The 57671-nt window shown below is 71.4% G+C and carries 43 protein-coding genes and 1 pseudogene; 24 read left to right on the top strand and 20 right to left on the bottom strand.

The genetic code is table 11. The features are described from left to right. Window positions 1–141: 141 nt before the first annotated feature. Window positions 142–633 carry a carboxymuconolactone decarboxylase family protein gene (locus tag ACIQ7D_RS28650; protein ID WP_403942315.1) on the bottom strand — a complete coding sequence of 164 codons (492 nt, stop codon included), beginning with the start codon at window positions 631–633 and terminating at the stop codon, window positions 142–144. Window positions 634–894: 261 nt separating this feature from the next. Here ACIQ7D_RS28650 and ACIQ7D_RS28655 point away from each other — a divergent pair, with 261 nt between their 5' ends. Beyond that, a complete protein-coding gene (locus tag ACIQ7D_RS28655) occupies window positions 895–1932 on the top strand; it encodes a sporulation protein (protein WP_403942317.1) in 1038 nt (345 codons plus the stop codon). Between the two features lie 208 nt (window positions 1933–2140). On the opposite strand, the gene ACIQ7D_RS28660 is transcribed toward ACIQ7D_RS28655, so the two are convergent. From ACIQ7D_RS28660 to ACIQ7D_RS28670, 3 genes are read right to left on the bottom strand one after another with little or no spacing between them, the layout of a single operon-like run. Next, window positions 2141–3046, bottom strand: coding sequence for a biotin-dependent carboxyltransferase family protein (locus ACIQ7D_RS28660; RefSeq protein WP_403942319.1), 906 nt, complete (start codon window positions 3044–3046; stop codon window positions 2141–2143). After that, window positions 3043–3690: an allophanate hydrolase subunit 1 gene (locus tag ACIQ7D_RS28665; protein WP_403942322.1), complete on the bottom strand. Its 648-nt coding sequence runs from the start codon at window positions 3688–3690 to the stop codon at window positions 3043–3045. The genes ACIQ7D_RS28660 and ACIQ7D_RS28665 overlap by 4 nt, the downstream gene beginning before the upstream one ends. Then, a complete protein-coding gene (locus ACIQ7D_RS28670) occupies window positions 3687–4448 on the bottom strand; it encodes a LamB/YcsF family protein (RefSeq protein ID WP_403942324.1) in 762 nt (253 codons plus the stop codon). The genes ACIQ7D_RS28665 and ACIQ7D_RS28670 overlap by 4 nt, the downstream gene beginning before the upstream one ends. Window positions 4449–4914: 466 nt before the next feature. Here ACIQ7D_RS28670 and ACIQ7D_RS28675 point away from each other — a divergent pair, with 466 nt between their 5' ends. Next, entirely contained in the window at window positions 4915–7107 is a 2193-nt protein-coding gene (locus tag ACIQ7D_RS28675) for a glycoside hydrolase family 9 protein (protein WP_403942327.1), read from the top strand. A 72-nt stretch (window positions 7108–7179) separates the two neighbouring features. Here the strand turns inward: ACIQ7D_RS28675 and ACIQ7D_RS28680 are convergent, their stop codons facing one another. The 4 genes from ACIQ7D_RS28680 to ACIQ7D_RS28695 all read right to left on the bottom strand — a co-directional run bounded on the left by ACIQ7D_RS28680 (window position 7180) and on the right by ACIQ7D_RS28695 (window position 13842). Beyond that, window positions 7180–8268 carry an aldose epimerase family protein gene (locus tag ACIQ7D_RS28680; RefSeq protein WP_403942511.1) on the bottom strand — a complete coding sequence of 363 codons (1089 nt, stop codon included), beginning with the start codon at window positions 8266–8268 and terminating at the stop codon, window positions 7180–7182. Between the two features lie 207 nt (window positions 8269–8475). Next, complete coding sequence (locus ACIQ7D_RS28685; protein ID WP_403942329.1) at window positions 8476–11046, bottom strand: alpha-L-arabinofuranosidase C-terminal domain-containing protein; 2571 nt, start codon at window positions 11044–11046, stop codon at window positions 8476–8478. A gap of 228 nt (window positions 11047–11274) precedes the next feature. Next, window positions 11275–12615: a Gfo/Idh/MocA family protein gene (locus ACIQ7D_RS28690; protein ID WP_403942331.1), complete on the bottom strand. Its 1341-nt coding sequence runs from the start codon at window positions 12613–12615 to the stop codon at window positions 11275–11277. 228 nt (window positions 12616–12843) lie between these two features. Beyond that, window positions 12844–13842, bottom strand: coding sequence for a LacI family DNA-binding transcriptional regulator (locus ACIQ7D_RS28695; protein WP_403942333.1), 999 nt, complete (start codon window positions 13840–13842; stop codon window positions 12844–12846). A gap of 71 nt (window positions 13843–13913) precedes the next feature. On the opposite strand from ACIQ7D_RS28695, the gene ACIQ7D_RS28700 reads away from it, so the two are divergent. The 11 genes and pseudogenes from ACIQ7D_RS28700 to ACIQ7D_RS28750 form a co-directional block, all read left to right on the top strand. Continuing rightward, window positions 13914–15032 (top strand): Gfo/Idh/MocA family protein, encoded by a 1119-nt coding sequence (locus ACIQ7D_RS28700; RefSeq protein ID WP_403942335.1) that lies wholly within the window; start codon window positions 13914–13916, stop codon window positions 15030–15032. Next, window positions 15029–15949, top strand: coding sequence for a PmoA family protein (locus ACIQ7D_RS28705; RefSeq protein WP_403942338.1), 921 nt, complete (start codon window positions 15029–15031; stop codon window positions 15947–15949). The genes ACIQ7D_RS28700 and ACIQ7D_RS28705 overlap by 4 nt, the downstream gene beginning before the upstream one ends. Continuing rightward, window positions 15943–16689: a cupin gene (locus tag ACIQ7D_RS28710; RefSeq protein WP_403942340.1), complete on the top strand. Its 747-nt coding sequence runs from the start codon at window positions 15943–15945 to the stop codon at window positions 16687–16689. Before ACIQ7D_RS28705 ends, ACIQ7D_RS28710 begins: the two co-directional genes overlap by 7 nt. 73 nt (window positions 16690–16762) lie before the next feature. Beyond that, window positions 16763–18043 (top strand): ABC transporter substrate-binding protein, encoded by a 1281-nt coding sequence (locus tag ACIQ7D_RS28715; protein WP_403942342.1) that lies wholly within the window; start codon window positions 16763–16765, stop codon window positions 18041–18043. After that, the gene (locus ACIQ7D_RS28720) at window positions 18044–19000 is read left to right on the top strand and encodes a carbohydrate ABC transporter permease (protein WP_403942345.1); all 957 of its coding nucleotides are present in this window, start codon (window positions 18044–18046) and stop codon (window positions 18998–19000) included. Continuing rightward, window positions 18997–19872, top strand: coding sequence for a carbohydrate ABC transporter permease (locus tag ACIQ7D_RS28725; RefSeq protein ID WP_403942346.1), 876 nt, complete (start codon window positions 18997–18999; stop codon window positions 19870–19872). The genes ACIQ7D_RS28720 and ACIQ7D_RS28725 overlap by 4 nt, the downstream gene beginning before the upstream one ends. Further along, the gene (locus ACIQ7D_RS28730) at window positions 19869–20495 is read left to right on the top strand and encodes a hypothetical protein (protein ID WP_403942348.1); all 627 of its coding nucleotides are present in this window, start codon (window positions 19869–19871) and stop codon (window positions 20493–20495) included. The genes ACIQ7D_RS28725 and ACIQ7D_RS28730 overlap by 4 nt, the downstream gene beginning before the upstream one ends. Before the next feature lie 298 nt (window positions 20496–20793). Further along, entirely contained in the window at window positions 20794–21297 is a 504-nt protein-coding gene (locus tag ACIQ7D_RS28735; protein WP_403942351.1) for an FG-GAP repeat domain-containing protein, read from the top strand. Continuing rightward, window positions 21294–22568 carry an FG-GAP repeat domain-containing protein gene (locus tag ACIQ7D_RS28740; protein ID WP_403942353.1) on the top strand — a complete coding sequence of 425 codons (1275 nt, stop codon included), beginning with the start codon at window positions 21294–21296 and terminating at the stop codon, window positions 22566–22568. The genes ACIQ7D_RS28735 and ACIQ7D_RS28740 overlap by 4 nt, the downstream gene beginning before the upstream one ends. Before the next feature lie 392 nt (window positions 22569–22960). After that, on the top strand, window positions 22961–24769 hold the full coding sequence (locus ACIQ7D_RS28745) for a lysyl oxidase family protein (RefSeq protein ID WP_403942355.1): 1809 nt from the start codon (window positions 22961–22963) through the stop codon (window positions 24767–24769). Window positions 24770–24962: 193 nt separating this feature from the next. Beyond that, window positions 24963–25323: pseudogene (locus ACIQ7D_RS28750) on the top strand (S8 family serine peptidase); the annotation flags it as partial. Window positions 25324–25411: 88 nt separating this feature from the next. Here ACIQ7D_RS28750 and ACIQ7D_RS28755 read toward each other — a convergent pair. Further along, window positions 25412–28279, bottom strand: a complete 2868-nt coding sequence (locus tag ACIQ7D_RS28755) for a glycoside hydrolase family 3 C-terminal domain-containing protein (protein WP_403942357.1) — start codon at window positions 28277–28279, stop codon at window positions 25412–25414. 412 nt (window positions 28280–28691) lie between these two features. Here ACIQ7D_RS28755 and ACIQ7D_RS28760 point away from each other — a divergent pair, with 412 nt between their 5' ends. From ACIQ7D_RS28760 to ACIQ7D_RS28785, 6 genes are all read left to right on the top strand, one after another. Beyond that, window positions 28692–30371, top strand: coding sequence for an extracellular solute-binding protein (locus ACIQ7D_RS28760; protein WP_403942359.1), 1680 nt, complete (start codon window positions 28692–28694; stop codon window positions 30369–30371). Window positions 30372–30395: 24 nt separating this feature from the next. After that, complete coding sequence (locus ACIQ7D_RS28765) at window positions 30396–31481, top strand: ABC transporter permease (protein WP_403942361.1); 1086 nt, start codon at window positions 30396–30398, stop codon at window positions 31479–31481. Then, window positions 31478–32470 carry a carbohydrate ABC transporter permease gene (locus tag ACIQ7D_RS28770; protein ID WP_403942363.1) on the top strand — a complete coding sequence of 331 codons (993 nt, stop codon included), beginning with the start codon at window positions 31478–31480 and terminating at the stop codon, window positions 32468–32470. Before ACIQ7D_RS28765 ends, ACIQ7D_RS28770 begins: the two co-directional genes overlap by 4 nt. Window positions 32471–32542: 72 nt before the next feature. Then, the gene (locus tag ACIQ7D_RS28775) at window positions 32543–34762 is read left to right on the top strand and encodes a 1,4-beta-glucanase (protein ID WP_403942366.1); all 2220 of its coding nucleotides are present in this window, start codon (window positions 32543–32545) and stop codon (window positions 34760–34762) included. Continuing rightward, a complete protein-coding gene (locus ACIQ7D_RS28780) occupies window positions 34762–36741 on the top strand; it encodes a beta-galactosidase (RefSeq protein WP_403942368.1) in 1980 nt (659 codons plus the stop codon). The genes ACIQ7D_RS28775 and ACIQ7D_RS28780 overlap by 1 nt, the downstream gene beginning before the upstream one ends. 182 nt (window positions 36742–36923) lie before the next feature. Continuing rightward, complete coding sequence (locus ACIQ7D_RS28785) at window positions 36924–37631, top strand: hypothetical protein (RefSeq protein WP_403942371.1); 708 nt, start codon at window positions 36924–36926, stop codon at window positions 37629–37631. 14 nt (window positions 37632–37645) lie between these two features. On the opposite strand, the gene ACIQ7D_RS28790 is transcribed toward ACIQ7D_RS28785, so the two are convergent. The 3 genes from ACIQ7D_RS28790 to ACIQ7D_RS28800 all read right to left on the bottom strand — a co-directional run bounded on the left by ACIQ7D_RS28790 (window position 37646) and on the right by ACIQ7D_RS28800 (window position 40119). Further along, complete coding sequence (locus ACIQ7D_RS28790; RefSeq protein WP_403942373.1) at window positions 37646–38668, bottom strand: LacI family DNA-binding transcriptional regulator; 1023 nt, start codon at window positions 38666–38668, stop codon at window positions 37646–37648. Between the two features lie 297 nt (window positions 38669–38965). After that, window positions 38966–39475 carry a DUF6114 domain-containing protein gene (locus tag ACIQ7D_RS28795; protein WP_403942376.1) on the bottom strand — a complete coding sequence of 170 codons (510 nt, stop codon included), beginning with the start codon at window positions 39473–39475 and terminating at the stop codon, window positions 38966–38968. Between the two features lie 2 nt (window positions 39476–39477). Next, window positions 39478–40119, bottom strand: a complete 642-nt coding sequence (locus ACIQ7D_RS28800) for a DUF6230 family protein (RefSeq protein ID WP_403942378.1) — start codon at window positions 40117–40119, stop codon at window positions 39478–39480. 632 nt (window positions 40120–40751) lie between these two features. Between ACIQ7D_RS28800 and ACIQ7D_RS28805 the strand changes: the two genes are divergently transcribed. Next, a complete protein-coding gene (locus ACIQ7D_RS28805; RefSeq protein ID WP_403942381.1) occupies window positions 40752–41429 on the top strand; it encodes a Tat pathway signal sequence domain protein in 678 nt (225 codons plus the stop codon). Between the two features lie 96 nt (window positions 41430–41525). Here the strand turns inward: ACIQ7D_RS28805 and ACIQ7D_RS28810 are convergent, their stop codons facing one another. Continuing rightward, window positions 41526–42218 carry a response regulator gene (locus ACIQ7D_RS28810; RefSeq protein ID WP_403942383.1) on the bottom strand — a complete coding sequence of 231 codons (693 nt, stop codon included), beginning with the start codon at window positions 42216–42218 and terminating at the stop codon, window positions 41526–41528. Next, on the bottom strand, window positions 42215–44023 hold the full coding sequence (locus ACIQ7D_RS28815; RefSeq protein ID WP_403942385.1) for an ATP-binding protein: 1809 nt from the start codon (window positions 44021–44023) through the stop codon (window positions 42215–42217). Before ACIQ7D_RS28815 ends, ACIQ7D_RS28810 begins: the two co-directional genes overlap by 4 nt. A 285-nt stretch (window positions 44024–44308) precedes the next feature. On the opposite strand from ACIQ7D_RS28815, the gene ACIQ7D_RS28820 reads away from it, so the two are divergent. The 4 genes from ACIQ7D_RS28820 (at window position 44309) to ACIQ7D_RS28835 (ending at window position 48763) form a co-directional block, all read left to right on the top strand. After that, entirely contained in the window at window positions 44309–45124 is an 816-nt protein-coding gene (locus tag ACIQ7D_RS28820; RefSeq protein ID WP_403942387.1) for an ABC transporter ATP-binding protein, read from the top strand. Beyond that, complete coding sequence (locus ACIQ7D_RS28825; protein WP_403942390.1) at window positions 45114–46007, top strand: ABC transporter permease; 894 nt, start codon at window positions 45114–45116, stop codon at window positions 46005–46007. The genes ACIQ7D_RS28820 and ACIQ7D_RS28825 overlap by 11 nt, the downstream gene beginning before the upstream one ends. An 83-nt stretch (window positions 46008–46090) precedes the next feature. Continuing rightward, window positions 46091–47119 (top strand): ABC transporter substrate-binding protein, encoded by a 1029-nt coding sequence (locus ACIQ7D_RS28830; RefSeq protein WP_403942392.1) that lies wholly within the window; start codon window positions 46091–46093, stop codon window positions 47117–47119. A 57-nt stretch (window positions 47120–47176) separates the two neighbouring features. Further along, on the top strand, window positions 47177–48763 hold the full coding sequence (locus tag ACIQ7D_RS28835; protein WP_403942395.1) for a helix-turn-helix domain-containing protein: 1587 nt from the start codon (window positions 47177–47179) through the stop codon (window positions 48761–48763). 223 nt (window positions 48764–48986) lie between these two features. Here the strand turns inward: ACIQ7D_RS28835 and ACIQ7D_RS28840 are convergent, their stop codons facing one another. The 6 genes from ACIQ7D_RS28840 to ACIQ7D_RS28865 all read right to left on the bottom strand — a co-directional run bounded on the left by ACIQ7D_RS28840 (window position 48987) and on the right by ACIQ7D_RS28865 (window position 57474). Beyond that, a complete protein-coding gene (locus ACIQ7D_RS28840) occupies window positions 48987–49364 on the bottom strand; it encodes a toxin Doc (RefSeq protein ID WP_384924148.1) in 378 nt (125 codons plus the stop codon). Then, window positions 49364–49606, bottom strand: coding sequence for a hypothetical protein (locus tag ACIQ7D_RS28845; RefSeq protein WP_403942399.1), 243 nt, complete (start codon window positions 49604–49606; stop codon window positions 49364–49366). Before ACIQ7D_RS28845 ends, ACIQ7D_RS28840 begins: the two co-directional genes overlap by 1 nt. Window positions 49607–49664: 58 nt before the next feature. After that, a complete protein-coding gene (locus tag ACIQ7D_RS28850) occupies window positions 49665–54206 on the bottom strand; it encodes a Tat pathway signal protein (protein ID WP_403942402.1) in 4542 nt (1513 codons plus the stop codon). 68 nt (window positions 54207–54274) lie between these two features. After that, complete coding sequence (locus tag ACIQ7D_RS28855) at window positions 54275–55213, bottom strand: carbohydrate ABC transporter permease (protein WP_403942404.1); 939 nt, start codon at window positions 55211–55213, stop codon at window positions 54275–54277. After that, on the bottom strand, window positions 55210–56085 hold the full coding sequence (locus tag ACIQ7D_RS28860) for a carbohydrate ABC transporter permease (RefSeq protein WP_403942406.1): 876 nt from the start codon (window positions 56083–56085) through the stop codon (window positions 55210–55212). Before ACIQ7D_RS28860 ends, ACIQ7D_RS28855 begins: the two co-directional genes overlap by 4 nt. Before the next feature lie 60 nt (window positions 56086–56145). Then, on the bottom strand, window positions 56146–57474 hold the full coding sequence (locus ACIQ7D_RS28865; protein ID WP_403942408.1) for an ABC transporter substrate-binding protein: 1329 nt from the start codon (window positions 57472–57474) through the stop codon (window positions 56146–56148). Between the last annotated feature and the right edge of the window lie 197 nt (window positions 57475–57671).

The following is a 57671-nucleotide window of genomic DNA, read 5'->3' on the forward strand; positions in this document are numbered from 1 at the left end:
CCCCCCCCCCCCCCCCCCCGCACCCAACCCCCCCCCGGGCCCCCCCGCCGGGGGGGGCAGCCAAAGGCCCCCCCTGTGGCGGTGCCGCACCCGGTGGGGGGGGGGGGCCTGTCGCCCCGGCCGCCCCCCGCCATTCCTGGTTCAGGAATTCTTGGGTACCGGCTGATAGGCGCCCGGAGCCATGCGGGTGGCAATGGCGATGCGGTTGTACGCGTTGATGACGGTGGCCGCCCAGATCAATGCCGCGACCTGTGCCTCGTCGAACACGGCGGCGGCCTCCGCGTAGACCGCGTCGGGCACCTGGCCGTCGTGGACCAGGGTCACGGCCTCGGTCAGCGTGAGGGCGGCGCGCTCCCGCTCGTTGAAGAACGGTGTCTCGCGCCAGGCGTTCAGCGCGTAGATACGGTGCTCGGCCTCACCGTGGGCACGGGCGTCCTTCGTATGCATGTCGAGGCAGAAGGCGCAGCCGTTGATCTGCGAGGCGCGAATCCTGACCAGTTCCAGGATTTCCGGTTCGATCTTGGCGTCGCGCGCCGCGGAAACGGCGGCGGCGTGCAGGGCGCCCATGGCACCGGAGACGTCCGGGGTCAGTTTCTTCAGCGGTACGCGGGGCGTGGATTCATGACGGGTCATAACGGAACTCTATTCTCCGGGACGGCGGCCGGGGAACGGAATCGCGAAAGAGCGGAATGGTGATTTCGGGCGGCGTGGAAGGCCCGGAGGCGGCCGGAGGGCCGCCCGGCGCCCGGATGGCTGGAAATCGCCGTCCTCGGGGCTCACCTTGGGAATCGCTTTACCTTCTGGGGTAGTTCTGGTGGCGCCCCACACCCCGCCGGTCCTCAGCGGGGATCAGTGCAGGGAACGACAGAAGCATATGAAGGAGTGGACGCCACGATGGTGTTCAAGAAACTGCTCGGAGCCGTCGGTGTCGGCGGCCCCTCGGTCGACACGGTGCTGGACAGCACGACCGCCCTCCCCGGCTCCCCCCTGACCGGCCGGGTGCTGCTGCGCGGCGGCCGCGCGGACGTGGAGATCGAGCAGATCACGCTGGATCTGGTCGCCCGTGTGGAGGCGGAGGGCGACGAGGGGGAGAGCGAGGGGACCGTCGTCTTCGACCGCACGGTGGTCGGCGGCGGCTTCCGGCTGGCCGAGGAGACCGAGCACGCCGTGCCGTTCTCCCTGACCCTCCCGTGGGAGACACCGCTGACCCAACTGCACGGCCAGCCGCTGGGCGTGGTGCTGGGCGTACGGACCGAGCTGGCGGTGGCCGGAGCACGCGACAAGGGCGATCTCGACCAGCTCGGGGTGGCGCCGCTGCCGGCCCAGGAGGCGATCCTGGAGGCGCTCGGGCAGCTCGGCTGGGGTTTCAAATCGGCCGATCTGGAGCTGGGGCACATCAACGGCACCGGCCAGCGGCTCCCCTTCTACCAGGAGCTGGAACTCACACCGCCCGCGCAGTACGCGCACGCCGTGAACGAGATCGAGGTGACGTTCCTCGCCTCGCCCGACGGGATGGAGGTCGTCATCGAGGCCGACAAGCGCGGCGGGCTCTTCTCCGGCGGCCACGACACCGTCCACCGGTTCATGGTCGCGCACCACGACGTGGCGCGGACGCAGTGGAACACCGAGGTCGACGGCTGGCTCCGGCAGGTCCTCGACGCGCACGCGTCGCGTACCGGTCCCTACGGGACGCAGGGACACGGCGGGCACGGCGAGTACGGCGGCCACGGCGGGTACGCGGACCACGGTCACGGCGAGCACCACTCCGGTGGGCGCCGCTCCGGCCCGAGCACCGGAGCCGTGGTGGCCGGGGTCGCGGCGGGTGTGGCGGTCGGCGTCGTGGGCGGCATGGTCGCCGCGGAGGTCGTCGACGAGATCGGTGACGCCTTCGAGGGCGACGACGACGGCGAGGACGAGGGCGGCGACGAGTAGCGGCGCCGGGGAAGGACGAAGGCCCCGGCTGGACGGGGGATTCCAGCCGGGGCCGTTCGGTGTGCGAGCGGAGGGCAGTCGCCTTGCGGCCTACCCGGGCTCTCGGGGGGAGGCCCGGGGACACGGTCCCTCCGTGCCCACATAAGGAGAAACGGGAAAACGGCCCTCGGGGTTCCCATTCCGTGCCACCTGTGGGTACGGGCCGGCCTCACCCCAGGACGCGACCGGCCCCGTGGCGGCGGAAGCGGACCGTGGCGCCCGGTGGCAGCTGTCCCGCCAGGGGCAGATCGTCCGGGTGGACGACTCCGATGACCGGGTAGCCGCCGGTGACCGGATGGTCGGCGAGGAAGAGGATCGGCCGCCCGTTCGGGGGGACTTGGAGGGCGCCGCGGACCATGCCCTCGGCCGGGAGTTCGCCGTCCCCGGCGCGGACCAGGGCGGGGCCTTCGAGGCGTACGCCCACCCGGTTGCTCCGACTGGTGGCCTCCCAGGAGTCCCGGTAGAGGGCCTGACGGGACGCCTCGTCGAACCAGTCGTCCCGGGGGCCGGGCACCACCCTGAGGGTGAACTCCCCGGGCGGGGCGGCGCACGGTGCCAGGTCGACTCCGGGCATGGTGCCCGTGGCCGGGCCGACGGGCAGCGTGTCGCCCGCCGTCAGCGGCGGCGGGCCGAGGCCGGAGAGCAGGTCGGCCGAGCGGGAACCGAGGACGGGCGGTACGTCGAGCCCGCCCCGTACCGCGAGATAGGTGCGCAGCCCGGAGGCGGGCGGGCCGAGTTCGAGCAGTTGGCCGTCGGTCACGGCGATCGGGGCGTTCATCCCGGCGGCCCCGCCGTCGACACGTACGGGACAGGGCGCGCCGGTGAGGGCGAGGTAGAGCACCGCCGGGGTGCCGTCTGCGCGGCGGGAGCGGATCCGGACACGCAGGCCGCCGAGGGTGGTCTCCAGCGCCGCGGTGTCCTCCGGGTTGCCGAGCAGCCGGTTGGCGAGGGTGAGGGAGACGGTGTCGGCGGCGCCCGAGGCCGTGACGCCGAGGTGGGCCCAGCCGGGCCTGCCGAGGTCCTGGACGGTGGTCAGCGGACCGGGGGCGAGGATCTCCAGGTGGCGTCCGTTCATCGGCCGACCGCCCGGAGCCGGACGGCCCTGCCGGGTACGAGGAGCGCGGGCGGGTCGCGTCGCTCGTCCCACAGGGTGAGCTCGGTGGTGCCCAGGAGGTGCCAGCCGCCGGGTGAGGGGCGCGGATAGACACCGGTGAAGCCGCCCGCGACGGCGACGGCGCCGGCGGGCACCTCGGTGCGCGGCTCGGCGCGGCGGTCCAGCGCCAGCAGCGGGTCGGTGCCGGTCAGATAGCCGAAGCCGGGCGCGAACCCGGCGAACGCCACGGTGTAGCGGGGCGCGGTGTGACGGGCGATCACGTCTTCCTCGGTGAGCCCGGTCCGTCGCGCGACCTCGGCGAGGTCGGGGCCGTCGTACCGTACGGGCACGGTCAGCTCCTCGTGGTGGGTGGCCGGTTCGGGCCGTACGGTACGGGGCGTCGTGGCGCGGCGGGTCACCTCGCGGGCGAGGGTGTCGGGTCCGGTGGCCGCCGGGTCGTAGGTGATCAGCAGGGTGCGCGCGGCGGCGACCAGCTCCCGTACGCCATGTGGTGGGTCGTCCGCCAGTTCGGCGCGCAGCGCGAGGACGGCGTCGAGTCCGTCGAGTTCGGCGAGGAGCGCCGCGCCGCCCATGGGCCGCAGGACGGGGCCGGCGGGCGCGGTCATCGCGCGGTGAAGGGCCGGGGGCCGTGGCCCGTGCGGGTGAGTTCGTCGCGGAGCAGGCGGGCGATCGCCACCGCGCCGGGGGTGTCGCCGTGGACGCACAGGGAGTCGGCGCGCACGGGGACGTCGGTGCCGTCGACGGCGGTCACGACGCCTTCGGTGACCATGCGCAGGGAGCGCGCCACGATCGCGTCCGGGTCGTGCAGTACGGCGCCGGGTTCGCGGCGGGAGACCAGGGTGCCCCGGGGGGTGTAGGCGCGGTCGGCGAACGCCTCCTGGAAGCAGGGCAGTCCGGCGTCGGCGGCGTGCCGCAGCCAGGCGCTGCCGGGCAGGCCGAGGACGGCCAGGGCGGGGTCGTAGCGGCGTACGGCCTCGGCCACTGCGGCGGCCTGTGCCTCGTGGTGGACGATCGCGTTGTAGAGCGCGCCGTGGGGTTTGACGTAGCTGACGCGGGTACCGGCGAGGCGGGCGAAGCCGTCGAGGGCGGCGATCTGGTAGACGACGTCGTTGACGAGTTCCGGCGGGTCGACGTCGATGAAGCGGCGGCCGAATCCGGGCAGATCGCGGTAGCCGACCTGGGCGCCGATCGCGACGCCGCGCCGGGCCGCCTCCTCGCACGCGCCCCGCATCACGGTCGGGTCGCCGGCGTGGAAGCCGCAGGCGACGTTGGCGCTGGTGACCAGGGTGAGGAGGGCGTCGTCGTCGCCGAGGCGCCACGCTCCGAAGCCTTCGCCGAGGTCGCTGTTGAGATCGATCGTCATGGGTCGCACCTGCCAGGTCGGGAGGGTCGTGGGGATCGGGTGACCGGCGGCGTGCGCGGCCGGTCGGGTCCGGCGGCGGGACCGGCGGGGCGGGGCGGGGCGCCCGGTGGGGCAGGTGAGCCGCGCGCGGAAGGGTTCGCCGGCGTCGGGCGTGCTGTCGGGGCCCCCGCCCGGTGCGCGGTTTCGGTGATCACGATGAGTGGGTCCCCTCTCTTTCCCGTCCGCACACGTCCCGGCCATGACCGTACGTCCGGCCGTGGCCCGCTCGGCCGCCGCCTCCCCCTGGCCGGATCGTTCCCGCCTCCCGCCTTCCCGCCCTTCCCGCCTTCCCGCCGCCCGGCGTCATCGGCCCGGCGTCGTCACCCTTTCCGCGCCGCACGCATTGACCGCTTGACGTGTCCATGCGACGCTCCGATGGGAGCGCTCCCACTCCCTGTTCGAGCCGCCTGCGAAGGGGTCCCCCACCATGCCCGTTCCGACGTATCCGCTCCGCGGTCCACGCCGTACCGTCTCCTGGATCGCCGCCGCGGCGCTCTCGGCGGCGCTGCTGGTCACCGGTCCCGCGACCACGTCCGCCGTCGGCGCGGACGCCGCCGGGGCCGCCGTACCGGCCGCGGCGGACACCCCGGTGCGTACCAACCAGCTCGGCTATCTGCCGGACGGTCCCAAGCGCGCCACCGTCGTGACCGCGTCGGCCGCACCGCTCACCTGGCAGCTCAGAAACGCGGCGGGCACGGCCGTCGCCTCCGGGACCACCACCGTGCGGGGCACCGACACCGCCTCGCGCGAGGTCACCCAGCTCGCCGACTTCTCCTCGTACACCGGTACGGGCAACGGCTTCACCCTGGTCGTCGACGGACGGAGCAGCCACCCCTTCGCCATCGACGCCGGGCTCTACAAGGCCCTGCGCTCGGACGCGATGTCGTTCTTCTACCAGCAGCGCAGCGGTATCGCCATCGAGTCCTCGCTCGCGGGCCCGGGGTACGCGCGGCCCGCCGGGCATCTCGGCGTCGCGCCGAACAAGGGCGACACGAGCGTGCCCTGTCAGGCCGGGGTCTGCGACTACAGCCGTGATGTACGGGGCGGCTGGTACGACGCGGGCGACCACGGCAAGTACGTCGTCAACGGGGGCATCTCCACCTGGCTGATGGTCAACGCGTTCGAGCGGGCCGGACGGGCCGGTACGGCGGCGGCGCTGGGCGACTCCACGCTCAGGATCCCGGAGCGCGGCAACGGCGTCCCCGACGTGCTCGACGAGGCGCGCTGGGAGTTGGACTTCCTGATGCGGATGCAGGTGCCCGCGGGCAAGCCGCTCGCCGGTACGGCGTTCCACAAGATCCATGACGCGGCCTGGACGGCGCTGCCCACCCGGCCCGAGCAGGACGACCAGCAGCGCGAACTGCACCGCCCCTCGACCGCCGCGACCCTCAACCTCGCGGCCACCGCCGCCCAGTGCGCCCGGGTCTACGCCCCGTACGACGCGGCGTTCGCGGCCCGCTGCCTGGACTCGGCCCGGCGCGCCTGGACGGCGGCCCGCGCCAACCCCGCGATGATCGCGCCGGATTCGGACGGGACGGGCGGCGGCGCCTACGGTGACGCGACGGTGAGCGACGAGTTCTACTGGGCCGGCGCCGAGTTGTACGCGACGACCGGGGAGGCCGCGTACCGGGACGCCGTCACCGGCTCGTCCTGGCACACCTCGGCGAACGCCTTCCCCGGGGCGGGGTTCGGCTGGGCGGACACGGCGGCGCTCGGCCGGCTCACCCTGGCCACCGTTCCCACCGGCCTGTCCGCGTCGGACACCGCCCGGATCCGCGCCTCGGTGACCACGGCCGCCGACGGCTATCTGTCCCTCATGGCGGGCCAGGGGTACGCGGTGCCGATCCCCGCGACCGCGTACGTGTGGGGCTCCAACAGCCTGGTGGCCAACAACGCGGTGGTGATGGCCGTCGCCCACGATCTGACGGGGCAGCAGCGCTACCGCGCCGGGGCGGTCGAGACGCTGGACTACCTGCTCGGCCGCAACACCCTGGACCTGTCGTACATCACGGGGTACGGGGCGCGCTCGTCCCAGAACCAGCACCACCGGTTCTGGGCGCACCAGGCGGACGCCTCGCTCCCCCGGCCGCCGGCGGGTTCGCTCGCGGGCGGCCCCAACGCGGGGCTCCAGGATCCGGTGGCGGAGGAGAAGCTCGCCGGGTGCGCGCCCGCGGCCTGCTACATCGACGACATCGGCTCGTACTCCACCAACGAGGTGGCGGTCAACTGGAACGCCCCGCTGGTCTGGCTCGCGGCCTACGCCGCCGAGCCGTCCGCCGCAGGCGGCGGTGATCCGCAGCCGGGCGCCGGGTGCGCGGTGACCTACCGGGTCGACTCCACCTGGTCCAGCGGGTTCACCGCGACGGTGACGGTGAGGAACACGTCCCCGGCCGCCGTCGACGGCTGGACGCTGGGGTGGACGTACGCGGGCGGCCAGCGGGTGACCAGCGCCTGGAGCGCCACCGTCGGCCAGAGCGGCGCCACCGTCACGGCGAAGGACGCGGGCTGGAACCGGGCGATCGCGCCGGGCGGGACGGTGAGTTTCGGCTTCCAGGCCACCGTCACCGGACCGAATCCGGCGCCCACCGCGTTCACCCTCGACGCGAGCGCGTGCGGCTGAGAGCAGCGGAGGCGGCGCCCCCGGCCCGGGTTCCGGTGGCCGGGGGCGGCGCCCCTCGCGGTGCGTCAGGGGTCAGGCGTGGAAGGAGTGCTCCGTCGTCGACCGGTAGGTCGCGCCCGGGCGCAGCACGGTGGAGGGGAACGAGGGCCGGTTCGGGGAGTCCGGGAAGTGCTGGGTCTCCAGGCACAGGCCGTCGCCCTGGCGGTAGATCCGGCCGGAGGTGCCGACCAGGGTGCCGACGACGAAGTTGCCCGAGTAGAACTGCACGCCCGGCTCGGTCGTCGCGATCCGTACGGTGCGTCCGGACTCCGGGTCACGGAGCGTGGCGGCGAGCCGGGGCGCGGTGGTGAGGCCCTTGTCGAGCACCCAGTTGTGGTCGAAGCCCTGGCCGCGCAGGAGCTGGGGGTGGCCCACGCGGATGTCCCGGCCGACGGGCTTGGGCGTCCGGAAGTCGAAGGGGGTTCCCGCGACCCTCGCCAGTTCCCCGGTCGGGATCAGGGTGGGGTCGACGGGGGTGTAGCGGGAGGCTTCGAGGGTCAGTTCATGGCCGTAGATGTCGCCGCTGCCCTCCCCGGCGAGGTTGAAGTAGGTGTGGTTGGTGAGGTTGACGACAGTGGCCCGGTCCGTGGTGGCGGCGTAGTCGATGCGCCAGGTGCCGCGCGGTGTGAGGGTGTACGTCACCTTCACCTTGAGGGTGCCGGGGTACCCCATCTCGCCGTCGCCGCTGACGTACCGCAGGACGATGCCCACCCCGGTGGCGTCCGTGAAGGGTTCGACGTCCCAGACCCTCTTGTCGAAGCCCTTCGTGCCGCCGTGCAGGGTGTTCACCCCGTCGTTCAGGGGGAGTTGATGGGTCCGGCCGTCGAGGGTGAAGCGGCCCCCGGCGATCCGGTTGCCGTAGCGGCCGATGAGGGCGCCGAAGTAGGTGGTGGCCCCCAGGTAGTCGTCCAGGTTGTCGAAGCCCAGGGACACGTTGGTGTACCGGCCGCGGCGGTCGGGGATCTCCAGCGACTGGACGATGCCGCCGTAGCTGAGCACCTTGAGCCGGGTGGAGCCGTTCTCCAGGGTCCAGCGGTGCACCTTGGTGCCGTCGGCGAGCCGGCCGAACGGCTCGCGGGTGGGGGCCCTGCCACCGGCGGAGGCCCGGGCCTGGCCGGTCATGGCGGCGGTGAGGCCGACCGCGGCGGCGCCCGCCAGCACGGTGCGTCTGGTCGCCGGTCCTGGGCCCGTTCCCGCGCCGTCCGTCGTGGCTTGCGTTTCCGTGTGCAGCGGCTCAGTGGTCATGTGTGCGGCTCCTGGTGGAGGGGAGGGGTGAGGTGGTGGGGTGCGTACGGCGGGGTGCCGGACGGCCCGGCACTCCGGTGGGTGTCATCGCAGCCCGAGCCGTACGAAGGTGATCGAGTTCGGCGGGAAGGTGTGGGTGAAGTGCGCGCCGACGCCCGTCAGGGTCGAGGTGCGCGGGGCGATCGGCCGGTCGTCGGCGGTGTTGACGGCGTCCGGGTCCCCGCTGAGGGTGGTGAGCCGCGCGGTGGGGGCGACGCGGGTGCCCCGGCCGAGGTCGATCGTGGTGCGGGCCGCGGCGTCCTGGGCGTTGACGACCTTGACGACAAGGTCCTTCCCGTCGCGCGTGACGACCTGCCGGAAGGGTTCGGCCACCTTGTCGTCGGTGAAGCTGCCCCACTCCTGGCCGTCGAGGAAGAGGGTGACCTGGCGGCCGCGGACCGAGACGCGCAGGTCGTACGCGCGGCCGGTCTCGATCGTGGTGCCGTTCTCGGTCATCGACTGCTTGGCGCCGCCGACCGCCTTCTCCACCGCGGAGCGGGTGTTGTTCCAGCCGCCGAGGTTCCACCAGTAGTAGTTCCCGGTGTCCTTGATCCCGAAGGCGACCAGGAAGCCCTCCTTGCCGGAGTGCTTGGTGGCCTTCACGTTCAGGTCGTAGTTCCGCCAGGCCGGGTCGCCCGCGGTGACCAGGGTGTTCTCGGCCGCCGCGTCGGACTGGACGTACCGGCCGTCCTCGACGGCCCAGGCGCCGGTGCCCGCCGCCTTCGTCCACCGGCCGTCACCGCCGGAGAAGTCCTCGTCGAACAGGGTGGCGCCGTCCTCGCCGGTGACCCGTACGTCGTCGTAGGCGGCGCTGGTCGCCCAGGTGGACAGGCCGATCGCGCCCTCGATCGGTCCGGACATGGCCGGGGTGGCGCTGGCCGTGCTGGGGACGACACGGTCGCCGACGTTGGTCATGAAGAGCTTCTGTGTCTCGTAGCTCGTCGAGCCCCATGACCGGGTGTTGTCGAACCAGATCATGTCGGGCCGCCACTGCACGGCGTCGGTGTGGGCCAGCAGCGGGGCGTAGGAGGCGAGTTCGACGACATCTGCGTTGCGTTCGAGGCCGGTCATGAAGGCGGCTTCGGCGAGCGCGTTGCGGAAGCGGTTGTCCTGGGAGGCGTATTCGCCGAGGAACACCTTGGGCCCCGAACGGTCGTAGCCGTCGTAGCGGTCGTTGTTCTCCAGGAACCACTGGGGGCTGTTGTAGTAGTGCTCGTCGACCATGTCGACCTTGGCGTCCCGGTTGAGCTGCCAGGCCCGCTCGAAGGTGGAACCGCTGTCGTCGGGGCCGGAGTTGGAGATCACGGTGATGTCCGGGTACCGGGCCTCGATAGCGTCGCGGAACTCGGTGAAGCGCTCGAAGAACGCGTCGGGCAGGTTCTCCTCGTTGCCCACCTCGATGTGGGTGAGGCCGAAGGGCTTCGGATGGCCCATGGCCGCCCGCTTCTTGCCCCAGACCGAGGTGGCGGGGCCGTTGGCGAACTCGATCAGGTCCAGGGTGTCCTGGATGTGGCGCCGCAGCAGGGCCGGGTTGTCGGTGGCCTGGTTCTGGCCGCAGCCGGTGACGAGCGCGGGCACCACCGGCAGGGCCATCGCGCCGATGTCCTCGGCGTACTGGAAGTACTCGTAGTAGCCGAGGCCGTAACTCTGGTTGTAGCCCCAGAAGTTGGCGTTGGTGGCGCGCTGCTCGACCGGGCCGATGGTGTCCTTCCACTGGTAGGACCGCTTGCGCTGGAAGCCCGAGGCCGCGTCGTACCCCTCGTGGCTGCCGGTGTTGACGAGGCAGCCGCCGGGGAAGCGGAGGAACCCCGGCTTCAGTGCGGCGATCTTCTCGGCGAGGTCCTTGCGCAGCCCGCCGGGGCGGCCCTTGTAGGTGTCCCGGGGGAAGAGCGAGATCATGTCGAGCCGTACGGTGCCGGCGCCGCCCGCGGTGACGGCGAGGCGCCCCTCGGTGCTCGTGGCGGTGGCGGTGAGGCTGCCGGTGTACTTGGCCCAGGTGTCGCCGCGCGCGGTGACCCGCAGCGGGCGCGCGAGCGCGGTGCCGTCGGCGTCGCGCAGGGCGAGTGTCAGGGGGGTGCCGGCCGGCTGGTCGGTGCGCGCCCACACCGAGACGTCGTACCGCTTGCCCCGGGCGACCGCGATTCCGGTGCTGTAGCCGGAGTTGACGACGCCGACGCCCTCGGCGGACCCGTCGGGGGCAAGCCGCAGATAGGTCCGGTTCCGCTCGTTCAGGCGGTTCCCGTCGTCGACGGCCGTCACCGCGCCGGTGCCGGTGGGGGTCCACGCGGTCATCGGCGTGTAGGAGGCGTTGTCGGCGCGGCTGTACTCGAAGGACCGGTTCTGGACCAGCTCGGCGTACAGGCCGCCGTCCGCGGCGCGGTTGATGTCCTCGTAGAAGACGCCGTACATGGTGTCGTCGATCCTGGGTCCCGTACCGCGGGTGTCCACGTCCAGCGTGTAGTCGGTGGTGTCCTGGGCGTCGGTGGTGTCCCGCGCGGCGTTCACGGCGGTGTCCCGCGCCGTGTTCTGCACGGCGCTCGCCGGCGCCTGGAGCGCGCTGGCCGTCACCAGGAGCGCCACAGCCGTGAGAGCCGGCCTCCAGCGTGTGCGTGGCATGAGTTTCTGCGGCTCCTCGTTCGATATATCGGACGATGGTCAGAACTTCGAACGGCAAGATATGGAGGAGCCGACAGAGGCGTCAATGGTTCGCGCAGAGCCGGATGAATCAGGGGTGGTGGGTACGGACATGGCGATGCCCGGACCGGTGTGGTCCGGGCATCGCCGGGTATCGACTCGGGGGCGCTCCAGGAGGGTGGGGCGCGATCCGAGGAGAAGGCGCGGGGTTCAGACGGCGAGGAGGTCGTGGGTGTGGACCGGGAGCCCGGTGGCGAGGGACTGGTTGGCGGCCAGTCCGGTGACCAGCGACCGGGCGCCGTCGGCGGCGTCGGCCGCGCGGCCCAGGGTGTCGTCCACGGCGCCGGGCGCGCCGAAGAGGTCGGCGAGCATCCGTACGTCGCCTCCTCCGTGTCCGCCTTCCCCGGTCGCCACCTTCACCTCGCGCGGCTCCGCCCAGAACGGCCGCAGCAGCAGCTCCGTACGCCCGGCGGTGTCCCCGACGGCCGCGCCGTGCATCACCGCGCCGCCGCCCGCCGCGCGCGCGGCGGGCCTGGCCCAGGTGGACTCCTCGACCAGCAGCTCCAGCCGGCCGCGGCTCCCGTTGAACGCGATCCGGTACCCCTCCCAGGGGGCGTACGCCGTCAGGTGGTAGGTCAGTGTCGCCCCCGACGCGTAGCGCACCAGCACCGCCATGTCGTCCTCGATGGTGACCCCGGGGCCGAACACGTTCTGGTCACGGTGGTAGCCGTCCTCGCCCTCCGCGTCCAGATACAGGGCCTTGAGCACGTCCGAGTCCGCCAGGCGTACGGCGAAGGGGTCCTCCTCGGCGGCCGGGGAGCCGTGTGCGCGGGCGTAGTCCCGGGCCAGGCCGCGGCGCTGCCCGTTCGCGTCACCGTAGAAGAACAGCCCGCCCTGTGCGAAGACCGTGCGCGGGGTGCTGTCCAGCCACCAGTTGACCAGGTCGAAGTGGTGGGTCGCCTTGTGCACCAGCAGGCCGCCGGAGTTCGCCTTCTCGCGGTGCCAGCGCCGGAAGTAGTCCGCGCCGTGTCGCAGGTCCAGCAGCCACTCGAAGTGCACGGACCCCACATCGCCGATCGCGCCGGAGGCGAGGGTCTCGCGTACCGCCGTGTGCACCGGGTTGTAGCGGTAGTTGAACGCCACCCTCACCTCGCGTCCCGTCCTCCGCCGCGCGTCGAGGATCCGGCGGGCCCGGTCCGCGTCCGTCGTCATCGGCTTCTCGGTCACCACGTCGCACCCGGCTTCCAGGGCCTCGACGATGTAGCGGTCGTGTGTACGGTCCACGCCGCACACCACCACCAGGTCCACCCGTTCGCGGCGCAGCATCTGCCCGAACCCGTCCTCGCCGTAGGCGGGTACGGGCGGCAGACCGGGGCGCGCGGCGGCCAGCCACTCGTTGTGGACGGCCATCCGGTGCGCGTTGACGTCGCAGAAACCCACCAGTTCCATCCGGTCGGCGTACGGGCCCACCAGGGCCTCGGTGAACAACCGCGCCCGGGCGCCCAGTCCCACCACGGCACAGCGACGACGACGCACGGTGGGGTCCTGCATGGGGATCTCCGCTCGCTCGGGTCAGGTATCCGGGAAGTCAGCGGCAACGATTGCATGCCGGTCCGTCACCGAACAAGAGCACCGCCCGGCTCCGCGTTCGCGGCTGATTCCGGCAATTTCATTGACTCGATCGTTCTTGCGGGCGTAACTTCCGGGCCAGTTGGAAACTGACTGGCAACGTTTGCAGACCATCGCCCCCGTCGATCGAAGGGCTCGGAAGTGCGCAGGTCAGCCCCGGCCGACGACAGCCGTCGAGCCCCGTACCACGAGATGGGTCGGCAGGACGCGCTGCAGGGGTTCGGCCCCTTCGACCGCCGGGGTGCCCAGGATCCGGAAGAGCAGATCGACGGCGGCCCGCGACCCGTGGGACTTGGGGACGGAGACGGTGGTCAGCGGCGGAGCGGCCATCCCGGACAGGGCGATGTCGTCGCAGCCGACCACGCTCATCTCCTCCGGCACCCGTACGCCGCGCGCGGTGAAGCGGCTGATCAGTCCGAACGCGACGATGTCGTTGAAGGCCACCACCGCGCTCGCGCCGCTGGCCAGCACCACGTCGGCCGCGCCGGTGATGCCTCCGTCGAAGTGCGGGGCGACGCTCCCGACGTGGACGATCTCCACCTTCCCGGTCTCGGCCATCGCCTCGATGCCGGCCGCGCGTTCCCGCGCCGCCCAGGTGGAGCGCGGCCCGCCCACGTACGCGATCCTGCGGTGTCCGAGCGCGTGCAGGTGGGTGAGCGCGTCGCCCATGCCCTCGACCAGATCGGCCGTGACGCTCGCGAAGCCCGGCTCCTTGCGGTGCAGCAGCACGATCGGCTTGGCGGTCAGCCCGGGCAGCGACGCCAGTTCCTCGCCGCTGAGGTGCGGGGAGCACAGCACGATGCCGTCGACCTCCGGGGCCAGGGTGCGGATCGCGTCCAGCTCCAGGCCCTCGTCGCGCTCCGCGTCGCTGACGAACACGGCGTGGCCCAGTCCGCGCGCCCGTGCCTGCACTCCTTTGCAGATGTCCGCGAAGAACGGGTTCAGCAGATCCGGCACGATCAGCCCGAGGTGCCCCGTACGCCCGGTGATCAGACCGCGCGCCGAAGGGTTGGGCTGATAGCCGAGCCGCTGCGCCGCGGCCCGTACCCGCTCACGGGTCGCCTCGCTCACCGTTCCGTCCGGTGCCAGAGCCCGGGACACCGTGGACGGGGAGACCCCGGCCACCTTCGCAACCTCTCGAATCGTCACCTGCACGCCCTGAGGTTGGCACCCCGCACCACAGGCGTCAATCAAGATCGGTTTCCATCCGAGGAGCACGCATGTCCCAGCAGTCCGCCCGCCTGCGCGCAGCCGTCGTCGGCACGGGCGCGATCGTCACCGGAAGCCATCTCTCCGCTCTGCGGGCCCACGCCGACCGGGTGGAGCTGGTCGCCGCGGTCGACGTGGACCGGGAGCGGCTCGACGCGTTCCGCGCGACGGCCGCCGGCGAGGGCATGACGGTCGAGGGGTTCGGCTCGCTCGACGCGATGCTCGGCGCGGTCCGTCCCGACCTGGTCCTCATCGGCACCCCGCCGTCGCTGCACCGCGCGCAGACGGTGGCCGCGCTGGAGGCGGGCGCCTGGGTGCTGTGCGAGAAGCCGCTGACCCTGACGCTGGCGGAGTACGACGCGATCGCCGCGGCCGAGGCCGCGTCCGGCGCGTACGCCTCGGTGGTCTTCCAGCACCGGTACGGCTCCGGGGCGGCGCACGCCCGGGAGCTGATCGCGGGCGGTGAGCTGGGCGCCCCGCTGGTCGCGCACTGCCAGACCACCTGGCACCGCGACAGCGCGTACTACGCGGTGCCGTGGCGCGGCCGGTGGTCCAGCGAGGGCGGCGGGCCCACCATGGGGCACGGCATCCACCAGTACGACCTGCTGCTGCATCTGCTGGGCGACTGGACCGAGATACGCGCCATGGCGTCCCGGCTGGTCCACGAAACGGAGAGCGAGGATGTCTCGACGGCGCTGGTGCGGTTCGAGAACGGCGCCCTCGCCACCGTCGTCAACAGCGTCCTCTCGCCGGACGAGGTGAGCCGGATCCGGATCGACTGCGCCGACGCGACGGTCGAACTGACGCATCTTTACGGCCATACCAACGCCGACTGGGTCTACACCCCGGCCCCGCACGTCGGGGCGGAGCGCGCCGACGCCTGGCGCTCCCCGGCGGCCGATGTGCCCAGCTCGCACGCCGCGCAGCTCGGCGCCGTACTCGACGCGATGGACGCCGGTCTCCGGCCGCCGGGCAGCGGAGCCGACGCGCGGCGCACCGTCGAATTCGCCGCGGCCCTCTACAAGGCGGCGTTCAGCGGGCAGCCTGTGCGCGCGGGCGCTATCACCCCCACCGACCCCTACTACACGGCCATGCACGGCGACCACCCCGACTGGAGCCCCCAGCGATGACGATTCAGGTCACCCACACCCACGGCGAGCGGATCTCGGTCCGCCACGGCGGCGTCGAGCTGCTGTCGTACGTCTACCGGCCGGATCCGGACCCCTTCGAGGCGCGCAAACCCTACATCCATCCCCTGCGCACCCTGGCGGGGCGGCAGGTCACCGGCTACCGCCCCAACGACCACCGGTGGCACAAGGGGCTCCAGATGACGGCCAGTCATCTGTCCGGGCAGAACTTCTGGGGCGGCAACTCCTACGTCCACGGCGAGGGGTATCTGCCGATCCGCGAGCGCGTCGGTTCGATGCGCCACGACGGTTTCCCCGTGTTCGCGGTGGAGGAGGACCGCCTTCAGCTCGCCGAGGAGCTGACCTGGGTGGAGAACGGCGGCGCCGAGTGGGCCCGCGAGGAGCGCGGTATCACCGTCCACTCGGTGGACGAGGAGGCCGGGGCGTGGGCGCTGGACTGGACGATCCGGCTGACCAACGTACGCGCCGAGCCGCTGCTGTTCGGCTCGCCGACCACGGCGGGCCGCGAGATGGCCGGGTACACCGGGCTCCAGTGGCGCGGCCCCCGCGACTTCACCGGCGGCGCCGTCCTCGGCCCGCTCGGCGCGGATGAGCCCGAACCGAAGAGCCTGATGGGGACGCGGGGCCCCTGGCTGGCGTTCACCGGTGAACACGACGACGTGGACGGGCACTCCACGCTGGTCTTCGCGCACGCGCCGGAGAACGAGGACGCGATCCACGCCTCGCACTGGTTCGTACGCTCCGAGCCGATCCCGACCGTGGCGTTCTCCTGGGCGTTCTTCGAGGAGTTCGCGCTCCCGCCCGGCGAGTCCTTCGCGTACCGCTACCGGGTGGTCGTCGCCGACGGCGCCTGGGACCGCGAACAGGTCGGCGCACATCTGAAGGGCCTGTCATGGTGAGCCTGCCGCACCCGCTGCCGGGCGCCGTCGGACTGTCGCACCTGAGCGCCTACGACTGGGAGGCGGCCGACGGGGTGTGCGGCGGCAGCCCCCATCTGCATCTGGTGTGCACGGAGGCGTACGTCGTGACGGGCGGCCGGGGGGCGGTGCAGACGCTGACGCCCGAGGGCTACCGCGAGACGCCGCTGGAGGCCGGCCGCGTGGCGTGGTTCACCCCGGGCACCGTGCACCGCATGGTGCAGGGCGGCGGGCTGCGCATCACGGTCCTGATGCAGAACAGCGGGCTGCCGGAGGCCGGTGACGCGGTCTTCACCTTCCCGCCCGACTACCTCGCCGACCCCGAGCGGTACACCGCCGCGGCGACGCTGCCCGCCAGGTCGGGACCCGAGGCGGAGGCCGCGGCGCGGCGGCGCAGGGATCTCGCGGTGAGCGGCTATCTGGTGCTGCGGGAGGCGCTGGAGGCGGGTGACAACGGCCCGTACCGGGAGTTCCAGCGGGCCGCGGCCCGGCTGGTGCGCCCCAAGGTGGCGGCGTGGCGGGAGCTGTGGCGGGCCGGGGCGCTGGCGACGGCGGAGCGCACGGGCGCGCAGCTCGACGCGCTGGAGTCCGGCGCGCCGGAGTATCTGGCCGGCTCCGGGGCGTTCGACAGCGGTCCCAGCCGGGAGGGCGGGTACGGCATGTGCGGGCGGCGCGTCGAGTACGAGCTGCCCGGTACGACGCTCCCCCACCGGGACGAGTGAGTCCGTACGTCACCCGGCGCACGTCAGCAGGCCCGCACGCCAGCACGCACAGGGAAGGAGAGGTGGGGTCAGCATGCCCGGAAACAGGACAACGAGGTCCTGGGCGCTCCTCATGACGCTCACGCTCAGCGCTCTGCTCACCGCCTGCGGCGGTTCCGAGGGGACGAGCGGCGGCGGGAAGGTGACCCTGCGCTACACGTGGTGGGGCAACCCCGACCGGGCGGCCCGTACCGACGAGGCCGTGGCGCTGTTCGAGAAGGAGCACCCCGGGATCGACGTACAGACGTCGTTCGCCGGCTACGACGCGTACAAGCAGAAGCTCGCCACGCAGGCGGCCGGCGGCGACGCGCCCGACGTGATGCAGCTCGACTACCGGATGATCGACCAGTACGCGACGGGCGGGGTCCTGCTGGATCTCGGCACCCAGCCGGCCGCGCTGCGCACGGACGAGATCGACCCCGGGCTGCTGGCCACCGGGGCGGTGGACGGCACGCAGTACGCGATCGTGCAGGCGCGCGGTACGGAGGCCGTCGTGTACGACGCGAAGGAGTGGAAGGTGGCCGGGGTCGCCCCGCCGCGCGCGGGCTGGACCTGGAACGACTGGGCGGACGCGGTGCGTGAGCTGACGCGGCGGACCGGGAAGCCCGGCTCCGTCGACCCGGGGCAGAGCGAGGACTGCTTCGAGGTGTGGCTGCGCGGCCAGGGCAAGTCGCTGTACACCAAGGGCGGCGGGCTCGGTTTCACGGCCGGTGACCTGACCCGGTGGTGGACCTTCGCCGACGGGCTGCGGCGCGAGGGAGTGGTCTCGCCCGCGGAGCAGACCACGCAGCTCGACGGTTCGGTGGAGAACACCCCGCTCGGGCGCGGCAAGGCCGTCTCCGACTTCAACTGGGACGCGCCGTCGAGCGGATTCACGGCACTCGTGACGGACGGGGTGACCCTGGCGCCGATGCCGTCCGGCGAGGACGGGACGCCGGGGCAGTACTTCAAGCCGTCGATGTTCATGGGGGCCGCCGCGAACACCGGGCATCCCAAGGAGGCCGCCCAGCTCATCGACTTCATGATCAACGACAAGGACGCGGCGAAGATCCTCGGCGCGAGCCGCGGCATCCCGGTCAACGAGTCGATCCGCGCGGACGTGGTCCCCGGGCTCAAGGACTTCGACAAGACGGTGGCCGACTACCAGGCGACGGTGGAGGGCGTGCTCAACGACCCCCCGCAGGCCCCGCCCTCGGGTGACAGCGCCCTGCAGACCACCTTCAGCCGCGACTACGACCAGGTGTCGTTCGGGCGGATGTCGCCCCGCGAGGCGGCCGAGAACTACGTCACCGAGGCGAAGGCGGAGCTGAGGTAAATGACCACCACCGACATACCCGCGACCCGCGCGCGCGGCGGTCCGTCCCCCGCGCCGCGGGGGCCGCGCAGGCGCCGGCGCGAGGGCGCCGCCTGGGTCTTCCTCTCCCCCTGGGTGCTCGGCGCGAGCGTGCTGACGCTGCTGCCGATGGCCGTCTCGCTCTATCTGTCGTTCACCGACTACGACATGTTCAACGCGCCGAACTGGGTGGGGCTGCGCAACTACACGCAGATGTTCACCGAGGACCCGCGATACTGGCGTTCGGTGGGCGCGACCCTGGGGTACGTCGTCATCGCCGTACCCCTGCAACTGGCGCTCGCGCTGGCCGTCGCGCTCGCGCTGAAGTCCGTACGGCGCGGCAAGGGGTTCTACCGGTCCGCGTTCTACGCGCCGTCGCTGCTCGGCGCGTCCATGTCGATCGCCCTGGTCTGGCGGGCGATCTTCAACGACGGCGGCACGGTGGACACGCTGCTCGACTCCCTTGGGCTGGGCACGGGCGGCTGGGTCACCCGGCCCGGCTGGGCGCTGCTGGCCGTGGCGCTGCTGACGGTGTGGCAGTTCGGGGCCCCGATGGTGATCTTCCTGGCCGGGCTCCAGCAGATCCCGTCGGAGCTGTACGAGGCCGCGGCGGTGGACGGGGCGGGCCGGGGACGGCAGTTCCTCTCCATCACGCTGCCGATGCTCTCGCCGGTCCTCTTCTTCAACCTGGTGCTCCAGACCATCCAGGCGTTCCAGGTCTTCACACCCGCGTTCGCGGTCAGCGCGGGGAAGGGCGGCCCCGCGGACTCCACGCTCTTCTACACGCTGTACCTGTACGACCGCGGCTTCGTCGCCTCGCACATGGGCTACGCCTCGGCCATGGCCTGGGTGCTGCTGCTCGCGATCGGCGCCGTCACCGCGGTGCTCTTCCGTACCTCGCGTTCCTGGGTCTTCTACGCCAACGAGGAGGCCCGATGACCACCCTGCCCCCCGCCGCGCCCGCTCTGTCCCGCAAGGCGGTTCCCTGGCGCCGGGTCGCCCTGCACGCCGGGTGTCTGGCCGCGCTGCTGGTGATGCTGTATCCGCTGGCCTGGCTGCTGGCCACCTCGCTCAAGCCCGCCGACGAGGTGCTGGCCAGTCTGCGGCTGCTGCCGAGCCGGCTGGAGTGGTCGAACTACACGGCCGCCCTGGAGGGCGTCAACGACGTGACCGTGTGGCGGCTGCTGACCAACTCGCTGCTGATCGCGGGCGGCGCGGTGCTCGGCAACGTCCTGAGCTGCTCGCTGGCGGCGTACGCCTTCGCGCGGCTGCGCTTCCGCTTCCGCGGGCCGCTCTTCGCGTTCATGATCGCGACGATCATGCTGCCGCACCACGCGGTGCTGATCCCGCAGTACATCCTCTTCAACCAGCTCGGAATGGTGAACACCTACTGGCCGCTGATCCTGCCGAAGTTCCTCGCCACCGAGGCGTTCTTCGTCTTCCTCATCGTGCAGTTCATGCGCGGGCTGCCGCGTGAGCTGGAGGAGGCGGCCAGGATCGACGGGTGCGGTCCGTTCCGCAGCTTCTACTCGATCATCCTGCCGCTGATCAGGCCCGCGCTGATCACCACGGCGATCTTCACCTTCATCTGGACGTGGAACGACTTCTTCACCCAGTTGATCTATCTCTTCTCCCCGGAGAAGTTCACGCTGACACTGGCGCTGCGGTCGTTCGTGGACGCCTCCAGCCAGTCGGCGTTCGGCCCGATGTTCGCGATGTCGGTGATCGCGCTGCTGCCGATCGTGCTCTTCTTCCTCGCCTTCCAGCGGTTCCTGGTCGAGGGCATGGCCAACTCCGGGATCAAGGGATGAGCGCGGCCCGGGCCCGGGAGCCGGGCGAGATCTTCGGGCCGCGCACGACGCTCTTCGCCGATGTGCTGAGCGTCGGGCTGATCACGGCCGTGGTCTGTCTGCCGCTGGTCACCGTGCCCGCGGCACTCTCCACGGCCTGCGAGGTGCTGCGCGGGAGCCAGCGGGGCCGGCCGGCCACCGCGGGGCGCTACCTCACCGTGCTGCGGGGACGGCTGCGCCCCGGCGATCTCGCCGCGGGGGCCCTGGCTCTCGCGGGCGCGCTGCTGCTCGTGGCGGATCTGGCGCTGGCGGGCGCCGGGCTGCCGGGGGCGCGGGCGTTCGCCGTGGTGGCGGCGGTGATCGGCGCGTACGCGGTGGTGACGGGGCTGCGCGCGTGCGCGCGCGCCGAGTCGCTCAGCGACTGGCGTACGGCGGTGCGCCGCGCGGCGGGGGACGTGCCCCGGGACCCGGGCGGCAGCGCGCTGGTGCTGCTCGCGCTGGCGGCGGCCGTGCTCTGCGGGTGGATGATGCTGCCGCTGGCGTTTCTGGCGCCGGGGCCGCTCGCGCTGGCGCTCACCGCGGTCGAGGTACGGGGGCGGGGGCGGGGTGTGGGCCTGGCCGCACGCGACGGCTCCGTACGCTGAGCACGGGGGCGCCGGCCGCCGAGGTACTGACGCGGCTCGCTGTCCACCGGGGCCGGCGCCGTACCATCCGGGGATTTCTCCCCATCCGTACACTAAAAATCCATGCCTGCTTCACAATTGACTTGCTTTCAGGATCCGTTGGCGGATACACCTGGGGGACGACCTGGGGAGGGCGTCATCGCTGACGGGGGCAGCGCCCGCCGTGCCACGCGCCGGCGTGTACGCCGCGGTCGCGTCGGGGCACACCATCGCGCCATCGCCGCTCCCCCGGTGCGTCCGCACTCTGACTGGAGGCTGTATGCCGACTCCCGCGAGACCCCGGGCCCGCCGGCACCGGCGGTTCACCCTGCCCGCCGCGCTCACCTGCGTCACCGTACTGGCCGGCGGTGCCCTGGCCGGTCCGGCCTCGGCCGCCGGGGCGGAGGGCGGGCCGCAGGGCACCGTCACCCTGCCCGAGCCGAGCGCCGGCGAACGGCCCGCCTTCTCGGTCCCCGACCGCGGCTCCGCCAAGGCCAGGGGCGCCGTCCCGTCCCGGGCCGGGGCCGCGCGCGCCGCCGTCAACCGCGCCGACTTCAACGGGGACGGTTTCGGTGAGCTGGTCTATCGGACCAACTACGGCTCCGTGTGGGTGGACTGGTCCACCGGCGGGGCCGAGGTCATCTCCGAGGACGACTCCGAGGTCAAGGATCTGCTGCTGCCCGGCGACCTCACCGGTGACGGCACGCCCGACCTGCTCACCCTCTCGCCCACCGGCGCCCTGCGGCTGCACAGCGGGCGAACGCCACCACCGACGGCGGGATGACCTCGTACACCACGCTCAGCACCGGCTGGCAGGCGTACAACAAGCTGTTCGTCCCCGGTGACCTGAACGGGGACGGCAAGCCCGACCTGCTGGCGCGCGGCGCCGCGGGGCTCTTCCTCTTCCCCGGCACCGGGAGCGGCTTCGGCGCCGGGATCCAGGTGGGCGGCGCGGGGTGGAGCCAGTTCGACCAGCTCATCGGGGTGGACGACCTCGACGGGGACGGGCTCGCCGACATCCTCGTGCGCAATGCGACGGGGCTGTACCTCTACCCGGGCAACGGCAGCGTGACCGCCTACCCGTTCAGGGACCGGATCCAGCTCGGCGGCACCGGCTGGCTCCAGTACAACCAGATCGTGGGCGGCGCCGACCTCAGCGGCAACGGCACCCCCGACCTGGTGGCCCGCTCGTACGACGGCACTCTCTACTACTACGAGGGCAACGGCGACGGCACCCTCTCCGCCCGGGAGACGGTCGGCGAGAACTGGGGCACGCTCACCCAGTTCGCGGGCACGGGCAACCCGCCGTTCTTCGGCAAGGACGGGGTCTTCGCCCGTACTCCGGGCGGCGACCTCTACTACTACTTCGCCACCGGTACCGGCCGCCTGAGCGAGCGGTACCTCGTCGGTGAGGGCTGGGATCCGGCCGCCTCGCGGCTGACGCACTCCGTGTCGCTGCGCGCCAACGGCATCTCGGACCTGATCGAGCACAGCACGTACGACGGGGGCCTGTACAACACCGGTCTCTACGCGGCCGACGAGCCGCAGATCGCGGGCGGCTCCAAGGCGTACAACCTGGTGATCGGCCCCGGGGACCTCGACGGCGACGGCAAGAGCGACCTGCTCTCCCGCAGCTCCACCGCGCTGTACTTCAACGCGGGCAGCGGCAACGGCCTGTCGGTGAAGGGCCGGGTGCAGGTCGGCGGCAGCGGCTGGATGCAGTTCAACACGATCGTCGGCGCCGGTGATCTGACCGGTGACGGCCGGGCCGACCTGGTCGCGCGCAGCTCCGAGGGGCTGTTCCTGTACGCGGGCACGGGCGACGCGAGCGCGCCGTTCGGCCCGAAGACGCAGGTGGGCGGCGCGGGCTGGAGCCAGTACAACAAGCTCACGGCTCCCGGCGACCTGAACGGCGACGGCCGCGCGGACCTGCTGGCGTCCAACTCCGCGGGTGAGCTGTACTTCTACGCGGGTACGGGCATCGCCGCGACGCCCTTCAAGGACCGCGTGAAGATCGGCTCCGGCGGCTGGAACCAGTACGCCGACCTGGTCTGACCAGCAACCACACCGGTCCCACCGGACCCTGCCCCGCAGCGGGCACCAGGGCGCCCCGGCCGACGCGTTCCGTCGGCCGGGGCGCTCCGTCATGCCGGGGCGCTCCGTCATGCCGGGGCGCTCCGTCATGCCGGGGCTGAACGCGGTCGTCCGTTTACCACGCCCGCCGAACCCGGGGAAGCGTTCCCGCCTCACATTGGCCGGATCCACTGGACAGCGCGTAAATCCAGCCAAGGATCGGTCACTTCAGGAGCCTCGGGCAACCGGAGGGCGCGTTGTCGGATCTCACAGGTTGCTCACAGCTTCGGTCCGGGCGCATCGGGATGTACCGGCACGAAACGCGAGCCTTACTTCCCTTTCCTGCCCCCGTGGCAGACCCAGGCGAGGAATTCATGACCAGACATCATTACAGCAGTCGTACGCGGCGTTCGGCGATCGCCGGCGCCGCGGCGCTCTCCGTGGTCGCGGGTGTGGCCGGAGCCGCGCCCGTCGCCGGTGCGGCCACCTCGGCCGAGCCGACGGCCCCGCAGCTCAGCCTGATCGCGGCCTCGAACTCGGTGACGCTCGACCGGTGGGAGGGCGAGCCGGGGGTGTACGTGGACCTCGGTACGTATGTCACCGTCGAGGGCGGGCCCCTGGAGTTCCGGGTGAAGCGCGCGGCCGACTTCAAGACGCCCGTGGTCGCCCAGCAGATCATCCACAAGGGCGGCACGACCCGCGTCAAGAACCTCCCGCAGGGGATGGTGAAGGACTTCTCCGGTCTTCAGGGCTTCCTCCAGGTCACCTACACCGACGCCGCCGGTAAGAAGGTGCTGACGACCGACGAGAGCTTCTGCCCGAACAACGCGTCGGGGCGGATACGGCCCGACGCCCCGGCGACCTCGAAGTATCCGGAGAGCTGCCCGACGAACCCCTTCACCCTGGGTTCGGTGTGGGGCGTCGAGAACGGCTGGGCGACCAACACCAGCCGGCGGTACGACGGGCAGCCGGTCGATCTGCCGGCCGGCGAGTACACCGCCAAGGTCTCCGTGGCGAAGCGGTACCGCGACCTGTTCGGCATGGCCGACAATCCGCAGACGGTCAAGGTGACCGTACGGGAGATCAAAATGGACGGCGGGGGCGTGGGCTTCGGCGCGGACGGCAAGTCCGCCCCGTCGGCGCGGGAGCGCGCGGCATCGGGTCACTCCGGCCACACCATGTCCGGCCAGTCCATGAGTGGTCACGCCATGTCCGGCCAGTCCATGTCCGGTCACGCCATGTCCGGCCACTCCATGGGAACCGGCTCGGCGGCGGCGCCCTCCGGGGCGCACGGGGCCCATCCCGACGGCCGGGGCGCCGACGCCCCCACCCCGCCCGAGGTGCCGCACGTTCTCAAGAACGGCGGCAAGGCCGTCAGCAGGTCCGCGCAGCCCGGCGACGGCGCCGGCAGGACCGACGGCTCGCGGATCAAGCCCGCGCTGAAGGCCGCCGCCCAGCGCCCGACCGGCCGGGCGAGCGTCCCCGATGTGCCCAAGCCCGATCTGCGGGCCCTGCCCGCCTGGGACATCGCCATCACGGACGGCGAGGACGGCGACATCCCGGGCAAGGACTACCTGGCGTTCAGCGCCAATGTCTGGAACGCGGGCCCCGCGCCGCTGGTGGTGGACGGCTTCCGTACCCCCGGCAAGGACCTGATGGACGCGTACCAGTACTTCTACGACGCCGACGGCAAGCAGGTCGGGTACTCCCCCTCCGGGACCATGGAGTGGGACGCCCGGGTGGGCCACGAGCACTGGCACTTCACCGACTTCGCCAGCTACCGGCTGCTCGGCGCCGACCAGAAAGAGGTCGTGCGCAGCGGCAAGGAGGCGTTCTGCCTGGCCAACACCGACGCCATCGACTACACGGTGAAGAACGCCAACTGGGCGCCGAACAACACCGACCTGTCCACCGCGTGCGGTGAGCAGAGCTCGATCTCGGTGCGCGAGGTGCTGGACGTCGGCTCCGGTGACACGTACACCCAGTACCGTCCCGGCCAGTCCTTCGAGATCACGGACCTGCCGAACGGCACCTACTACATCGAGGTGCTCGCCAACCCCGAGAACCGGCTGCACGAGACCGACCTGTCCAACAACGTCGCGCTGCGCAAGGTGGTCCTGAGCGGCGAGCCGGGCGCCCGCACGGTGACCGTGCCCCCGCACCACCTGGTCACCGCCCCGTGACCGAAGTCCGCTGAACGCCCCGGTCCCGGGCTGCCCACACCGCCCGGGGCCGGGGTCCCGCGCGGCGTTCGACCCATACGTCCGCAAGCGTACGCATCCTCAATTCCACTTCGTTTCCTCACCATGTCATGACTACGACATCCCGTCAGTTCTCCTTGAACCCGGCCACCGCGCTGGGCGATCGTCTCGGTACAGCAACGCCAACGCGCAGAACTACCCGCCGGCCCCGGTCCCGGAGGCGATCACCGTCGGGGCGACGACCAGCACCGACGCGCGGGCCGGTTACTCCAACTACGGTGCACGGGAAGCCCTCTTCGCCCCCGGCAGCGCCATCACCGGCGCCTGGAACTCCTCGGACACGGCGACCAGTTCGATCTCCGGCACCTCGATGGCCACCCCCGCATGTCGCCGGGGCGGCGGCGGTGTACCTCGCCGGGCACCCGGGCGCCGCTCCGGCGCGGGTCGCCACGGCGCTGGTGAACGGTGCCACCTCCGGGGCGGTGACCACCCCGGGCACCGGCTCACCCGACAAACTGCTGCGCCTCGTCCCGTAAGGGACCCGGCCACCGCCGCCGAACCGGCCCTCCGAAGGCCGGTGCACAGGGCGCCCGTCGCCGGCCAGGCGGCGGGCGCCGCACCGTCTCAGCGGTCGAAGCCGATCCGGGCCAGGCGCACCGGGCCGCCCAGGGTGACGCGCAGGTCGGCCACGCCGGTGAGCGGGGCTTCCGCGTGGAGCGTCGTGTACGCGTACGGGCCTCCCCCGGCCGGCGGGACTTCGACGAACGCGACGGTCCCGGCGCCCGCGAGCGAGATCTCCACCGAGCCCTCGCCCGCCACCTCCACGGAGACGGTGGCCACCCCTTCCCCGAAGTCGCAGCCCTTGAAGAGCAGTTCGCCGGAGCCGTGCAGCGGGGTCACCGCGTCGCCGGAGATCTTCGTCCGGTCGACGATCGCGGTGCCTGTCTGCTCGTCGTAGTCGGCGGCGGACACGCCGTCCTTCACCACCGAGCGGGGGCGCGGGGTCTCGCCCTCGACGGCGACCGGGACCGAGCAGCGGATGTCCGCGCTGGAGGCGGCGGCCTCGAAGACATACATTCCCGCCGGTACGGTCCACGCCCCGTGCGCCACGTCGTAGTGGCCGAGGGCGGCCGTGGGCACGGTCAGCCCGACCGTACGTGAGGCCCCGGCGTCGAGCCGGACGCGGGCATGGCCGGCCAGCCGCCGGTGCGGGCGGTCCGGGCGGGGCACGGCCTCCCGTACGTAGAGCTGCACGACCTCGTCGGAGGCGCGGGGGCCGGTGTTGGTGACCGTGACGCGGGCCCGGACGGTGGTGTCGAGGGCGCCGGGCGGGTCCACCACCAGGTCGTCGTAGTCGAAGGACGTGTACGACAGCCCGTGGCCGAAGGCGTAGAGCGGCGCGCCGTCGAAGTAGAGATAGGTCTGCCGTCCGCCGATGATGTCGTAGTCGAGCAGGCCCGGCAGATCGGTGTCGGCGGCGTACCAGGTCTGCGGCAGCCGGCCCGCCGGGGAGATGTCGCCGGCCAGGACGCGGGCGAGCGCGGTGCCCGCCGCCTGTCCGCCGTGGGCCGTCCACAGCAGCGCCGGGAGCGTGGCGTGCGCGTCGGTCACGGCGTAGGGGTAGGCCGAGGTCAGCGCGAGGACGGTGTGCGGGTTGGCGGCGTGGGCGGCGCGCCACAGCCGGTCCTGATGGCCGGGCAGGGCGAGGGTGTCGCGGTCCTCGGTCTCGCGGCCGTTGATGTGCGGGTCGTTGCCCGCCACGACGACGACCACGTCCGCGCCGGCCGCGGCGCGCGCCACCGCCTCCTCTCCGCGCTCGGTGATCACGAACTCGAAAGGCTCGCCCAGGTCGGCAACCTTCAGGCCATCGGCGGCGACTGAGACATATCGGCCGGTTCCCAGATGCAGGAGGAGGTGTCCGTCCCGATGTTCTTCGAGCCGGAACGTCTCCTGGACGACCCAGCCGCCCGGCTGGTCCGCGGCGGCCCGTACGTACCCGTCCTCGGCGACCGACAGATAGCGGCCGTCGGGGGCGCGCAGGGTGAGGATCCCGCCGCCCCAGTCGACCAGGGCGAGTTCGGCCGCGTCCGCCTCGCTCGCCGCGGCGGTCAGCGGGGGCAGATCGGTGCGGCCCGCGAGCAGCGCCGGGTCGAGGGCGCCCTCCGCCGCGCGCGCCGTGGTCCGCTCGGCCTCCGGTGTGCCGGGGCCCGGTACGGTCACCCATCCGCCGGCCCCGGTGGCCCGCAGCCGTACCCGGTCCACGCCTTCGGCGAAGGTGACGTGGTCGGCGCCGAAGCGCTCGCGGATCCCGTCGAGCGGGGTGGAGCGGTGGATGAGGGTGCCGCTGTACCAGTCGAGTTTGCACTCGTCGGCGAGGAGTCCGGCCACCGCGATCCGCCGGCCCGGCGCGAGGGGCAGCAGGCCGTCGTTCTTGAGCAGGACGACGGCCTGCTCGGCGGCCTCCTGGGCGAGCGCCCGGTGTCCGGGGGTGTCCCAGCCGTCCTCGGGCGAGATGTCCGCGTACGGGTCGAGGCCCGGGTCGAACTCGCCGAGGGCGAAGCGGACGGTCAACTGGCGCCGTACGGCGGTGTCGATGTCGTCCTGGTCGATCAGCCCCCGTTCCAGGGCGCCCCGGATCCGGGCGGTGATGAGGGAGGGGTCGGTGCCGTGATCGGTGAAGCTGTCGACGCCGGCGCGCAGCGAGGCGGCGGTGGCCTCCTCGTGGGTGGCGTAGTACGCCTCGGAGTCGACGAGGTTGCTGGGCGCGCCCGCGTCGGAGCAGACGAGCAGGTCCCGGTCGGTCCAGGTGCGCAGGTGCTCGCGCAGATACGGGGAGACGTGGTTGGGGCGTCCGTTGACCAGGTTGTACGCGGGCATGACGCCGGCCACGGCGCCCGCCTCGACGGCCGCGCGGAAGGCCCGCAGGTCGTACTCGTGCAGGACGCGCGGCCGGACGGAGGAGGATGTGGTGTCGCGCGCGGTCTCGTTGTTGTGGGCGAGCCAGTGCTTGAGCACGGGTGCCGTACGCCAGAAGTCCGGGTGGTCGCCGCGCAGGCCCCGGGTGTAGGCGACGGCGATGGCGGAGGTCAGTGCCGGGTCCTCCGCGTACCCCTCCTCGTTCCTGCCCCACCAGGGGTGGCGCAGCAGATTGACCGTGGGGGACCACACGTTGAGTCCGACCCGGTCGTCGCGGGTGCGCATGGCCCGTGCCTCGGTGGAGACGGCCTCGCCGATCCGGCGCACGAGGTCCTCGTTCCAGGTGGCGCCGAGTGCGACGGCCTGCGGGAACACGGTCGCCGGTCCCATCCAGGCCACTCCGTGCAGCGCCTCCTGTCCGGTACGGAAGGCCGCGACGCCCAGGCGTTCCACCGCCGGCGCGTACTGGTGCAGCAGGGCGCTCCTCTCGTCCGTGGTGAGCCGGCCGAGGAGGTCGTCGACGCGCTCGGCGCGGGGCAACTGCGGGTCGCGGAAGGGCGGCTGGTCTGGCGTCACGGGCGTGTCCCCTTGGCGGTGTTCGAGGGTGGCTCTCGGGTGGAAGGACTTTCGAAGCGCTTCGATGCTCCGAGTCCCGTCGTCGCATGTCAAGGCGTACCCCGGCACCGGTCGGGTGTCCCTGGGGAGCGGCAACGCACTCTGTTCCTGCCCTTGTTGATAAGGCCCGATGCGTCGTCAAGGAATCTTGGGATCGGCTCTTGTGCCCCTCGGGGCCTTGATTTAACCTCGCAGCAACATCGAAGCGCTTCGACAGTTTCGACAGTTCCTGGCCGTCCCGCGGGACGGCCCTGTCGTGCACCACCGCTTCGGATCGGCCGGATACACCGCTCACGCCCGTTCCACGTATGACATCGCAGCCGACCGGCGGCCCTCCGCCGGGTGTTCCGGCGCACCACGAAGGGTTGACGCAATGACGCCGAAGTCCTCCTCCGCCCCCAGCCGGAGAAGCTTCCTCGCCTCCACGGCGGTCGCCGCCGCCGCGGTGGCCGGCGGGGCACCGCTGCTCACCGCCTGTGGCGGCGGGCAGAGCGGGAAGAAGGAGGGCACCACCTCCGGGAAGGACGCGCAGAAGATCCTTCCCACCTTCGTGGCGCAGAGTGTCGTCCCGCCGGACATCCCGTCCAGGAACGGCTCCTCGGCGGGGTTCACCCAGGTCATCCCGGCCGCCGAGCTGAAGACCTCCGTTCCGCAGAAGCTCGGCAAGGGGAGCACCATCAGAATCATGTCCCCGTTCTGGGGGACGCCGCCGGCCGGTTCGAACGCCTACTACAAGGCGATGAACGAGGCGATCGGGGTGGAGACGGTCTGGCAGAACCAGGACGGGAACACCTACGACGAGAAGCTGGGGGCGGTGCTCGCCTCCAGCGACATCCCCGACATGGTGATCCTGCCCGGCTGGAACCTGACCGGGAAGATCCCCGGCGCGGTCAACGCCAAGTTCGAGGATCTGGGCCCCCATCTCTCGGGTGACAAGGTCAAGGACTTCCCGCACCTCGCGGCCGTCCCGACCGACGCGTGGCAGCGCTCGATCTTCGGCGGGGCGCTGCGCGGTATCCCGATGCCCGCCTCGTACGTCGTGAACATCGCCCCCTTCTACCGCAAGGACATCTTCGACAAGAAGGGGTACGAACTCCCCACGACGGCGGACGAGTTCCTGGCCTTCGCCAAGGACATCACCAGCGCCAGGTCGAAGGTGTGGGCCTGCGACGACCTGAAGTGGACCGCCTTCAATGTGTTCGGTGTGCTGTCGGGCAGCGACAAGGCGCTGTGGTGGGATCTGGTCGACGGCAAGCTCGTGAACCGTATCGAGACGCCCGAGTACCTCGAAGCCCTGGAGTGGACGAGGAAGCTGTACGCGGCCAATGTCGTCCACCCGGACGCCCGGGCGGTACAGGGCGACGCGGGCAACCGGTTCACCTCGGGCCAGGTGCTGATCTACAACCAGGACCTGTCGCACTGGTACGCCAAGACCGTCGAGCAGACCGGCAGGACCAAGGCCGAGTTCGAGATGGGCGCGATGGACATCTTCGGCCACGACGGCGGGGATCCGCGGCTCTACGCCGTGCAGCCCGCGAGCATCTGGGCCTTCGTGAAGAAGGGTTCGTCGGAGAAGCTGATCAGGGACGTGCTGGCCATCTCCAACTTCACCGCGGCGCCGTACGGCACCAAGGAGCGGATGCTCACCGACTACGGCGTCGAGGGCACCCACTACACGGTGAAGGACGGGCTGCCGGTCAAGAACGACCAGGGCAACATCGATGTCGTCGGCGCCTTCGACTACACCGGTGACCCGGCCCCGTACATCGCCCACCCGGACCGCTCCGACATCGCCAAGGCCCAGGTGGAGTGGCAGCAGCGGATGGGGGCCTTCACCACGAAGACCGCCTTCTACGGGCTGACCGTCACCGAACCCAACCGCTGGACCAACCTCGCGGACAACTTCGAGCAGTTGGAGGACGACATCGTCCGCGGCCGGAAGAAGGTCGGTGACATGCAGCAGGCCGTCTCCGAGTGGAAGAGCCAGGGCGGCGACAAGCTGCGCGACTGGTACAAGAAGCTGCTCGACGAGTCCGGCTCAGCCGCGAACTGACGCACACGACGCAAGGAGTTCACCGTGTCGCACAGCGCAGTGCCGGACGCGCCGCCCGCCGAGGACGGCGATCCGGCCCGGACGGCGGGAGCGGCGGGCGGCCCGCGGTCGCGGGCGAAGGCCCTTCCCCGGGCGGCGGGAAGGAAGCCGGCCCCGGGGAAGGGGAGGAAGGGGAAGGAGCCGAAGCTCGGCCGGCGGATCCGGCTGCGGCGGGACCGCACCCTCATCCTGATGACCCTGCCGGCGCTGTTGCTGGTCCTGGTCTTCAACTACATACCGATCCTCGGCAATGTCGTCGCCTTCCAGGACTACGACCCGTATCTCAGCGACAACGGCTTCCTCGCCATGGTCCAGAGCCCCTGGGTCGGCTTCGAGCAGTTCCAGCGGATCTTCGCGGACTCCGCGTTCTGGGCGGCGGCGCAGAACACCCTTGTCCTGTTCCTCCTGCAACTCGTGCTCTACTTCCCGGTCCCCATCGCGTTGGCGCTGCTCATCAACAGTGTGATCAGGCCCCGGGTGCGGGCGGTCGCGCAGGCCGTCATGTACCTTCCCCACTTCTTCTCCTGGGTGCTGGTCGTCACCGTCTTCCAGCAGATCTTCGGAGGCGCGGGGATCATCGCGCAGACCTTGCGGCAGCACGGTGTCGAGGGCTTCGACCTGATGACCGACCCCGGCATCTTCAAGTTCCTGGTGACGGCCGAGGGCGTCTGGAAGGACGCCGGGTGGGGCATCATCGTCTTCCTCGCCGCGCTCTCCTCCGTCAACCACGAGCTGTACGAGGCGGCGGCCATGGACGGCGCGGGCCGCTGGCGGCGGATGTGGCATGTCACCCTGCCCGCCCTGCGCCCGGTGATCGCCCTGCTGCTGGTGCTGCGGGTGGGCGACGCGCTGACCGTCGGCTTCGAGCAGATCCTGCTCCAGCGGGACGCCGTGGGGCGGGACGCGGCGGAGGTGCTGGACACCTTCGTGTGGTGGTCGGGCATCAGGAACCAGGACTTCAGCTACGCGGCCGCGGCCGGTCTGATCAAGGGGGTCATCGGGCTCGGGCTGGTCCTCACGGCCAACAAGGTCGCCCATCTCATGGGTGAGCAGGGGGTGTACAAGAAGTGAGCCTCACCGACACCGACCCCGGTAGCGGCCCCGCGGCGCGCACCGACGCCGGCGGCTCCGGACCCTCCGGTACGGGCGGCGGGGCGCCGGGCCGCTGGGCCGCGCCGCCGCGTCCCGTGTGGGAGGAGGAGCCGACCAGGGCGGGGCTCGCGGGCAAGGGCATCGCGCTGACGGCCGCCTGCTTCGCGATCCTCTTCCCGCTGTGGATCGTGATCGTCACCAGCCTCTCCTCCCGGGACACCATCAACAAGGCCGGCGGGCTGGTGGTGATCCCCCAGGACATCACCTTCGTCGCCTACCAGGAACTGCTCGGCGGCGGCCAGGTGCAGCGCGCCGCCCTGGTCAGCCTCGGGGTGACCCTGGTGGGCACACTGTTCAGCATGACGGTGTCCGTGCTGTGCGCGTACGGGCTCGTCCGTACGAACTCGCTCGGGCACCGCTGGATCCTGATGACCCTGCTCGCCACCCTGTTCTTCGGGGCCGGTCTGATCCCCACGTATCTGCTGGTGCAGGCGCTCGGGCTGACCGACACCTATCTGGCGCTGATCCTGCCGAGCGCGGTGAGCGTGTTCAACATCCTGGTGCTGCGCTCGTTCTTCATGAACATCTCCCCGGAGCTGATGGACAGCGCGCGCATCGACGGCGCGGGCGACCTGCGGATCCTCTGGGGGATCGTCATGCCGCTCTCGCGTGCGGTCATCGCGGTCATCGCGCTGTTCTACGCGGTCGGCTACTGGAGCGCCTGGTTCAACGCGTCGATCTACCTGACCGACCAGGACATGATGCCGCTCCAGAACGTGATGATCCAGCTCGTCCAGAAGCAGGAGCCGCCGACCGGACTCGGCCAGCAGATCAAGACCGGACAGCTCTCGCCGCTCTCCGTACAGATGGCAGTCATGGTGCTGGCGCTGCTCCCCGTCGCGGTCGCCTCGCCGTTCGTCCAGAAGCACTTCAGGAAGGGCATGCTCACCGGCGCCGTCAAGGGCTGAGAGCGTCCCGGCCGCGCACCACCGGCAGACCACCCCGCTCGTCCACTCCCCCCACCGACGGAAGGTGATGTCATGTCCGAGCCGCACCAGGGACACAGCAGACGTACCGTGCTCGCCACCGCGTCCGGCGCCGCCGTGGCGCTCGCCCTGACCGGCGCGTCCGCCGCGACCGCCGCGCCCAGGCCGGGCGCCGCGCGGGACGGGGCCGCCGCCGCGGCCGCCGCGCAGGCGTACCGCTGGCGCACCGCGGCCATCGGCGGCACCGGCTTCATCACCGGTGTGCTCTTCCACCCGGCGGTCAAGGGCCTCGCGTACGCCCGTACCGACATCGGCGGCGCGTACCGCTGGGACGACGCGACCGCGACCTGGACCGCGCTCACCGACCATCTCGGCTGGGACGACTACAACCTGCTCGGGGTCGAGGCCCTCGCCGTCGATCCGGCCCAGCCCGACCGGGTCTATCTCGCGCTCGGCGCCTACGCGCAGTCCTGGGCGGGCAACGGCGCCGTACTGCGCTCCACGGACCGGGGGGCGACCTGGAGCCGCACCGATCTCACCGTGAAGCTCGGCGCCAACGAGGACGGGCGCGGCACCGGGGAGCGGCTGCTCGTCTCGCCGCTGAGCAGCGACACGCTCTACCTCGGAACCCGGCACGACGGGCTCCTCAGGTCGACCGACCGGGGCGCGACCTGGTCCACCGCGGCCTTCCCGCCCGCCCCGAACCCCTCCGGCCAGGGCATCACCCTGCTGGTGGCCGCCGGGCGGGTGGTGTACGCGGGGTGGGGCGACGGCGGCAGCGCCCTCTACCGTACGAGCGACGGGGTGACCTGGGAGGCCGTTCCCGGCCAGCCGTCCGGCGCGTCGGCGCAGGTGCCCGTCCGGGCGGCGTACGACGCGAACACCCGCGCCCTGTACGTCACGTACGCCAACACACCGGGACCCAACAACCAGACCGACGGCTCGGTCCGCCGGCTCGACACCGCGACCGGTGCCTGGACGGATGTGACCCCGGTCAAGCCGACCGGGGGCGACCCCTTCGGCTACGGCGGTGTGACCGTCGACGCCCGGGTCGCCGGTACGGTCGTGGTCTCCACCAACAATCGCTGGGGGCCGGTCGACACCCTGTTCCGCTCCACCGACGGCGGCCGGAGCTGGACCTCGCTCAAGGACACCGCGGTCCTGGACGTACGGGAGACCCCGTATCTCAACTGGGGTGGTTCCGCGCCCAAGTTCGGCTGGTGGATCCAGGCCGTCGCCCTCGACCCTTACGACTCCCGGCACCTGGTGTTCGGGACGGGCGCCACCCTGTACGGGACCCGCGACCTGGTGCGCTGGGCACCGCGGATCCGCGGCCTGGAGGAGTCCGCGGTGCGCCAGCTCCTCTCCCCGCCCACCGGGACGGCCCCGCTGCTGAGCGCTCTCGGTGACATCGGGGTGATGTACCACGACTCGCTGACCACCTCCCCCTCCCGGGGCATGGCGGCGAACCCGGTCTTCGGCTCGGCCACCGGGCTGGCGCTGGCCACCCTGAAACCCGCGTACGTGGTGCGGGCCGGCTGGGGCGACGCGGGCAACGGGGCGTACTCGAACGACGGCGGGAAGAGCTGGGCGCCGTTCGCCGCGCAGCCCGCGATCGCCTCCACCGCACCGGGGCCGATCGCGGTGAGCGCCGACGGCGCCACCCTGCTGTGGTCGTTCGTCCACTGGGACGGTACGAAGCACCCCGGTTTCCGCTCCACCGACAACGGCGCCGCCTGGAGCGAGGTGACCACGTTCCCCAAGGGCGCGGTGCCGGTCGCGGACCCGGTGGACCCCCGGCGGTTCTACGTGTACGACACCGACGGCGGCGCGGTGTACCGGTCCACGGACGGCGGCGCGACCTTCGTGCAGGGCGCCTCGGGGCTGCCCTCGGGGGATGTCCAGTTCCGGATCGCGGCGGCGCCCGGCCGCACCGGCGATCTGTGGCTCTCCGCCAAGTGGAACGGCCTGTACCGGTCCACCGACGGCGGTACGTCCTTCACCAAGCTCACGAGCTGCTGGGGCTCGTACGCCCTCGGCTTCGGCCGGGCGGCCCCGGGCGCCTCGTACCCCGCCGTCTTCCAGACCGGCGCCACGGAGAACTTCGTCGGTGTGTACCGCTCCGACGACACCGGCACCACCTGGATCCGGATCAACGACGACGCACACCAGTGGGGGTGGACCGGTGAGACGATCACCGGCGATCCCCGTGTCCACGGCCGGGTCTATCTCGGCACCAACGGCCGTGGCATCCAGTACGGAGACCCCGTCTGATGCCTTCCCTGAACGACTCGACGCGGGGCCGGGTGCTGTTCGGCGGCGACTACAACCCCGAGCAGTGGCCCGAGGAGATCTGGTCCGAGGATGTGACGCTGATGAGGGAGGCCGGGGTCAACTCCGTCACCCTGGGCGTCTTCTCCTGGGCGAAGCTCGAACCGCGCCCGGGGGCACGGAACTTCGGCTGGCTGGACCGGCTGATGGATCTCATGGACGGCAACGGCATCGGGGTGGTCCTGGCCACCCCGACCGCCTCGCCGCCGCCCTGGATGGGCGCCCGCCACCCGGAGACCCTGCCGCGCGACGAGGACGGCAGAACCGTGTGGTGGGGCTCGCGCCAGCAGTTCTGCGCCAGCTCCGCCGTCTACCGCGAGTACGCCGCCGCGCTCACCGAGGATCTGGCGGAGCGGTACGGCGGCCATCCGGCGCTGCGCATGTGGCACATCAACAACGAGTACTGCACGCACTGCTGGTGCGACGGTACGGCCCGGCACTTCCGGTCCTGGCTGCGGGCCAGGTACGGCGGGCTCGACACGCTCAACGAAGCCTGGGGAACGGCCTTCTGGAGCCAGGGGTACGACTCCTGGGAGGAGATCATCCCGCCCCGGCGCGCCCAGTACATGAAGAATCCCGGGCAGGCCCTGGACTTCCGGCGCTTCACCTCCGACGCGCTGCTGGAGTGCTACGTCGCCGAGCGGGACATCGTCCGGCGCCATACCCCGGCCGTCCCGGTCACCACCAACTTCATGCCGTTCTGGATCGGTCAGGACGCCTGGAAGTGGGCGGAGCACGAGGACATCGTCTCGGTCGACATCTATCCGGACCCGAAGGACCCCGGCGGCGGTCAACTGGGCGCGATGATCGGTGACATGACGCGCTCCCAGGCGAGGGGCCCCTGGGCGCTGATGGAGCAGGCGGCGGGCCCGGTCAACTGGCGGGGCGTCAACCATCCCAAACCGTACGGGCTGAACCGGCTCTGGTCGCTCCAGTCCCTGGCCCGCGGGGCCGACGCGATTCTCTACTTCCAGTGGCGCCAGTCACGGCAGGGCGCCGAGAAGTTCCACTCGGGCATGCTCAGCCACGCGGGCGAGAGGGGCCGCACCTTCCGCGAGATCAAGCGGATCGGCGCGGATCTCGCGCTGCTGGGACCGCGGGTGTCGGGCGCCCGGGTGACGGCGGAGACGGCCGTCCTGCACGACTGGGACTCCTGGTGGGCGGACCAGCAGGAGGGGCGGCTCTCCAGCCACCTCGACCACTCCCGGATCGTACGGGCCTGGCACCACGCCCTGTGGGAGTCGAACGTGCCGACCGACTTCGCCCGCCCCGACCACGACCTGAGCGCGTACCGGCTGGTCGTCGTCCCGCATCTCTATCTGCTCGACGACACCGCGATCGAGAACCTGACCGGCTATGTCGCGGGCGGCGGCACCCTGGTGTGCGGCTTCCTCACCGGGGTCGCCGACGAGGACGACCGCGTGCGGGCCGGCGGCATGGACGAGCGGCTGCGGGCGCTGTTCGGCATCCGCACGCTCCACGAGTGGTGGCCGCTCGACGCGGACGAGAGCGTGGAGTGCGACGGGTTCCGCGCGAGCCTCTGGTCGGAGGAGCTGGAACTGTCCACGGGCGAGGCCGTCGCGTCGTACCGCGCCGGTGAGCTGGCCGGGCTGCCGGCCGTCGTCCGCCGGGGCAGGGCCTGGTACCTCTCGACGCTCCCCGAACCGGCGGCCCTGCGCGCGCTGCTGGCGCGGGTGGCCGAGGGCGCCGGGGTCTCCCCCACGCTGGAGGGGCTGCCCGAGGGCGTGGAGGCGGTGCGCCGCGGCGATCTGCTCTTCCTGCTCAACCACGGCCCGAAGAGTGTCACGGTCCCGGTCGACGGCCACCATCACGAGGTGCTCGGCGACCGGCCCGTGGACGGGGTTGTCGAGCTGGACCGCTTCGGCGTCGCCGTCCTGCGCCCGCGCCCGCTCCCGGCGTAGGACGGCTCCGTACCGCACCACTCCGTACCGCACCGAGAACGCACCACGGACACACACCGCACCGCCCCAGACCTCCGCCGGCACCCCCACGGTCCTCCGTGCTCCACGGGACTTGACCGGTCGGCGAGGCCGCGGCTCCGCCCCGGCGCCGCGGTATCTCCCCCACCCATGGAAGGGACACCATGGCACCGCGTATCTGGAAACGACTGCTGCTCGCCCCGGTGGTCGCGTTCGCCGCGCTGGTCGGCTTCGCCGCCGCACCCGCACAGGCGGCGATCTGGTCCTCGTCGGACCAGTGGGGCAACTACACGACGTCCGACGGCTACACGCTCTACAACAACATCTGGGGTTCGGGCACGGGCCCCCAGACCATCTGGGCCAACTCCTCGTCCAACTGGGGTGTGTGGGCCAACCACCCCAACACCGGCGGCATCAAGTCGTACCCCAACGCCAAGAAGGTGATCGGGAAGCCGCTGAACTCGCTCTCCTCGCTGCGCAGCAGTTACAACGTCACCGTGCCGTCGTCGGGTGCCTACAACACCTCGTACGACATCTGGGACAGCAGCTACAAGTACGAGATCATGCTCTGGATGAACTACCGCGGCGCGGTGGGCCCGCTCGGCACCTCGCAGGGCTCGCTCACCCTCGGTGGCCACTCCTGGACCGTCTACAAGGGGTCCAACGGCTCCAACGAGGTGTTCTCCTTCCTGCGCACCTCGAACTCCACCTCGGGAACGGTCGACGTCCTGCCGATCCTCAAGTGGATCAAGGACACCAAGGGGTGGTGGGGCAATGTGACCGTCGGTGACGTCCAGTTCGGGTACGAGATCACCTCGTCCTCCGGCGGCCTGGACTTCACCACGAACAGCTTCTCGGTCAGCGGGAGCTGACGACGCGTCACCTTTCAGAGCGGGTTCCCGGGCGCCGCCCGGGGACCCGCGCTCTCCCGTACGGTCAGCTCCGGCTTGATCAGCACCACCTCGTCCGTGGAGCGCCCGGCGAGCTTCGCGACGACCTGCTCGACCGCGTGCCGCCCCATCTCCTGTGCCGGGACGGCGACGGAGGTCAGCGGGACGGAGGCGTGGACGGCCACCTGGTCCGGGCAGATGGCGACCACCGAGACGTCCTCGGGAACCGCGCGGCGCTGCTGGCGCAGCAGGGCGAGCAGCGGATCGGTGGCGGCCTCGTTCTGGACGATGAAGGCGGTGGTGCCGGGCCGTTCGTCGAAGATCCGGCCGACGGTGGCGGAGACCGCCGCGTAACTGCCCTCGCAGGGGCGGTGCAGCACCCGCAGGCCCAGCTCCCGGCTGCGCTCCCGCAGTCCGCTCAGGGTGCGTTCGGCGAAGCCCGTGAGCCGTTCGTAGAAGCCCGGCGCCTCGCCGATGACCGCTATCTCCCGGTGCCCGAGTCCGGCGAGATGCTCCGCGCAGAGGGCCCCGGCGGCGGCGAAGTCCAGGTCGACGCAGCTCAGCCCCGCGGTGTCGGCGGGCAGTCCGATCAGCACGGCGGGGCGGTGCGCCTCGCGCAGCGGCGGCAGCCGGTCGTCGTGCAGCTCCACGTCCATGAGGATCATCGCGTCGGCGAGGGCGCTGCCCTCGATACGGCGTACCGCGGTCGGTCCCTCCTCGCCGGTGAGCAGGAGCACGTCGTACCCGAACGTGCGGGCCGTGGTGGCGACGGCGAGGGCGATCTCCATCATCACCGGCACATACATGTCGGTGCGCAACGGCATCATCAGGGCGATGATGTTGGACCGGCTGCTCGCCAGGGCGCGGGCCCCCGCGTTGGGGTGGTAGCCGAGCTGTTCGATGCTGCGCTCGACACGCTCCCGCGTGGTGGCGGATATGGACCGCTTGCCGCTGAGGACGTAGCTCACCGTGCTGGCGGAGACTCCGGCATGCTGAGCTACATCGGCGAGGGTGACCATTCAGCTCTCCAAGGCGGGCCGGCGTGGGGGTGAAGCGCTTCGACAACACCGCCTTCGAGAGTAAGTGGCAGGCCCATGAACTGTCCATAGGCCGATCGAAGCGCTTCGACGGACTGTACCTCCGCACGATGAACGACGCTCCTCCCGCGGCCGGCCCTGGGCCGTCGCGCACGGAAGAGCGGGCCCGGCCGGAGGGGGCCGGGCCCGCTCGGGGCCACGTGCGCACGGGTGATGACAGGGCGTTGGGGGATGTTCCGTTCGGGGGCTTCTCGGCGCGTACGACGCCCCGCCCGCCGGTCAGGACGTGGGCTGGTCCGTCACGGGAGCGGAAGCGGGTGCGGGTGCGGTGGCAGGGGCAGGGGCGGGGGCTGCCGGGCGCCGGCGGAAGCGGCGCGGGCGGCGCGGCTCCTGGTCGGGGAGCCAGCCGAAGGCCATGGAGCTGCCGATGACGCCGAGGAGCAGACCGACGAAGAATCCGCCGAGGTTCGAGGTGACCCAGGAGCCGAGGGAGGTCAGCACCCCGATGACGGAGTAGAAGAGCCGCTGGGCGGGGTTGAGGATCAGCAGCAGCCCGCACACCGCCATGATCAGCGGGAGGACGTACGCGGCGACGCCACCCGCGCCCGCCTGGAGGACGACGGAGATGGACGCCTGTTCCGTCAGCAGGATCTCGCCCCCGCCGAGCAGCAGCAGGAATCCGCCCCAGAACGGGCGGCGTCCGCGCCAGGTGGCGAAGGAGCGCCGACGACGGTGCCCCCCGGCCGGGACGGTGGTCCCGGCCGGGGGGCCCGCTTCGGGCGGAACCACGCTCAGCAGCCCTTCGAGCTGAAGTTGAGATGCAGGTTGGGCAGGGTGAACCGGGCCGCCGTGGTCGCGTAGTTGGTCTGCCGCAGGTTGGTGATGACGACATGGTCGGCCTGCTGGCCGAAGACGCCGAGCGGCCCCTTGACGCCGGCCTTGGTGAAGGTGCTGGCGTCCCCGCCGATCTCGATGTTGTCGAAGTCGGCCTTTTTGCCGTTGAGTTCGGTGGAGTCGGTGGTCAGATCGGTTGCCGAGACCGGGGTGCCCTTGTCGCCCGCGGTGATGTGCAGGTACGTACCGCCGAGTTCGACGCTCTGGCACAACTTGGTGAGCTTGGCCTTCTTGATGGCGGAGACCACCACCAGCACCTGGCCGCCGGTGTCGCCGGCGTTCGGGCTGCCCTCCGCCATGCTGTCCAGGGCGCCGAACTGCTCGAAGCCCTGGGCGTCCAGACGGTCGGCGGTGACCACGAAGGGCATGCCGGAGATGGCGAACTGCGCGGCGATGGCTCCCTGGGCGGTGAGGACGACGAGGGCGGCGGCCACCGCGAACGCCGGCACACCCATGACGGCGGCCCGGCGCAGCCGTACCCTTCCCCGCCGTTCGGCTCTCTCGGGCGTTTCACCGCCGGTGACTTCGGACGTGGCCATGAGCTGCTCCTGGAGGTGTGGTGACCGGAACGAGCTTGCGCGGCGGGTCCTGGCGCGGACGGCTCCCGGCGCCGACAGGGCTTCCCGGGGTGGCGACGGCGCGGCCATGGGAGTCGAGGTGAAGTTACTCCCAGGTATCGTCGGGGTCAACAGCCTTGTGAAAATTGGGTGTTGTTCGTGTGTGCAGGCGGGCGCGGTGCGCTCGCGCACCCTCGCAGGGTGTCCGGCGGGGCGTCGGCCGGCGCAGCCGAAAACAGCCCTGACGTCTGAGTACCGTGGGTAACTTTACTCGGCGACTTCCCTCTCGGGGCCTTGACTCGATCCACCGCGGAGGTCTACAACGCTCTTGGGTTTCCTTCCGTGCCGCGCTCGTCCCCGGCACGGGAACGGGTCCATGGCGCTGGACCCGTTCCACCCTCCTGGCTCCACCCCTCTCCGTCCCGGGGCATCCTCCACTCCGTTCCGTCCTCGCCGCGCGGCGCGCACCCGGCCCCGCACGGCCGGATCCGTCCCGTGTGTGCGCCCCATGGCCGAGCCGCGGCAACGGGCGTACGGCAGGCCGCGCCCCGCACCCACCCGGGCACGTCTTTGCGTCACTCTTCTCAACTCGCCACTCGCGAAAGGGACTTCGCATGCGCGCACGACGCACTCTTCTCTCCGTCGCCGGCCTCTCCACCGTGGCCGCACTCCTCGCCATGGGTCCGGCCTCCGCCGCCGGGACCACCGCCGAGGCGGGCAATGTACTCACCTACGGCAGCGCGGCCGGTTCCGCCGTCGCCGTCGGCGATGTGCTCACGTCCTCGCTCAGCTCCGGGACGACCGTGGCGATCCGTACCACCTCCGGCGGCACCACCGGGATCACCTGCACCAGCTCGCAGTTCACCGTGGCGGTCACCGGGAATCCGGCCGCCCCCGGCACTGCCACGGAATCGCTCACCGCACACACCTTCGGCGGGTGCACCAGCAACATCCTCGGCACGACCGGGGTGCAGAGCATCACGGTCGAGCATCTGCCGTTCACCACCTCCGTCGCCTCCGGCGGGGCGCTCACGGTGGTCGCCGGGAGCGCGGGTGTGGTGCAGACGACCGTCAAGCTCAGCACCATCCTCGGCACGACGACCTGCGTCTACACCTCGGCGGGGCTGAACGGCACGACGTCCAACACCGACAACTCCATCACGTTCGCGAACCAGTTGTTCAGCCGGTCGTCCGGGCCCATCACCTGCCCGGCCACCAGCTACTTCTCCGCCAAGTACGGCCCGGTCAAGGACACCAGTCAGTCCGGCAGCCCGAGCGTGTACGTCAACTGAGCCCGGCGCGGGCCCCGTTCGCCCTCCGGCCGCCCAGGGCCGGGGGACGGACGCGGGCCGCCGGGAGACCGCCCGTCGGGGCGCCGGGGGCTGCCGTCAGGGCGCCGGCGCCCAGGCATACCGGTGTTCCGGGCGGCCGGTGTCGCCGTACTTGAGGGTGAGACCGATGTGTCCGGTGCTCTCCAGGTACTTCAGATAGCGCTGGGCCGTGGAGCGGCTGACCCCGGTGCGTTCGGCCACCTCATGGGCGGAGAGCGGCCGGCCCGCTCCGTCCAGCGCCCGCCGGATGAGGCCGACGGTCGCCGCGGAGTGCCCCTTGGGCAGTGCGGAGCGCGGGGCGTCCGCGGTCGTGAAGGCGCCGAAGATACGGTCCACCTGCTCCTGGCCCGCCTCGCCCCGGCCGCCGACGCCGTCGAGGGTGCGGCGCAGGGCGGCGTACCCGTCGAGCTTGGCGCTGAGCCCGGCGAAGCTGAACGGCTTGACGACGTACTGGAGCGCGCCGTAGCGCATCGCGGCCCGCACCGTGGCCACGTCGCGGGCCGCCGTCACCATGATCACATCGGCGTGGTGGCCGAGCTGCCGCATCCGGCGCACCAGTGCCAGGCCCGTCTCGTCCGGCAGATAGTGGTCGAGCAGCACGAGGTCGACATGGTCGCGTTCCAGGGTGGCCAGCGCCTGGGCGGCGGTGTGGGCGCGGGCCCGGACCCGGAATCCGGGCACCTGGGCCACGTACGCGGCATTGATCTCGGCGACGTGGAAGTCGTCGTCCACGACGAGGACATCGATCATTGGGGCTCCCCTGCGGCCATGAGCTGACGCTCGGGGAGCTGGTCCCCGGCGGTGTCGTCCTCCGCTGTGCCGTCCCCCGCCGCGGCGGCCGGGGCGAGCGCCTCCGGCAGGACGACGGTGAAGACCGCTCCCCCGCCCGCCCGCGCGGTGACCCGGGCCATCCCGCCGTACCGCTCCGCGAGCCGGCGCACCAGGGCCAGACCGAGCCCTCTGCCCCGGTGGAAGGCGAACGGGCCCGTCTCCCCCGGCGACGGGTGGTCCGCACCGGCCGTGAACGGCGCGCGGGCCGGGTGCTTGGTGGACCAGCCCTCGGCGAAGATCCGGTCGCGCAGCGCGGGCGGTACGCCGGGGCCGGTGTCGGAGACGCGGAGGACGGCGGTGGTGTGTTCGGCCCACAGCTCGACCTCCACGAAGGGTTCGGCGCGGTTTCCGGCGCGCCCTGTGCCACCGGGCTCCTCCCCGCGCCCGTCGCCGTCGCCGGATGGTACGCCGTCGCGCTGCCCGGCGACCGCGTCGAGCGCGTTGTCGATGAGATTGCCCAGCACGGTCACCAGATCGCGTGGGTCGACCACCCGGTCGTGCAGCAGGGTGGCGGCGGAGACCCGCAGGGACACACCGCGCTCGGCGGCGACGGCCGCCTTGCCGACGAGCAGCGCGGACAGCAGGGGGTCGTGCACACGTTCCGCGATCTGTTCCGAGGAGGAGCGGTGGGTGTCGGCGATCTCGGCGACGAAGGCGGCGGCCTTCTCGTGCCGGCCGAGTTCGAGAAGTCCGAGCACCGTGTGCAGCCGGTTGGCGTGTTCGTGGTCCTGCGCCCGCAGTGCGTCCAACAGCCCCTGGGTGCTGTCGAGTTCACGTCCGAGCTGTTCCAGCTCGGTGCGGTCCCGCAGGGTGACGACGGCGCCGCCGTCCCGGGTCGGCATCCGGTTGGCGACCAGGACCCGGCTGCCGCTGACCGTCAGCAGATCGGTGCCCGTCACACGTCCCGCGAGGACGTCCGTGGTGCGGCCGGGCGGCAGGACCTCGTCCAGGGCGCGCCCGGTGGCGTCCGCGCCGAGCCCCAGCAGCCGGCCCGCCTCGTCGTTGGCCAGCCGGATCCGGCCGTGCCGGTCACAGGCGACGACCCCCTCCCGTACGCCGTGCAGCATCGCCTCGCGCTCGTCGAGGAGGGCGGAGATGTCGGCGAAGGCGACCCCGTGGGTACGGCGGCGCAGCCGGCGGGAGACCCCGTACGCGGCCAGCGCCCCGACGGCGAGCGCCGCACCCGCGCAGAGCAGCAGGGCCGGTACGGCGTCGAGCAGCCGCTCCCGCACACTGGCGTACGCGATGCCGACCGAGACGGCGCCGACGATCCTTCCTCCGGGGCCGAGGAGCGGCACCTTGGCGCGGGCGGAGCGGCCCAGGGTGCCGGCGTCGATCTGCCGGATCTCGTGGCCGGAGAGCGCGACACTGGGGTCGGTGGAGACATGGCGGCCGATCTCGGCGGTGTTGGTGTGGGACCAGCGCACACCGCGCGTGTCCATCACCACGACGTAGAGCGCGTCCGTGGCCCGCCGGATCTGCTCCGCCTCGGTCTGCACCGGGCCCCGGGCGGTCGGCGCGGTGGTGAGCACCTCCCTGGCGATGTCGGGATCGGCGGCGGTGGTCTGTGCGATGGCGAGGGCGCGGTGCATCGCCTCGTCGTCCAGCTCGGAGCCGAGAGGGGCCAGGAAGAGGCAGGTGGCGAGAGTCATCACCCCGGTGGTGAGGGCCAGTTGCGCCGCCAGCACCTGGGCGAAGACACGGCGGGGCCAGCGCACACGCATATGTCCTCCTCCGTGTCGGGCCCGCCGGCCGCTTCCCTGTCCGCGGACCCGCCCGGCGGTCCGTCCGTCCGCCCGCCGGTCCGTTCCGCCACGGCGACCGACATCTCCGCGCAACACCGTGGTGAACGCAACGTAAGCCGCCGGGAAGCCGCTGCCCAGCCCTGTGCGCCTCTTTTTGTCGTCATGGAGTGAGCAGAACGAGCAGAACGCCGTTTGCGCGCACAACGACGGGTTGCGCCCACAAGACTGCCGCTGTGGTCCGGGTCGCTCCTAGCCTCCCGGGCCATGAGCAGTCACACGAGCCCAGCCATCGAGCTGCGGGGAGCGAGCAAAGCGTTCCGGACCCCGTCGGGAGCGCTTCACACCGCCGTCAGGGATCTGGATCTGACGGTCGGCCGCGGCGAGTTCGTCGCCGTGGTCGGCCCCACCGGATGCGGGAAGTCGACCACGCTGACCCTGGTCAGCGGACTGGAGGAGCCCACCGAGGGCGAGGTGCTGGTGGCCGGGGAGCCGGTCGACGGCATCGGTGACAAGATCGGATTCGTCTTCCAGCAGGACGCGGTGTTCCCCTGGCGCACCGTGCTGTCCAATGTGATGGCGGGCCCGCGCTTCCGGGGCGCGCCCAAGGCGGAGGCCAGGGAGCGGGCCCGTGCCTGGCTCGCCCGGGTCGGGCTCTCGTCCTTCGAGGACCGCTACCCCCACCAGCTCTCCGGCGGCCAGCGCAAGCGCGTGGCCCTCGCGGCGACCTTCGTCAACGACCCCGAACTCCTCCTCATGGACGAGCCGTTCTCGGCGCTCGACGTGCAGACCCGCGCGCTGATGTCCGACGAGCTGCTGGAGCTGTGGGCCGGGACGGGCGCCTCCGTCGTCTTCGTCACGCACGACCTGGAGGAGTCCATCGCCCTCGCCGACAAGGTCGTGGTGATGACGGCCGGTCCCGCGACCGTCAAGGAGGTCTTCACGATCGACCTGCCGCGGCCCCGCAAGGTGGAGTCCGTACGGCTCGAACCCCGGTTCGTCGAGATCTACCGGGAGATCTGGTCGTCGCTCGGCGAAGAGGTCCGGATCACCCGCGAGAGGGGTGCGGCCGATGCCGCCTGAGACCGTGACCGCCGCCGCGGTCCCCGCGAAGCCCGCCACCGGTACGGACCAGGGCGGGGGCGGCGACCGTACCCGGGCCCGGGCGCGTGCCGCGCGCAACCGCCGGGTCCTGGTGTACGGGGCCCGGGTCCTGCTGCTCATCGCCCTGATCGGGATGTGGGAGTGGCTGGCGAGGGCGGCCGTCATCGACCCCTTCAACTTCTCGATGCCGTCGAAGATCTGGGACCAGATCACGCAGTGGGCCGTGCACGGCACACCCCAGGGCCCGCTGTGGGAGCAGGTCTGGTACACGCTGTACGAGGCGCTGCTCGGCTGGGTCATCGGGGTGACCGGCGGTGTGGTGCTGGGGATCGCGCTCGGCCGGGTCCGCTTCCTCGCCGATGTGCTCGGCCCGTACATCAAGGTGCTCAACGCGCTGCCGCGGATCGTGCTCGCGCCGATCTTCCTCATCTGGTTCGGGCTCGGTCCGGCCTCGAAGGTCGCCTCCGCGGTCGTGCTGGTCTTCTTCCCCGTCTTCTTCAACGCGTTCCAGGGGGCGCGGGAGGTGAGCCGCGATCTGGTGGCCAACGCGCGGATCCTCGGCGCGAGCAACCGTCAGGTCACCCTTCAGGTCGTGATCCCCTCCGCCACCTCGTGGATCTTCACCAGCCTGCATGTCAGCTTCGGCTTCGCGCTGATCGGCGCGATCGTCGGCGAGTACATCGGGGCGACGAAGGGCATCGGGCTGCTGGTATCCGCCTCGCAGGGCACCTTCAACGCCGCCGGGGTGTACGCGGCGATGGTGATCCTCGCGGTCGTCGCGCTGCTCGCCGAGGCGCTGCTGACCTTCCTGGAGAAACGCCTCTTCCGCTGGAAGCCCGTCGAGTCCGGCGCCGAGCGCTGACACCCGTCCCGCCGCCCCGCCCGCTCCCCGCCCAGAGCTGTTCCACCGTGCTTCTTCCCGCTTCTCCTCACAAGGACGTGACCATGCGTACGCACCTCAGAATGTCGGCGGCCGCGGCCTCCGCGCTGCTCGCCCTGTCCACCCTGACCGCCTGTGGCGGCGACTCCTCCGCCGAGGGCTCCGGCGGGACGGTGAAGATCATGGTGGGCGGCCTGGACAAGGTCATCTATCTGCCCGCGATGCTCACCCAGAAACTGGGCTACTTCGCCGAGGAGGGTGTCGACGTACAACTCCTCACCGAACCGGCGGGGGTGCAGGCCACCACATCGCTCGTCTCCGGCGACGTCCAGGGTGTGGTGGGTTTCTACGACCACACGCTCGATCTCCAGGTCAAGGGCAAGCAGGTCGAGTCGGTGGTGCAGCTCTCGCACGCCCCCGGTGAGGTCGAGGTCGTCTCCGAGAAGGCGGCGGCCGGGCTGACCTCCCCCAAGGACTTCAAGGGGAAGAAGCTCGGGGTCACCGGTCTCGGCTCGTCCACCGACTTCCTCACGAAGTACCTCGCGGTCAACGACGGGGTGTCGACGGACGAGTTCTCGACCGTGGCGGTCGGAGCGGGGCAGACCTTCATCTCCGCGCTCCAGCAGGGCTCCATCGAGGGCGGTATGACGACCGACCCGACGGTCGCGCAGATCCTGGACAAGAAGCTCGGCAAGGTCCTGATCGACATGCGGACGCCCGAGGGTTCGAAGCAGGCGCTCGGCGGACCGTACCCCTCCTCCAGTCTCTACATGAACACCGACTGGGTGAACGGGCACCGGGAGACCGTGCAGAAACTGGCCAACGCCATGGTGAAGACGCTCCGCTGGATGGCCTCGCACTCCCCCGAGGAGATCGCGGCGAAGATGCCCGCGGACTACGCGCAGGGCGGCAAGGAGCTGTACGCCCAGTCGATCAGGAGCACGCTGCCGATGTTCACGACGGACGGTGTGATGCCCGCCGACGGCCCCGAGACCGTCGAGCGGGTCCTGAAGGCGTTCAACCCCAACCTGAAGAACGCCAAGGTCGACCTGGAGAAGACGTACACGACGGAGTTCGTGAAGAAGGCCGGGTGACCACGCCGTAGACTGTCGCCCTCGTGGGGGCCGTCGGGGGTTGTGGTAGGAGAGCACATGCATGGCCGGCCCGATGTGGCGGACGCGTCCGCACATCCAGGTCCCCCCGACAGGCTCGACGAACTGCTCTATCTGGTCGGCCGGCAGGCATGGCGGCCGGACGTGGGGGTCCAGGGAGTCGTCGACTGGCTCCACCGGCAACTCGGCACGGAGGTCGCCCTCGTCGGCCGCGCGCACACGGTGGAGCTCTCGACCCCCGGTTTCCCCCGGGAGATCCTGCCCGCGCTCGAACCGGTGCTCACCCGGCTGGCCACCGGCCGGATGGCCGCCGCCGCCACCGAGGTCGGGGCGGTACGCGTACGGCTGGAAGGGGTCGGCACCGATGACCCGCGCCGGGTGCTCGTCCTGGCCGGGGCGGACCGGCTGACCGGCACGGAGGCGGCCGCGGCCTCGCACACCGGCCACATCATCGCCCTGCTGCACCGGGCCCGGGCGGCCGACACGGCTCTGCGCGACTACCAGGAGAAGGCGCACCAGATGCGTGTGGCCCTCTTCATGGCGCTCATGGCGGGCGACACCGTCCTGGCCCGGCGGATGACCACCGGGGCCGTTCCCGAACTGCTGGGCGCCGACCGGATCCGCGTCCATCTGCTGCGCTGCGCGCCCGCCGAGCGCGACCGGATCGCCCAGGCCCACCAGGACCCGTCCGGCTACCACGGCCGGGCCATGATGGTGCGCTGCCCGGTCTACGACGAGCATCTGATCTGCCTCGTCGCCGAGAACAAGAACGAGAACAAGAACGAGGACGAGAACGAGGACGGGATCGATCCGCCGGAGCTGGCCGGCGTGCTGCGCGAACTGGTCGCCGACCGCGAGGAGTACGCCCTGGGCATCAGCACCCCGCACCCGCTGCGCGCGACGGCCGAGGCGTACGAAGAGGCCCGGCACGCGCTGGCGGTGGCCGGGAACACCGCGGGCAGGGTGGCCCGCTACCAGAGCCGGGAGCCGCTGGAGCGGCTGCTGCCGCGCGAGGAAGCACTCGCCTGGGCGCGCGCCCTGCTGCGCCCGCTGCGGTCCCTGCCGGAGCTGACCGCCGAGACCACCCGGCTCGCCCTGTTCTTCCCCCGGTCAGGGGTGGCCGCCCTGCTGGGCATCAGCCGTAACACCGTCACCGCGCATCTCGCACGCTCCGAGGCCGCGCTCGGCCTCGATCTCCGGGACGTCCGCGCGCGGGCCGCGCTCACCCTGGCCCTGGCCGTCACCACACTGCACCAGGACGGCGAAGCCGCCGGCGCGCCGGCGCCCTGGTCCGGTACGGAGCCGCCGTCCGGCGACGGGACGGCCGCCGCGTGGGCGGCGGAATTCCTCGCTCCGCTGCACGGCGTCCGCCACGGTTCCGTCCTCGACACGCTCCGTGCCTGGATCGAGTCGAACGCCGACGCGCGGCGGACCGCCCTGCGCCTCGGCAGCAGCCGTACCACGGTCGCGGCCCGGCTGCGCACCGCGGAGCGGCTGCTGGAGCGTGATCTGCTGTCCACCGGCTCGGGTGTCCACGAACTCGTGTACGCCTTCCACTTCTCGGGGCTGAGCCCGGGGCTCACGACGGGGGGCCGGGCGTCCGACGGGCCGGACGACTCTCCGTGACCAGGACGGGCCGCGAACGGAGCGCCCGGCTGTGCACCGTGCGCACTCCGGCCGCGGATTTGGGCGCCGTGACCACCGAAACTCGCTTTCGCACAGGTGGGTGATCGCGGTGTACTCGTCCCCGGCAGCGCTTCCGGCCGCCCCGCACGGGGGACGGGGCGGCCGGGCTCTCGCCGGTGTGCGCGGCAGGGCGGCCCGGACCGGGTCCGCCCGCCGCGCGGATTCAGATGCGCCAGCCCCGTATCCGGTCCGCGGCCTGATAGACGTTGGCCTTGCCCGACTGGATGGCGCGCACCAGGTCGACGAGCGCCCCGTACGGCGGGTCTATGCCCTCGCCCGAGGCGTGCATGTACGCGGCGGCCACCTGGCAGGCGTACAGGCTGTTGCGGTACGGCAGCGGCTCCAGCCGTACGAGGGTGTGGATGAGGGCCGCGGCGCGCCAGGACACGTCGGGTTCGCTCGTGGCCGGGCGCGGGATACGCGTCTTGTGCCGGGCGACCGCCGCGACGAGCGCGGAGTAGTCGGCCACGGACACGTCCTCCGGGACGGCCTGCTCCTGTACGTCCAGGAGCCAGGCCACGTCGATGTACAGGACGGGCATCAGGCGGCTTCCACCTGCTGCCTGGCGCCCGGAGCCGGTGGCACCTCGCCCGCGAACGCCTCGTCGAACTCGCCTCGGTGCTGCTCGCCCCAGGCGACGGCGTAACGGACGAACTGCAGCCGCTGCTGCTCGCGCAGAGGCAGGTCGTGAACGTACTGCTTGAGCGACTTGCCCTCGGCGGCGGCCGCGGCGCGGACGGCTTCGAGTTCGTCTTCGGTGAAGCTGATGTTGAGTGACGGCATACCCCTACGGTACCTAACAGGTACCACGCCGGGAAAGCGGGCGGTCCTCCACCTTCCCTCACTCCTCGTCGGGCAGGTGGTGGGCGAACTCGATCCCGCTCAGATTGCACCGCCCGTCGTGGTTGTCATAGATCCGGATCCGCCGGTACGACGCCCGCCGCTCCAGCCTCACCTCGTACCAGCGCGCGGTGTCGACGCCGCTGACGGTGTACAGATCGTGCCAGGCCACCCCGTCGTCGGAGCCCTTGACGACAGTGCCGTCGGCGCGGGCGAGCCGGTCCGCGCGCGGCAGCAGCCGGATCATGTCGATCACGACGGGGCCCGCGTCCCCGGCGTCGACGTCGATCCAGCTCTCCGCCGCCAGGGTGTCGGTGTACGTCGCGTCGTCACCGTCGAAGGCCCGCCAGCCGTTCGACGCCCTGGTGCCGGTGCCCGGCCACTGGACCGTCGACGCCTCCACCATCGACGGTGTCACCGGGAACGTCCGCAGCAGGGTGTCGACCGGGACCAGCAGGTCGTTCGCCGCGTACACCGCGTCGATCAGCGCGTCCTCACCGGCGCCGGGCCGGCCGGCCGCCGTACGGATCCGGGCCAGCTCCGCGGTGAACGCGGCGAAGCTCCGCCTCGTCCACGTGTCGGCGGCGACCGCGTCCGCGCGCGCCAGCACCGCCGCCAGGCTCTCCGCCCTGGCCTCGGCGGGCTGCGCGGTGACCCGTGTGCCGCCGCCCGTCGTCGTCGCCACCACCTTGTAGTAGCGGGTGCCGTGCCGCAGCGACCCGTCGGTGAAGGCGAGGTCGCGGGTGCCGGAGACCAGGGTCTGCCAGCCGCCCGGGTGGGTCGCGGGATCGGTAAGAGCCGTACGCGGGTCCGTCGTGCGGTGCAGGGTGAAGGTGAGCGCGTCCTCCGGCTTGTTCCAGCGGACGACGGTCTCGTCCGCCTTCCGCTCCACGAAGGCGAGGACGGCGGTGAGGTCCACGGACGCCAGGGCGACCCGGGAGAACACCGCGTCCCCCGTCACCCCGAGCCCGGCGTGCACGGTGTACGGGAAGGGCGTGAACAGCGAGCCGACCGAGGTCCACAACGCTCCGTCGGCGGAGACGAGCGCCTGGACCCGGTGGGTGGAGAAGTCGCGTACGAGCCGCAGGTACGGGGTGGCCGCCGCGGTGTGTCCCGTCAGGTCCACGGCGAACGGACTGCGCCGGTCGTCCTGCCAGTCGTGGCGGCTGTCACGGGTGCGGTTCTCCAGGACGAGCCCGCCGTCCCGGCCGGCGCCGAAGTACACATAGCGGGTGTTGGCGGCGAGCCGGTCCCTGAGCATCAGCCCGGTCAGCGCACCGCGGTGGGTGTCGAGGCGCGCGGTGAGCGCGAAGCTGCCCGCGCCCGGGCGGCTGACATAGTGCAGGGCGTCCTCGATCTCCCGCGCGGCGAGCCGGTAGTCGTCGCCCTCGCCGAGCCCCGCGCCCTTGGCGCCCAGGATCCGGACGGTGGCGCCCCGTACGGCGGTCGATCCCCGGCGCGCGGCGCCGAGCGCGTCGTCGCGCCAGCCGGAACGCGCCGTCCCCGGGGAGGCCGAGGAGGGCAGCTCGGCGCGGACGGCGTGGGAGGTCCAGCCCGTCCCGTACCGGTTCACGGCGGTCACGGTGTAGTAGTACGTGGCGCCGGTGCGCGCCGTGCGGTCGAGGTAGTGGCGGCCCGTCGCCCGGCCCGCGAGGAGGGTGAAGGGGCCGGTCCTCCTGGTGGCTCTGCGGATCTCGTAGTGGGTGGCTCCCGCCGTGGTCTGCCAGGTGACTGCGAGGGCTTCGTCGCCGGGCAGGACGGCGACGAAGTCGACGTGGGCCGGGGGGAGTTCGCGCTCCAGGTCGGTGGACAGCCGCAGCACCAGGCCGCTCTTCGGGCCGATCTCGACGGCGCCCGCGCGGACCGGGAGGTGTCTGCCGGAGACCAGGTCGAGCACGGTCGTGCCGCGGTGCCCGGCCGGCAGCTCCACCGTGAAGGTCCGTTCGTTGCCGTACACCGCGCGCGTGGTGTTGAACGCGAACAGATACCGGCCGTAGCGGGCCGTCAGCAGGTCCGGGTAGCCGGAGTAGGCGTGGTCCGCCTCGAAGTTCTCCCGGCGTACCGTGCCCACGCCCGGCTGATACGTGATGGGGGCGATCTCGCCCGCCAGCGCCTGCGGGGCGGTGGAGTCGCCCGTCTGCTGATCCTCCATGAAGTCGACGTCGATGTTGTCCATCCGGGCGTAGTAGTCCTCGTACGGGAACCGCCCGTTGGTCCGGATCTGGACGACATGGTCGTGGGTGCGGTGCAGGACATGCAGACGGCCGTTGCGGGCGAAGCCGCGCTGGCGTTCGTTGAGCTGGCCGAAGAGCCGCAGGTCGCCGTCGCGCATCGAGACGAACACGCAGTCCACGTCGACCCACGCGAACCGCTCGTAGTCGGCCGGTCGCACCCCGAGCGCGGCGATCTCGGCGGGGGTGTAGCAGGCGAAGTCCGTCTGGGGGTGAACCACCCCGGCGGGCGGCTGCCGGACGAGATACGCGTAGGTGTCACCGAGTGCGAGATCATACTTGATCTTGCTCATGACCGCGGGGAAGACGTTGAAGTACTGGTGGTCGGCGAGCTGTTGCTGGAAGAAGCCGACGGCGGCGCGCGCGTGCTCCCAGGTCTCCCGCCACTCCTCGCCGCTGTACCGGCCGGGGTTCTCCCTCATGTGCCGGGCGAGCGAGACATAGCCGAGGAAGCGGCCGCACTCGGACTGGCGCAGGGCGTAGCCGGGGAAGCCCGGGTAGCTGGTGTTGCGCTCGTCCACCACCATTTCCATGCGCATGACACGTTTGCCGTTGTCGTCGAGGCTGGTGTGGCGGGCGTAGCCGCGGGCGTGCAGATTGCGCAGGGCGATCTTGAGGATGTTGTCGTTGAGCGCCTCGTCGCCCCGGTGGCCGAGTGTGCGGTGGAACCACTCGGGCAGGTAGTTGGTGGACTCGCCGTAGTTGGCGACGTAACCGTTCTCCCGGGTGTGACCGGCCTCGGTGACGGTGGTGTAGTGCCGGCCCAGCGGCACTCTGCGCACGATGTTGCCGTCCTGGTCGAGCTTGCTCCTGGCCAGGCCCTTGACCACGTAGCGGCGGTAGTCCTCGGTCCAGCGGGCGGTGGTGTCGTGCTGGAAGAGCGAGTGGAAGAGGTCCAGGTCCTGCCCGTCGGGGCCGACCAGCACCTCCTCGCCGAGGAACGGCTCCCAGCCCAGCGCCTCCCCCGCGATGCGGTGGCTGCGCGCCCGGCCCTCGTAGAACGGTGAGCCGATCACGCGCAGCCCCTCGTGCGCCTCCCATGCGCCTTCGTAGGTGTACATGACCTGGTTGAAGATGTACGAGAGCCGGGAGCGCGCGTAGTCGAAGTTGGCCTTGAGTACCCGTTCCCAGGCGCCGCGCCGGGTGAGCGGGCCGCCGTCCAGGCCCACGCCCTCCAGCGAGGTCTCGCCGTCGCTGGTGCCCGTGGTGAACTCCTCGTCCAGGAAGGCCTCGAAGGCGGCGCGACCGAGGATCCCGGGGTCGGCGATGACATTCTCGACGATGTACAGAGCCTCCCCCAACGCCCCGTAGAAGCCGCCCCAGTCGCCTTGATGGCCGCCGCGCGCCAGCAGCATGGTGTTGGCGTAGTAGTCCCTGGTGTGGTTGTCCACCACCTTGAACACCCGGGCGAGGGCGGCCTTCCGCTCGGCTGTGGACCGCGCCGGGCACCAGCCGGCCATGGCCAGCGCGGAGCTGTAGAACCGCAGTTCGTCCTCGTAGCGCACGAGGGAGAGCCGGCCGTTCGCGCTCGCGTCGACCTTGGCCGAGCAGTCGTCGAAGAGCGTGACCTGCGCGGCGGTGAATCCGTCGATCAGTCTCCGCTTCCCGGCCTCGTCGAGGTCGGGGACGGTGTCGGTGGTGGGGCGGAAGTCGCCGAGCGGCTCCGCGCTCACATCGAGATACGCGGCGGTGTGGGTGTAGGCGGCGTGGTAGCCGCGGGAGGCGGCGGTCACCGGGGCGCTGAACGCGGCGTCGTAGGTGCGCAGGGTGATCTCCGCGCGCTCCTGGCCGCGGGTGGACTCCAGTGGCAGCATCACGGTGGCGTAGTGGAAGCGGCCGGGCAGCGGCTTCACGGTGCCGGGGTTGAGGGCTTCGTAGTCGCCCGAGCGGCGGTAGCCGATCTGTTCGCCGTTGATGTACGCGATGGTCTTGTACCCGGAGGAGTCCCCGCCCCAGAACTTGACCGTCAGATAGTTCTGGTGGACCGGGTCGACCGCCAGGGTGAAGGTGAGGTCGCCGCCCTTCAGAGTGGGCGGTTCGAGCGGCTTCGCCACCCGTGCCCTGTCCCCGGCCTGACCGTCGGTGATCTCCGATGGGCCGGTGCGCAGCCCGTGCGCGGCCTCGGAGTCCGGGGCGCCGAAGTCGAGTCTGTCCAGTGGACCGGCGGCGTCCCCGCCCGGATCCGGGCGGCCGGCGGCGTGAGTGGCGGCGACGGCCGGGCCGCCGCCCCACAGCCTGCCGCTCACCACGGCCGTACCGGTGGAGGCGGCGGCCGTACGGAGCACATTCCTCCGGGTGAACTCGCTTGCCATGTCAGTGGTCCTCTCGGCGGACGGTGGGAGCAACGGAGAGGTGGGGGGTGACTGCTGTACGGGCCGGGTTACTTGAGGCTGCCGAGGGTGACCCCGGAGCGCCAGTAGCGCTGCATCGAGATCATCAGGATCACCATGGGGACGAGGGAGACGATGGAGCCGACCACCACGAGACCGGTCAGGTCCACGGAGCTGTCGACCTTCACCTTCAGCCAGGAGTAGAGGCCGAGCATGACGGTCCACTTCTCGCTGCTGCGCAGGAAGACGAGGGGACCGAAGAAGTTGTTCCAGGCGCCCACGAATCCCAGGAGGAAGATCGTGGCGGCCCCGGTCGACATCAGCCGGGCGCCGATCCGGAAGAAGATCCGGTATTCGCCCGCGCCGTCGAGACGGGCCGCCTCCAGGAGTTCGGGCGGGATGGCCCCCTCGGCGTACACCTTGGCGAGATAGACGGAGAAGGCGTTGAAGAAGCCGGGCACGATGATGGCCCACGGTGTGTCGATCATCCGCAGGTCCGTGTAGAGCAGGAAGGACGGGATGGTCAGCAGGGCGCCGGGGATCAGGAAGGAGCCGATGACGCAGCCCATCAGGACGCCTCGCCCCCGGAACTCGTAGAGCGCGAGGCCGTAGCCGCAGGCGACGCAGATCACGGTCATCCCGATGGTGCTCGCGAAGCCGTAGAAGAGGGTGTTGCCCATCCACTTCAGGAAGATGCCGTCCTGATAGGTGAAGAGGGCCCGTACGTTCTCCCAGAGATGGAACTCCGAGAACCACAGTCCGTTGGTGGTGTAGAGGTCGCGCTGGCCTTTGGTCGCGGCGACGAGCAGCCACCACACCGGGGCGAGGGAGTAGAGGGTGAAGAGCGCGAGCCCGGTGAGGACGAGCGCCTTGGTGCGGGTGGTGTGCCGGACGACACCGCCCGTCGTACGGGGGCGTGCCGAGGGGGCCGCGTCGGGGGTGTCCTGGGCCGCCGCGGGCGCGGGGGGCCGCCGTGTCGTCGTGGTCATGAGGTGGGCGCCTTGTTCGTGAGCCGGTAGAAGACGGCGGAGGCGACACCGACGACCAGCGCGAGGATGATCGAGAGCGCGGCCGCGTAGTTGAAGTCGCCCTGTGCGAAGGCCCAGTCGTAGATGGCCATGATCGGGGTGAAGTCCCGGGTCACGGTCTCCGGTGTCATCGACCGGAAGAGCATCGGGTCGCTGAAGATCTGCAGGGTGCCGATGATGCTCAGTACGGTGGTGAGCACCAGGGAGCGGCGGACCAGCGGGACCTTGATCGACCAGGCCGTGCGCCAGGCGGAGGCGCCGTCGACCCGGGCGCTGTCGAAGAGTTCGCGCGGCACGGACTGGAGCGAGGCGTACAGGATGAGCATGTTGAAGCCGATCGCGCTCCAGGCCGTCAGATTGCCGATGGACACCCAGATCATCGAGCCGCTGTAGAAGTCCGCGTCGATGCCCAGGAGCGCGAAGAAGGGGGTGAGCGGCCCGACGACCGGGCTGTAGATGTAGACCCAGATCAGGGTGGCGACGATACCGGGGATCATGTACGGCACGAGGAGCAGGATCCTGAAGCGGCCGGCGATCCGCGCCCTCACCGAGTCGAGCAGCAGGGCGAGTCCGAGGCTGGCGAGCTGGATCAGCGGGATGCTGACGGCGGCGAAGAGGGCCACCCGGCCCAGGGAGCCCCAGAACCTGGCGTCCTCCAGGCCGCGCAGGAAGTTGTCGAACCCGGAGAACTCGACGGTCTTGGCGCCGAATCCGAGCCCCGATCCCTTCTCCGTGTAGAGGCTCTCCTTGAGGGCGATCACCATGGGAACCACGGTGAAGAGCAGGAATCCGAGGAAGAAGGGGAAGGTGAAGGAGGCGCCCTTGAAGGCCATGACCCGCCGCCATGTGAGGGGCGTGGCACGGGCCGGGGCTGGTGTTTCCACGGCCACGGTTCAGCCCTCGACGTTGATGTTCTTCGACTTCAGATCGTCGACCGTGAACTTCTGCAGGTGGTCGAGGGCCTGGCGGACCGTGATCTTCTTGGTCACGATCTTCGCCCACTGGTCCTGGAGTTCGGTGAAGACTCCGGTGTAGTTGGGTCCGACGACCCAGGTGTCCCTGGCCCCCTTCACGGCCTTGAGGATGACCGGCCTGGCCTCGCTCTTGCGCGGGCCGAAGAGCTTGTCGGGGACGACCGAGTCGACCCAGGGCGAGGGGTCCTTGACGGCGCCGGGCCAGCTGTACTGCTTGGTGTCCTTCTGGTAGCTGGCGTCGATGCCCGCCTTGGTGGTGTTCATCCACACACCCGCCTCCACGGCCTCCTTCGGGTGCGCGCAGCCCTTCGGGACGAGCAGCGCGGTGCCGTGGGCGGGCGCGGTGAACTGTGGCGCGTCCGTGAACTGCGGGAGGTCGACGGGCTGCCAGTCCCCCATGGACTTCTTGTAGTTCAGCTCGTAGGCGGGGAGCTGCCACGCCTGGGTGGGCAGGGAGACCATCTTCCCGGAGTCGAAGTAGTTGATCAGTGCGGGACGGTCCATATAGGTCTGGTTGGCGACCAGGTCGTTGTCGACCAGCCGCTGGACGATGTCGCCCGCCTTGAGGGACTCCGGCGAGAGGAAGTCGACCTTCCAGGTGTCGCCTTCGGCCTTGTACCAGCTTCCGCCGGCCTGCTGGACCAGGTTGACGAGGGTGGACGGGTCCTCGCCGGCCAGGTTCATCACATGGACGCCGTGTTTCTTCAGTTTCTGGCCCGCGGCGATCAGTTCGTCCCAGGTGGTGGGTACGGCGACACCGTACCGGTCGTAGACCTTGCGGTTGATCACCATGAAGGACGGCTGGTAGCCGATCGGTACGCTGTAGTAGCGGCCGCCGGCCTGCGCGGACGGCAGCGAGGGCGCGTTGTACACGCCCCTGTCGACGTACGGCTGGACGAAGTCGGTGACATCGTCCAGCAGCCCCTCGCCGACCAGCCCGGGGATCTCGCCGAAGTTCTTCACCAGACAGGGCACGCCCTTGCCCGAGGCCACCACGTTGCGCAGGTTGGCGGCGGTACCCGGGTTGTCGGCCTGTTTGACGACCTTGATCCTGATGGTGTCGTGCGCCGCGTTGAACGCGTCGGCGACGGGCTGGACCACCTTCGTCTCGTCCCAGGACCAGAACTCCACGGTGACGGGCCCCTTCGAGGCGGTGTCGTCCCCACTGCCCCCGCCTCCGCAGCCGGCCAGGACGACGGACAGCACCACGGTGGTCGCGGCGGTCACTCTGAAGTGCGTGCGAGGCATGACACCCCTCCTCGGGAGGTTCGGGCACGGAAGAGGAAGCCGACTTCCTGATTGCGGCACAGCGTCATAGAAATCGGTCTCTACGGAAGCTAAGCGCAGCGCACTCGTTGGGCAAGGTGTCGGGCACGAAAATATTTCGCCACCACCCATCCTTGCCCTGTACAGGCGGCTCAGCGTGGGGAGTAGACAGCGGTGGC

Source organism: Streptomyces sp. NPDC096310, from assembly GCF_044763125.1.
In the GTDB taxonomy this organism is placed as follows: Bacteria; Actinomycetota; Actinomycetes; order Streptomycetales; family Streptomycetaceae; genus Streptomyces.

Excerpts from the sequence above, each read along its gene's own strand:
- ACIQ7D_RS28705 (WP_403942338.1), top strand. The coding sequence starts at position 15,029 with ATGACGATTCAGGTCACCCACACCCACGGCGAGCGGATCTCGGTCCGC.
- ACIQ7D_RS28690 (WP_403942331.1), bottom strand. The coding sequence starts at position 12,615 with ATGCAGGACCCCACCGTGCGTCGTCGTCGCTGTGCCGTGGTGGGACTG.
- ACIQ7D_RS28680 (WP_403942511.1), bottom strand. The coding sequence starts at position 8,268 with ATGACCGGCCAGGCCCGGGCCTCCGCCGGTGGCAGGGCCCCCACCCGC.
- ACIQ7D_RS28715 (WP_403942342.1), top strand. The coding sequence starts at position 16,763 with ATGCCCGGAAACAGGACAACGAGGTCCTGGGCGCTCCTCATGACGCTC.
- ACIQ7D_RS28775 (WP_403942366.1), top strand. The coding sequence starts at position 32,543 with ATGTCCGAGCCGCACCAGGGACACAGCAGACGTACCGTGCTCGCCACC.
- ACIQ7D_RS28720 (WP_403942345.1), top strand. The coding sequence starts at position 18,044 with ATGACCACCACCGACATACCCGCGACCCGCGCGCGCGGCGGTCCGTCC.
- ACIQ7D_RS28700 (WP_403942335.1), top strand. The coding sequence starts at position 13,914 with ATGTCCCAGCAGTCCGCCCGCCTGCGCGCAGCCGTCGTCGGCACGGGC.
- ACIQ7D_RS28845 (WP_403942399.1), bottom strand. The coding sequence starts at position 49,606 with ATGCCGTCACTCAACATCAGCTTCACCGAAGACGAACTCGAAGCCGTC.
- ACIQ7D_RS28735 (WP_403942351.1), top strand. The coding sequence starts at position 20,794 with ATGCCGACTCCCGCGAGACCCCGGGCCCGCCGGCACCGGCGGTTCACC.
- ACIQ7D_RS28835 (WP_403942395.1), top strand. The coding sequence starts at position 47,177 with ATGCATGGCCGGCCCGATGTGGCGGACGCGTCCGCACATCCAGGTCCC.
- ACIQ7D_RS28810 (WP_403942383.1), bottom strand. The coding sequence starts at position 42,218 with ATGATCGATGTCCTCGTCGTGGACGACGACTTCCACGTCGCCGAGATC.
- ACIQ7D_RS28800 (WP_403942378.1), bottom strand. The coding sequence starts at position 40,119 with ATGGCCACGTCCGAAGTCACCGGCGGTGAAACGCCCGAGAGAGCCGAA.
- ACIQ7D_RS28725 (WP_403942346.1), top strand. The coding sequence starts at position 18,997 with ATGACCACCCTGCCCCCCGCCGCGCCCGCTCTGTCCCGCAAGGCGGTT.
- ACIQ7D_RS28780 (WP_403942368.1), top strand. The coding sequence starts at position 34,762 with ATGCCTTCCCTGAACGACTCGACGCGGGGCCGGGTGCTGTTCGGCGGC.
- ACIQ7D_RS28675 (WP_403942327.1), top strand. The coding sequence starts at position 4,915 with ATGCCCGTTCCGACGTATCCGCTCCGCGGTCCACGCCGTACCGTCTCC.
- ACIQ7D_RS28805 (WP_403942381.1), top strand. The coding sequence starts at position 40,752 with ATGCGCGCACGACGCACTCTTCTCTCCGTCGCCGGCCTCTCCACCGTG.
- ACIQ7D_RS28815 (WP_403942385.1), bottom strand. The coding sequence starts at position 44,023 with ATGCGTGTGCGCTGGCCCCGCCGTGTCTTCGCCCAGGTGCTGGCGGCG.
- ACIQ7D_RS28670 (WP_403942324.1), bottom strand. The coding sequence starts at position 4,448 with ATGACGATCGATCTCAACAGCGACCTCGGCGAAGGCTTCGGAGCGTGG.
- ACIQ7D_RS28760 (WP_403942359.1), top strand. The coding sequence starts at position 28,692 with ATGACGCCGAAGTCCTCCTCCGCCCCCAGCCGGAGAAGCTTCCTCGCC.
- ACIQ7D_RS28785 (WP_403942371.1), top strand. The coding sequence starts at position 36,924 with ATGGCACCGCGTATCTGGAAACGACTGCTGCTCGCCCCGGTGGTCGCG.
- ACIQ7D_RS28685 (WP_403942329.1), bottom strand. The coding sequence starts at position 11,046 with ATGCCACGCACACGCTGGAGGCCGGCTCTCACGGCTGTGGCGCTCCTG.
- ACIQ7D_RS28855 (WP_403942404.1), bottom strand. The coding sequence starts at position 55,213 with ATGACCACGACGACACGGCGGCCCCCCGCGCCCGCGGCGGCCCAGGAC.
- ACIQ7D_RS28745 (WP_403942355.1), top strand. The coding sequence starts at position 22,961 with ATGACCAGACATCATTACAGCAGTCGTACGCGGCGTTCGGCGATCGCC.
- ACIQ7D_RS28650 (WP_403942315.1), bottom strand. The coding sequence starts at position 633 with ATGACCCGTCATGAATCCACGCCCCGCGTACCGCTGAAGAAACTGACC.
- ACIQ7D_RS28655 (WP_403942317.1), top strand. The coding sequence starts at position 895 with ATGGTGTTCAAGAAACTGCTCGGAGCCGTCGGTGTCGGCGGCCCCTCG.
- ACIQ7D_RS28840 (WP_384924148.1), bottom strand. The coding sequence starts at position 49,364 with ATGCCCGTCCTGTACATCGACGTGGCCTGGCTCCTGGACGTACAGGAG.
- ACIQ7D_RS28865 (WP_403942408.1), bottom strand. The coding sequence starts at position 57,474 with ATGCCTCGCACGCACTTCAGAGTGACCGCCGCGACCACCGTGGTGCTG.
- ACIQ7D_RS28790 (WP_403942373.1), bottom strand. The coding sequence starts at position 38,668 with ATGGTCACCCTCGCCGATGTAGCTCAGCATGCCGGAGTCTCCGCCAGC.
- ACIQ7D_RS28830 (WP_403942392.1), top strand. The coding sequence starts at position 46,091 with ATGCGTACGCACCTCAGAATGTCGGCGGCCGCGGCCTCCGCGCTGCTC.
- ACIQ7D_RS28820 (WP_403942387.1), top strand. The coding sequence starts at position 44,309 with ATGAGCAGTCACACGAGCCCAGCCATCGAGCTGCGGGGAGCGAGCAAA.
- ACIQ7D_RS28710 (WP_403942340.1), top strand. The coding sequence starts at position 15,943 with ATGGTGAGCCTGCCGCACCCGCTGCCGGGCGCCGTCGGACTGTCGCAC.
- ACIQ7D_RS28825 (WP_403942390.1), top strand. The coding sequence starts at position 45,114 with ATGCCGCCTGAGACCGTGACCGCCGCCGCGGTCCCCGCGAAGCCCGCC.
- ACIQ7D_RS28730 (WP_403942348.1), top strand. The coding sequence starts at position 19,869 with ATGAGCGCGGCCCGGGCCCGGGAGCCGGGCGAGATCTTCGGGCCGCGC.
- ACIQ7D_RS28850 (WP_403942402.1), bottom strand. The coding sequence starts at position 54,206 with ATGGCAAGCGAGTTCACCCGGAGGAATGTGCTCCGTACGGCCGCCGCC.
- ACIQ7D_RS28860 (WP_403942406.1), bottom strand. The coding sequence starts at position 56,085 with ATGGCCTTCAAGGGCGCCTCCTTCACCTTCCCCTTCTTCCTCGGATTC.
- ACIQ7D_RS28665 (WP_403942322.1), bottom strand. The coding sequence starts at position 3,690 with ATGACCGCGCCCGCCGGCCCCGTCCTGCGGCCCATGGGCGGCGCGGCG.
- ACIQ7D_RS28660 (WP_403942319.1), bottom strand. The coding sequence starts at position 3,046 with ATGAACGGACGCCACCTGGAGATCCTCGCCCCCGGTCCGCTGACCACC.
- ACIQ7D_RS28740 (WP_403942353.1), top strand. The coding sequence starts at position 21,294 with ATGACCTCGTACACCACGCTCAGCACCGGCTGGCAGGCGTACAACAAG.